Source organism: Sphingomonas sp. GM_Shp_1, assembly GCF_026540895.1.
Lineage (GTDB): Bacteria > Pseudomonadota > Alphaproteobacteria > Sphingomonadales > Sphingomonadaceae > Sphingomonas.
This window is the reverse complement of sequence record NZ_JALNUR010000003.1, coordinates 173,015-229,208: the sequence shown is the minus strand read 5'-3', so window position 1 is coordinate 229,208 and position 56,194 is coordinate 173,015. Positions and strand designations below refer to the sequence as shown.

General features: G+C 66.8%; 51 protein-coding genes and 2 tRNA genes (2 of these 53 cut by a window edge). 23 read left to right on the top strand and 30 right to left on the bottom strand.

Translation table 11 applies throughout. From position 1 onward, the window contains the following. Together modA and lepA are read right to left on the bottom strand one after the other, a co-directional pair. On the bottom strand, positions 1-377 hold the 5' portion of the coding sequence (gene modA / locus OXQ33_RS03300; protein ID WP_267433253.1) for a molybdate ABC transporter substrate-binding protein. The gene continues 376 nt to the left of window position 1, outside the view; only the first 377 of its 753 coding nucleotides appear in the window; it begins with the start codon at positions 375-377; its stop codon lies beyond the left edge, outside the window. 133 nt (positions 378-510) lie between these two features. After that, entirely contained in the window at positions 511-2,322 is a 1,812-nt protein-coding gene (gene lepA, locus OXQ33_RS03295) for a translation elongation factor 4 (protein ID WP_267433252.1), read from the bottom strand. Between the two features lie 112 nt (positions 2,323-2,434). On the opposite strand from lepA, the gene OXQ33_RS03290 reads away from it, so the two are divergent. Then, on the top strand, positions 2,435-3,427 hold the full coding sequence (locus tag OXQ33_RS03290; protein WP_346015335.1) for an SH3 domain-containing protein: 993 nt from the start codon (positions 2,435-2,437) through the stop codon (positions 3,425-3,427). Positions 3,428-3,605: 178 nt separating this feature from the next. Here the strand turns inward: OXQ33_RS03290 and OXQ33_RS03285 are convergent. The 4 genes from OXQ33_RS03285 to OXQ33_RS03270 all read right to left on the bottom strand — a co-directional run bounded on the left by OXQ33_RS03285 (position 3,606) and on the right by OXQ33_RS03270 (position 8,074). Next, positions 3,606-3,682: transfer RNA gene (locus OXQ33_RS03285), tRNA-Pro, on the bottom strand. 118 nt (positions 3,683-3,800) lie between these two features. Then, positions 3,801-4,619: an ATP-binding protein gene (locus OXQ33_RS03280; RefSeq protein ID WP_267433251.1), complete on the bottom strand. Its 819-nt coding sequence runs from the start codon at positions 4,617-4,619 to the stop codon at positions 3,801-3,803. Positions 4,620-4,664: 45 nt separating this feature from the next. Further along, positions 4,665-6,683, bottom strand: a complete 2,019-nt coding sequence (locus tag OXQ33_RS03275; protein ID WP_267433250.1) for a tetratricopeptide repeat protein — start codon at positions 6,681-6,683, stop codon at positions 4,665-4,667. A 2-nt stretch (positions 6,684-6,685) separates the two neighbouring features. Then, a complete protein-coding gene (locus tag OXQ33_RS03270; protein WP_267433249.1) occupies positions 6,686-8,074 on the bottom strand; it encodes a TIGR03013 family XrtA/PEP-CTERM system glycosyltransferase in 1,389 nt (462 codons plus the stop codon). Positions 8,075-8,229: 155 nt separating this feature from the next. Between OXQ33_RS03270 and OXQ33_RS03265 the strand changes: the two genes are divergently transcribed. After that, positions 8,230-9,273, top strand: coding sequence for a mannose-1-phosphate guanylyltransferase/mannose-6-phosphate isomerase (locus tag OXQ33_RS03265; protein ID WP_267433248.1), 1,044 nt, complete (start codon positions 8,230-8,232; stop codon positions 9,271-9,273). 36 nt (positions 9,274-9,309) lie between these two features. On the opposite strand, the gene OXQ33_RS03260 is transcribed toward OXQ33_RS03265, so the two are convergent. Both OXQ33_RS03260 and OXQ33_RS03255 read right to left on the bottom strand, forming a co-directional pair. Next, entirely contained in the window at positions 9,310-10,314 is a 1,005-nt protein-coding gene (locus tag OXQ33_RS03260) for a polysaccharide deacetylase family protein (protein WP_267433247.1), read from the bottom strand. 8 nt (positions 10,315-10,322) lie between these two features. After that, positions 10,323-12,158 carry a HAMP domain-containing sensor histidine kinase gene (locus OXQ33_RS03255; RefSeq protein ID WP_267433246.1) on the bottom strand — a complete coding sequence of 612 codons (1,836 nt, stop codon included), beginning with the start codon at positions 12,156-12,158 and terminating at the stop codon, positions 10,323-10,325. 191 nt (positions 12,159-12,349) lie between these two features. Between OXQ33_RS03255 and OXQ33_RS03250 the strand changes: the two genes are divergently transcribed. Next, complete coding sequence (locus OXQ33_RS03250) at positions 12,350-12,817, top strand: Lrp/AsnC family transcriptional regulator (RefSeq protein ID WP_007404259.1); 468 nt, start codon at positions 12,350-12,352, stop codon at positions 12,815-12,817. 466 nt (positions 12,818-13,283) lie between these two features. Here the strand turns inward: OXQ33_RS03250 and OXQ33_RS03245 are convergent, their stop codons facing one another. Further along, on the bottom strand, positions 13,284-14,570 hold the full coding sequence (locus OXQ33_RS03245) for a hypothetical protein (RefSeq protein WP_267433245.1): 1,287 nt from the start codon (positions 14,568-14,570) through the stop codon (positions 13,284-13,286). Positions 14,571-14,740: 170 nt separating this feature from the next. Between OXQ33_RS03245 and OXQ33_RS03240 the strand changes: the two genes are divergently transcribed. The 5 genes from OXQ33_RS03240 (at position 14,741) to OXQ33_RS03220 (ending at position 21,073) form a co-directional block, all read left to right on the top strand. Next, positions 14,741-15,481 carry a peroxide stress protein YaaA gene (locus tag OXQ33_RS03240; RefSeq protein ID WP_267433244.1) on the top strand — a complete coding sequence of 247 codons (741 nt, stop codon included), beginning with the start codon at positions 14,741-14,743 and terminating at the stop codon, positions 15,479-15,481. After that, on the top strand, positions 15,478-16,176 hold the full coding sequence (locus OXQ33_RS03235; protein ID WP_267433243.1) for an SDR family NAD(P)-dependent oxidoreductase: 699 nt from the start codon (positions 15,478-15,480) through the stop codon (positions 16,174-16,176). The genes OXQ33_RS03240 and OXQ33_RS03235 overlap by 4 nt, the downstream gene beginning before the upstream one ends. A gap of 432 nt (positions 16,177-16,608) precedes the next feature. Next, positions 16,609-19,359 (top strand): DNA gyrase subunit A, encoded by a 2,751-nt coding sequence (gene gyrA / locus OXQ33_RS03230; protein WP_267433242.1) that lies wholly within the window; start codon positions 16,609-16,611, stop codon positions 19,357-19,359. Beyond that, positions 19,356-19,706, top strand: a complete 351-nt coding sequence (locus OXQ33_RS03225; protein WP_346015334.1) for a DUF952 domain-containing protein — start codon at positions 19,356-19,358, stop codon at positions 19,704-19,706. Before gyrA ends, OXQ33_RS03225 begins: the two co-directional genes overlap by 4 nt. A gap of 83 nt (positions 19,707-19,789) precedes the next feature. Further along, complete coding sequence (locus OXQ33_RS03220) at positions 19,790-21,073, top strand: methyl-accepting chemotaxis protein (protein ID WP_267433241.1); 1,284 nt, start codon at positions 19,790-19,792, stop codon at positions 21,071-21,073. 3 nt (positions 21,074-21,076) lie between these two features. On the opposite strand, the gene OXQ33_RS03215 is transcribed toward OXQ33_RS03220, so the two are convergent. Further along, positions 21,077-21,511 (bottom strand): DUF488 domain-containing protein, encoded by a 435-nt coding sequence (locus OXQ33_RS03215; protein WP_267433240.1) that lies wholly within the window; start codon positions 21,509-21,511, stop codon positions 21,077-21,079. A 74-nt stretch (positions 21,512-21,585) separates the two neighbouring features. On the opposite strand from OXQ33_RS03215, the gene trmFO reads away from it, so the two are divergent. Beyond that, positions 21,586-22,980 carry a methylenetetrahydrofolate--tRNA-(uracil(54)-C(5))-methyltransferase (FADH(2)-oxidizing) TrmFO gene (gene trmFO, locus OXQ33_RS03210; protein WP_267433239.1) on the top strand — a complete coding sequence of 465 codons (1,395 nt, stop codon included), beginning with the start codon at positions 21,586-21,588 and terminating at the stop codon, positions 22,978-22,980. Here the strand turns inward: trmFO and OXQ33_RS03205 are convergent. The 4 genes from OXQ33_RS03205 to pdhA form a co-directional block, all read right to left on the bottom strand. Then, complete coding sequence (locus OXQ33_RS03205) at positions 22,889-23,380, bottom strand: EF-hand domain-containing protein (RefSeq protein ID WP_267433238.1); 492 nt, start codon at positions 23,378-23,380, stop codon at positions 22,889-22,891. The genes trmFO and OXQ33_RS03205 overlap by 92 nt on opposite strands. A gap of 268 nt (positions 23,381-23,648) precedes the next feature. Further along, a complete protein-coding gene (locus tag OXQ33_RS03200; protein WP_267433237.1) occupies positions 23,649-24,341 on the bottom strand; it encodes a squalene/phytoene synthase family protein in 693 nt (230 codons plus the stop codon). Between the two features lie 87 nt (positions 24,342-24,428). Beyond that, positions 24,429-25,859 carry a pyruvate dehydrogenase complex E1 component subunit beta gene (locus OXQ33_RS03195; protein ID WP_267433236.1) on the bottom strand — a complete coding sequence of 477 codons (1,431 nt, stop codon included), beginning with the start codon at positions 25,857-25,859 and terminating at the stop codon, positions 24,429-24,431. Between the two features lies 1 nt (position 25,860). Then, entirely contained in the window at positions 25,861-26,904 is a 1,044-nt protein-coding gene (gene pdhA / locus OXQ33_RS03190) for a pyruvate dehydrogenase (acetyl-transferring) E1 component subunit alpha (RefSeq protein ID WP_056432896.1), read from the bottom strand. A 171-nt stretch (positions 26,905-27,075) separates the two neighbouring features. Between pdhA and OXQ33_RS03185 the strand changes: the two genes are divergently transcribed. The 3 genes from OXQ33_RS03185 to OXQ33_RS03175 are packed head-to-tail and all read left to right on the top strand — an operon-like array spanning position 27,076 to position 30,622. Beyond that, a complete protein-coding gene (locus OXQ33_RS03185; RefSeq protein ID WP_267433235.1) occupies positions 27,076-28,428 on the top strand; it encodes an MFS transporter in 1,353 nt (450 codons plus the stop codon). Further along, entirely contained in the window at positions 28,425-29,345 is a 921-nt protein-coding gene (gene cysK / locus OXQ33_RS03180; protein ID WP_267433234.1) for a cysteine synthase A, read from the top strand. The genes OXQ33_RS03185 and cysK overlap by 4 nt, the downstream gene beginning before the upstream one ends. After that, the gene (locus OXQ33_RS03175) at positions 29,342-30,622 is read left to right on the top strand and encodes a cell wall hydrolase (RefSeq protein WP_267433233.1); all 1,281 of its coding nucleotides are present in this window, start codon (positions 29,342-29,344) and stop codon (positions 30,620-30,622) included. Before cysK ends, OXQ33_RS03175 begins: the two co-directional genes overlap by 4 nt. Positions 30,623-30,631: 9 nt before the next feature. Here OXQ33_RS03175 and OXQ33_RS03170 read toward each other — a convergent pair whose 3' ends face one another. The 4 genes from OXQ33_RS03170 to OXQ33_RS03155 all read right to left on the bottom strand — a co-directional run bounded on the left by OXQ33_RS03170 (position 30,632) and on the right by OXQ33_RS03155 (position 32,264). Further along, on the bottom strand, positions 30,632-31,042 hold the full coding sequence (locus tag OXQ33_RS03170; protein WP_267433232.1) for a MerR family DNA-binding transcriptional regulator: 411 nt from the start codon (positions 31,040-31,042) through the stop codon (positions 30,632-30,634). Between the two features lie 46 nt (positions 31,043-31,088). Then, on the bottom strand, positions 31,089-31,589 hold the full coding sequence (locus tag OXQ33_RS03165) for a hypothetical protein (protein ID WP_267433231.1): 501 nt from the start codon (positions 31,587-31,589) through the stop codon (positions 31,089-31,091). Continuing rightward, entirely contained in the window at positions 31,586-31,948 is a 363-nt protein-coding gene (gene hisI, locus OXQ33_RS03160; RefSeq protein ID WP_267433230.1) for a phosphoribosyl-AMP cyclohydrolase, read from the bottom strand. The genes OXQ33_RS03165 and hisI overlap by 4 nt, the downstream gene beginning before the upstream one ends. Before the next feature lie 64 nt (positions 31,949-32,012). Next, positions 32,013-32,264: a Rho termination factor gene (locus OXQ33_RS03155; RefSeq protein ID WP_267433229.1), complete on the bottom strand. Its 252-nt coding sequence runs from the start codon at positions 32,262-32,264 to the stop codon at positions 32,013-32,015. Between the two features lie 145 nt (positions 32,265-32,409). Between OXQ33_RS03155 and purF the strand changes: the two genes are divergently transcribed. Both purF and OXQ33_RS03145 read left to right on the top strand, forming a co-directional pair. Further along, positions 32,410-33,861, top strand: coding sequence for an amidophosphoribosyltransferase (gene purF, locus OXQ33_RS03150; protein WP_267433228.1), 1,452 nt, complete (start codon positions 32,410-32,412; stop codon positions 33,859-33,861). Further along, the gene (locus OXQ33_RS03145; protein WP_267433227.1) at positions 33,861-34,571 is read left to right on the top strand and encodes an SDR family NAD(P)-dependent oxidoreductase; all 711 of its coding nucleotides are present in this window, start codon (positions 33,861-33,863) and stop codon (positions 34,569-34,571) included. Before purF ends, OXQ33_RS03145 begins: the two co-directional genes overlap by 1 nt. A 117-nt stretch (positions 34,572-34,688) precedes the next feature. Here the strand turns inward: OXQ33_RS03145 and OXQ33_RS03140 are convergent, their stop codons facing one another. Genes OXQ33_RS03140 through OXQ33_RS03125 form a run of 4 tightly spaced genes read right to left on the bottom strand, consistent with a single transcriptional unit; the run spans position 34,689 to position 38,564 of the window. Beyond that, the gene (locus OXQ33_RS03140; RefSeq protein WP_267433226.1) at positions 34,689-35,663 is read right to left on the bottom strand and encodes an AAA family ATPase; all 975 of its coding nucleotides are present in this window, start codon (positions 35,661-35,663) and stop codon (positions 34,689-34,691) included. Positions 35,664-35,670: 7 nt separating this feature from the next. Beyond that, positions 35,671-36,843 (bottom strand): D-alanyl-D-alanine carboxypeptidase family protein, encoded by a 1,173-nt coding sequence (locus OXQ33_RS03135; protein ID WP_267433225.1) that lies wholly within the window; start codon positions 36,841-36,843, stop codon positions 35,671-35,673. A 31-nt stretch (positions 36,844-36,874) separates the two neighbouring features. Then, positions 36,875-37,546, bottom strand: a complete 672-nt coding sequence (locus OXQ33_RS03130) for a septal ring lytic transglycosylase RlpA family protein (RefSeq protein WP_267433224.1) — start codon at positions 37,544-37,546, stop codon at positions 36,875-36,877. Then, positions 37,530-38,564: a lytic murein transglycosylase gene (locus OXQ33_RS03125; protein ID WP_267433282.1), complete on the bottom strand. Its 1,035-nt coding sequence runs from the start codon at positions 38,562-38,564 to the stop codon at positions 37,530-37,532. Before OXQ33_RS03125 ends, OXQ33_RS03130 begins: the two co-directional genes overlap by 17 nt. Positions 38,565-38,739: 175 nt before the next feature. On the opposite strand from OXQ33_RS03125, the gene OXQ33_RS03120 reads away from it, so the two are divergent. Next, a tRNA-Ser gene (locus tag OXQ33_RS03120) sits at positions 38,740-38,829 on the top strand. Between the two features lie 57 nt (positions 38,830-38,886). Here OXQ33_RS03120 and OXQ33_RS03115 read toward each other — a convergent pair. Continuing rightward, positions 38,887-40,323 (bottom strand): L,D-transpeptidase family protein, encoded by a 1,437-nt coding sequence (locus OXQ33_RS03115; RefSeq protein WP_267433223.1) that lies wholly within the window; start codon positions 40,321-40,323, stop codon positions 38,887-38,889. A gap of 239 nt (positions 40,324-40,562) precedes the next feature. Here OXQ33_RS03115 and OXQ33_RS03110 point away from each other — a divergent pair, with 239 nt between their 5' ends. The 3 genes from OXQ33_RS03110 to OXQ33_RS03100 all read left to right on the top strand — a co-directional run bounded on the left by OXQ33_RS03110 (position 40,563) and on the right by OXQ33_RS03100 (position 42,242). Next, the gene (locus tag OXQ33_RS03110) at positions 40,563-41,051 is read left to right on the top strand and encodes a DUF882 domain-containing protein (protein ID WP_267433281.1); all 489 of its coding nucleotides are present in this window, start codon (positions 40,563-40,565) and stop codon (positions 41,049-41,051) included. A 78-nt stretch (positions 41,052-41,129) separates the two neighbouring features. Further along, positions 41,130-41,918 carry a DUF1206 domain-containing protein gene (locus tag OXQ33_RS03105; protein ID WP_267433222.1) on the top strand — a complete coding sequence of 263 codons (789 nt, stop codon included), beginning with the start codon at positions 41,130-41,132 and terminating at the stop codon, positions 41,916-41,918. A gap of 54 nt (positions 41,919-41,972) precedes the next feature. Then, a complete protein-coding gene (locus OXQ33_RS03100; RefSeq protein WP_267433221.1) occupies positions 41,973-42,242 on the top strand; it encodes a hypothetical protein in 270 nt (89 codons plus the stop codon). 32 nt (positions 42,243-42,274) lie between these two features. Here OXQ33_RS03100 and OXQ33_RS03095 read toward each other — a convergent pair whose 3' ends face one another. Both OXQ33_RS03095 and katG read right to left on the bottom strand, forming a co-directional pair. Beyond that, positions 42,275-44,725 carry a TonB-dependent receptor gene (locus OXQ33_RS03095; protein WP_267433220.1) on the bottom strand — a complete coding sequence of 817 codons (2,451 nt, stop codon included), beginning with the start codon at positions 44,723-44,725 and terminating at the stop codon, positions 42,275-42,277. A gap of 226 nt (positions 44,726-44,951) precedes the next feature. Then, complete coding sequence (gene katG, locus OXQ33_RS03090) at positions 44,952-47,183, bottom strand: catalase/peroxidase HPI (protein ID WP_267433219.1); 2,232 nt, start codon at positions 47,181-47,183, stop codon at positions 44,952-44,954. A gap of 211 nt (positions 47,184-47,394) precedes the next feature. On the opposite strand from katG, the gene OXQ33_RS03085 reads away from it, so the two are divergent. Continuing rightward, positions 47,395-47,640, top strand: coding sequence for a hypothetical protein (locus OXQ33_RS03085; RefSeq protein WP_267433218.1), 246 nt, complete (start codon positions 47,395-47,397; stop codon positions 47,638-47,640). Between the two features lie 69 nt (positions 47,641-47,709). Continuing rightward, entirely contained in the window at positions 47,710-50,115 is a 2,406-nt protein-coding gene (locus OXQ33_RS03080) for a prolyl oligopeptidase family serine peptidase (protein WP_267433217.1), read from the top strand. A gap of 24 nt (positions 50,116-50,139) precedes the next feature. Here the strand turns inward: OXQ33_RS03080 and OXQ33_RS03075 are convergent, their stop codons facing one another. Continuing rightward, positions 50,140-50,733 (bottom strand): exopolysaccharide biosynthesis protein, encoded by a 594-nt coding sequence (locus tag OXQ33_RS03075; protein ID WP_267433216.1) that lies wholly within the window; start codon positions 50,731-50,733, stop codon positions 50,140-50,142. A 144-nt stretch (positions 50,734-50,877) separates the two neighbouring features. Here OXQ33_RS03075 and OXQ33_RS03070 point away from each other — a divergent pair, with 144 nt between their 5' ends. Both OXQ33_RS03070 and OXQ33_RS03065 read left to right on the top strand, forming a co-directional pair. Continuing rightward, complete coding sequence (locus OXQ33_RS03070; protein WP_267433215.1) at positions 50,878-51,312, top strand: pyridoxamine 5'-phosphate oxidase family protein; 435 nt, start codon at positions 50,878-50,880, stop codon at positions 51,310-51,312. 29 nt (positions 51,313-51,341) lie between these two features. Further along, complete coding sequence (locus OXQ33_RS03065) at positions 51,342-52,343, top strand: SDR family oxidoreductase (protein ID WP_267433214.1); 1,002 nt, start codon at positions 51,342-51,344, stop codon at positions 52,341-52,343. Between the two features lie 52 nt (positions 52,344-52,395). Here OXQ33_RS03065 and OXQ33_RS03060 read toward each other — a convergent pair whose 3' ends face one another. From OXQ33_RS03060 to OXQ33_RS03045, 4 genes are read right to left on the bottom strand one after another with little or no spacing between them, the layout of a single operon-like run. Then, positions 52,396-53,382, bottom strand: a complete 987-nt coding sequence (locus OXQ33_RS03060; protein ID WP_267433213.1) for a DUF2891 domain-containing protein — start codon at positions 53,380-53,382, stop codon at positions 52,396-52,398. Further along, a complete protein-coding gene (locus tag OXQ33_RS03055; protein WP_267433212.1) occupies positions 53,379-54,329 on the bottom strand; it encodes a DUF979 domain-containing protein in 951 nt (316 codons plus the stop codon). Before OXQ33_RS03055 ends, OXQ33_RS03060 begins: the two co-directional genes overlap by 4 nt. After that, positions 54,329-54,994 carry a DUF969 domain-containing protein gene (locus OXQ33_RS03050; RefSeq protein ID WP_267433211.1) on the bottom strand — a complete coding sequence of 222 codons (666 nt, stop codon included), beginning with the start codon at positions 54,992-54,994 and terminating at the stop codon, positions 54,329-54,331. The genes OXQ33_RS03055 and OXQ33_RS03050 overlap by 1 nt, the downstream gene beginning before the upstream one ends. 12 nt (positions 54,995-55,006) lie before the next feature. Beyond that, positions 55,007-55,516 carry a winged helix DNA-binding protein gene (locus tag OXQ33_RS03045; RefSeq protein ID WP_267433210.1) on the bottom strand — a complete coding sequence of 170 codons (510 nt, stop codon included), beginning with the start codon at positions 55,514-55,516 and terminating at the stop codon, positions 55,007-55,009. Between the two features lie 95 nt (positions 55,517-55,611). On the opposite strand from OXQ33_RS03045, the gene OXQ33_RS03040 reads away from it, so the two are divergent. Next, positions 55,612-56,194, top strand: partial view of a hydantoinase B/oxoprolinase family protein gene (locus tag OXQ33_RS03040; RefSeq protein ID WP_267433209.1) — the start only. 2,963 nt of this gene lie beyond the right edge of the window; 583 of the gene's 3,546 nt are visible here — the first part of the coding sequence; it begins with the start codon at positions 55,612-55,614; its stop codon lies off the right edge, out of view.

Below are 56,194 nucleotides of genomic sequence, written 5' to 3'. Positions count from 1 at the left end.
GTCTTTGCCAGCGTCCGCGTGGTCACCTGACCGCCCTTGCCCGCTGGTGCGATGACGACCAGCCGATTGCCCAGGAAGGCGCTGCGGGTCCGGTCGGCGAGCAGCCCGTCCTTTTGCAGGACGTCCATCCATTCCTCGTCCGCCGAGGCGAACAGATCGGCCTTGCCCCCCGCCTGTACCTGTCGCGCCAAGGCCGAGGAGGCGGCGAAGGAGATGACAGGCCGGGGATGCCCCTTCTTCGCCCAGCTATCGGCGGCGGCGGTCATCGATTCCTGAAGGCTGGCCGCGGCAAGAACCAGGGGCGCGCGATTCTGCGCGACGGCGGGCGCCGACACACTCAGCGCGCCGAATAGCGCGAGGATGGGAAATGGTTTCATCGATGGCGTGCCCCTGAAGCGGCGTGATGGCGGCTTTTGGCTGTAACGCGCAAGGAACGATTTTCTCCCGTTTTGGGGAGGCTGAAGGCCGCTTCATTCCTCCCCAAACAGAGCTTGGGGAGGAATGAAGGGTTTACGCTTCGTCGCCCATGCGAAGGGCGGCGATGAAGGCTTCCTGCGGGATGCTGACCGAGCCGTACTCGCGCATCTTCGCCTTACCCTTTTTCTGCTTTTCCAGCAGTTTGCGCTTACGGGTTGCGTCGCCGCCATAGCATTTGGCGGTCACGTCCTTGCGCATCGCGCTGATCGTCTCGCGCGCGATGACCTTGCCGCCGATCGCGGCCTGGATCGGGATTTTGAACAGGTGGCGTGGGATGAGTTCCTTCAGCCGCTCGCACATGCCGCGTCCGCGCGTCTCGGCGGTGCCGCGATGGACGATCATCGACAGCGCATCGACCGGCTCCTCGTTGACCAGGATCGACATTTTGACGAGGTCGCCCTCGCGATAGCCGATCTGATGATAGTCGAAGCTGGCATAGCCCTTCGACAGCGACTTCAACCGGTCGTAAAAGTCGAACACCACTTCGTTGAGCGGCAGCTCATAGGTCGCCTGCGCCCGGCCGCCGACATAAGTGAGGTTCTTCTGAATACCGCGCCGGTCCTGACACAGCTTCAGGATCGAACCCAGATATTCGTCGGGCACATAGATGGTCGCCTCGATCCACGGCTCGCTGATCGACTCGATCTTGTTGGGATCGGGCATGTCCGCCGGATTGTGCAAGTCGATCTGCCCGCCGCCATGCGTCAGCTCGATCTGGTAGACCACCGACGGCGCGGTGGTGATCAGGTCCAGGTCGTACTCTCGGGTCAGCCGCTCCTGGATGATCTCCAGATGCAGCAGGCCCAGGAAACCGCAACGGAAACCGAAGCCGAGCGCGGCGGATGTCTCCATCTCGAAGCTGAACGAGGCGTCGTTCAGCCGCAGCTTGCTGATCGACTCGCGCAGCTTCTCGAAATCGTTGGCGTCGACCGGGAACAGGCCGCAGAACACGACGGGCTGAACTTCCTTGAAGCCCGGCAGCGGCTGGTCGGTCGGCCTCTTGGCGTCGGTCAGCGTGTCGCCGACACGGGCCTGCGCCACGTCCTTGATCTGCGCGGTGATGAAGCCGATCTCGCCGACGCCCAATTCGGTCAGTTGCTCGATCTTGGGCCGGAAACAGCCGACGCGATCGATCAGATGGGTGGTGCCCGCCTGCATGAACTTGATCTGCTGACCCTTTTTCAGGGTACCTTCCATCACGCGCACCAGGATGACGACGCCCAGATACGGGTCATACCAGCTATCGACCAGCATCGCCTTCAGCGGCGCGGTCGCATCGCCCTTGGGCGCGGGGATGTTCTTGACGATCGATTCGAGAATATCGCCGATGCCGATGCCCGACTTGGCGCTGGCCAGCACCGCGCCCGAGGCGTCGATGCCGATCACATCCTCGATCTCGGCGCGGACCTTTTCGGGTTCGGCGGCGGGCAGGTCGATCTTGTTGATGACGGGCACGATCTCATGGTTGTGCTCGATCGATTGATAGACATTGGCCAGTGTCTGCGCCTCGACGCCCTGCGCCGCATCGACCACCAGCAGCGCGCCCTCGCACGCCGCCAGTGAGCGGCTGACCTCATAGGCGAAGTCGACATGGCCCGGCGTGTCCATCAGGTTCAGCGTGTACGTCTCGCCGTCCTGCGCCTTATACGCCAGGCGCACAGTCTGCGCCTTGATGGTGATGCCGCGTTCCTTCTCGATCTCCATGTTATCGAGAACCTGTTCACTCATCTCGCGGTCGGTCAGGCCGCCGGTGAACTGGATCAGGCGATCGGCGAGCGTCGACTTGCCATGGTCGATATGCGCGATGATGGAGAAGTTGCGAATCTTGTCGAGCGGCGTGGTCATGATCCCGCAGCGCCTAGCCTGTCCTGCGTCGGAGTGCTAGACGCCTGCGCAGGATGCACGGTCATGGGGGCGGCAATCCCTGAAGGCCGTGCGGTTTGTTGGGGAGCTTACCGTGATCAAATCGTCCGTCGCCACCGTCATCGCCAGCCTTGGCCTGATCGCCTCCGGCCCCGTCGCCGCCCAGAAGCTCGCCAAGCCGAGCAGTGGACAGCGTTTGCAGGAAGCCACCGCGAATGACGTGCCGCATTGCGCACGCAAACTGGGCACACTGTCGATCGTCGATGGCGACACGTCGAGCGTGACGGGCGCGTGGAACCTCGCACCCCCGTCCAAGCTGCTGAAGGTGCTGGTCCAGCGGTCCGGCTGCTTCAACCTGGTCGATCGCGGCGCGGGGCTGAATGCGGCGGAGCGCGAACGCGCGCTGGGCGGCAATCTGGGCCTGCAACGCGGATCGAATGTCGGCCAGGGTCAGGTGAAGGCGGCGGACTATGTGCTGGTCGCCGAGGTTCAGGGCGCCAATTCCAATACCAGCGGCAGCGGCGCCGCGGCGGGGATCGGCGGTTTGCTGGGCGGCCGCGTGGGCGGCCTGCTGGGCGGCATCAAGTCGAAGAAGATGGAGGCCAACACCGTCCTCTCGCTGACCAATGTCCGCACCACCGAGACGATCGCCACCGAAGAGGGCTATGCGGCCAAGAACAACCTGTCACTGGGTGGCGGCGGCTTCTTCGCGGTCGCGGGGGCCGTGGGTGGCGGTTATGACAATACCGATATCGGCCGCATCGTGACCCTGTCGTTCATCCAGGCCTATTCGAAGCTGGTGAGCGGCCTGGGCCTCATTACGCCGGGGGCCGCCGGAACGGCCGAGGCCGCGCCCGCCAAGACCTTCACGGCGCAGGCCGATATCGCCCTGCGGAGCAGCGCGGCAGCCTCGGCCAAGGTGATTCGCACAATCCCGGCCGGATCCACCGTCTATCCGACCGGTACGAAGAACGGCCTGTGGTGGGAAGTCGCGGATGAGAACGACAATGTCGGCTGGGTTCTGAACACCAAGCTTGCCCCGGCCGGCCTGTCCGCCGACCGTCCGTCGCTGCACAGCACGCACTGATCGATCCGTAGTCGAGCGTAGCCGGGACATTCCAGGTCCTGGCCCGCTTCGATCGTGACCGCCTCGCAACACCATTGCGGGGCGGTTTTTCTTTACATGACGGCTGGGATGAATGCTGGCCGCGACGATCGATGTCGGTGCTGGGAAACCCCGGAGGGTATTCGCGCTATCGCGAAAATGGTCGGGGAGAGAGGATTCGAACCTCCGGCCCCTGCCTCCCGAAGGCAGTGCTCTACCAGGCTGAGCTACTCCCCGACTAGAGAGTACGGACCGGTTTTCTAAGCCTTTCGGGAAGGCCGATCCGTGCTGGAGGCGCGCCAATAGCCAGCGGTTCGGATGGGCGCAAGCGCTTTTTCAACTGTCGCCGAAATTATTACAGCGACCGCCCCATCCGGCCCGCCAGATCGACCACATATTGCCACGCGACACGCCCCGAACGGCTGCCCCGGCGCGTCGCCCAGTTGACCGCCTCGGCCCCGTCGAACGGCAGGTCGTGGCGATCGGCATAGGCCCGCACGATCGCCAGATAGCCGTCCTGGTCGAGCGTATGGAAACCCAGGCTCAACCCGAACCGGTCGGACAGCGCCAGTTGGTCGTCCACCACGTCGCGCGGATTGATGGCGCTATCCTGCTCGCCCAGATCACGGGGCAGCAGGTGGCGTCGGTTGGACGTGACCAGCAAGCGGACATGCGCGGGGCGCGCCTCCGCCCCGCCGTCGAGCAGCGAGCGCAGCGCCCGCGCCTCGCTCGCGCCGTCGAACCCCAGATCGTCGATGAACACCGCGAAGGCGCGGTCCACGCCCTCCAGTAGGCTGAACAGTTCGGGCAGGCTTTCGAGCGTATCGACGGATACCAGCGCCAGCCGACCGGGGCGCTGCTGCTGCACGGCGGCGACGCCCGCCTTGACCAGCGCGGACTTGCCGGTGCCTCGCGCGCCCCAGAGCAGCACGTCCTGCGCCGCATGGCCGTCGGCCAGTCGCTCCAGATTGGCGATCAGCGATTCGCGCTGGCGATCCAGCCCCTGAAGAAGCGACAAGGGCACCGGCGCAAAGCCGCGCGCGGCGGTGAGCACGCCGTTCCTCCAAAGATAGGCCGGATGCGCGAGCGGATCGGCGGAAGGCTGAGGCGGCGGGGCGAGACGTTCGAGCGCGGCGGCGATGCGTTCGAGTATCCGGGGGTCGAGGTCGGTCATGGCGTGCCTCTAACCACGCCCCCCGCCTCCTGCCAAGCGCCGGGCCTATAGCGCGGCGCGGTGCTTCAGGATGACGGGATCGCCGGGTGCCAATGCCAGTGCCTTGTCGAACAACTGCCGCGCGCCCGCTTCCTCGCCATCGGCGGCTAGCGCGACACCATAAGCATCCGCCACCCCGGCATTCATCGGGTCGAGCCGATAGGCCGCCGCTGCATAACGCCGCGCCACCACCCCGTCGCCGCTCTCGGCATAGGCGATGGCCAGATCGTGCAGCAACGCGATGTCGCCTGGCCCCAGTTGCGTCCGCAACCCCTCCAGCGTCTCGATGGCGTCGTCCCATTGTCCCGCCGCCATTTGCCACGCCGCCAACAGACGGCGGGCGGGCACGCTTTGCGGGTTTTGCGACAGATACAGCCCCAGGGCCGTCGCCGCCGCGCGCGACTGACCGATACGCTGATAGGCGTCGATGAGGCGCAGCATCGCGGGCTCGTCAAAGGTCAGATTGGCCGCGCGGGCATAGGGGCCGACCGCCTCGGTCATGCGTCCCGTCACCGCGAGCATGTCGCCATAGGCCATTTGCGCGACCGCTGCGCCCGGGCTGGCACGAACCAGCGCCTGCGCCTTTTGCAAGGCGGCCGCCTGATCGCCATGGCTCGCGAGCCCCCGGATCAGCCCCAGCGCATAGGTCGGGTCGGTCGGCGAGCCGGCGGCGGCGAGCGACAGGTCGCCGACTGTACGGTCCGAACGGAAAATGGTGGCATCGCCCCGCTGTGCCTTGGCGATCCGGTCGATCAGCGCGGTGCCATCCCCCGCTTGCGCCATGGCGGCGAGGCGGAGCGCATAGCCATCGGCGTCCGCGCGCGACAAAATGGGGCGAAGCGTCGTCAGCGCCGCCGCCCGGTCGCCGATCCCGACCTGCGCCAGGGCCAGCAAGCGTCGTGCCGCGACGTTCATCGGCTGCATCGCCACCAGTCGCGACCAGACCCGCACCGCTCGCTGCGGCCGGCCCTGGGCATAGGCCAGCGCGCCGTCGAGCAAGGCGACCGAAGGCCGGGCGGCCAGGGCGCCCCCGGTCAATTGCAGCGCATGCTGCGCCAGCGCATATTTGCCCGCCCGCGCGGCAATCACCGCTTGCAGATACAGGGCCTCGGGACTGCCGGGTTCGGAAACCAGCGCGGTCCGCGTCGCCGCCACGGCATCGGACGCCCGACCCAGATCGCCCAGCGTCGCGGCATATTGGATGAGGGCGGGATGATAATAGGCATCGCGCGCCAGGGCCGCCTCGAACCAGGGCAGCCCTGCGGTCAGGCCGTAGCGAGCGCGCACCACCTCGCCCTGCAAGGTCAGCGCGGCGGGATCGGCGGGGGCCAGCGCCGCCGCCCGCGCCGCCGCCTGTGTCGCGCCGTCCATGTCCCCCGCCCCGAAGCGACTGCGCCCCAGATCGGTCCAGCCGCGCGCATCATTGGGAAAGCGGGCGACCAGTTGCTCCAGGCTTCGGCGAAGCGCGGCACCGCTCTTGCCCTGCGCGGCACGAAGCTGCGCCGCGACGCGCATCATCGCGGCATCGCGCTCGGCGGGCATCCGGTCCACCGCATCCTGGGCCCCGGCCACATTGTCCAGCAGCAGCCGGGCCTCCGCCCGATAGGCGAGCGTCCGAACCCTCGGCACCCCATCGGCCAGCGCACGGTCGAGCGCGGCCTCCGCCGTCACCCCCTGCCCCAGCAACAGGCTGGTCCGCGCGAGCATCATCTGCGCCTGGCCGGAGCGAGGGTCGGCTCCGGCGGCCTGTCGCGCCTGGTCGTGCGCGGCGTGGTAATTCCCCGCCTCCAGCGCCAGGGTCGCGCGCCGCAGCGCCTGCGCGGGATCGACCGGCGGACTGCCGCTGTAAAGCAGGGTCAGCAGCCCCCCGATCGCCAGGGCAATGGCGGCGAGAACCGCGACGATCCTGATCCGCCGCCGGATCGAACGCCGTCGCCAGATGCGACGCTTGCGCCGCAGCATCGGATAGGGAGTCGAGCGACGCCGATCACGCCCGGCATAAGGCGGCTTCGTCGCCTCGCTCACGCCTATCGTGCGCCCGTCGGCCAGAGGATCACCCGCAGCGTCTGCAACAGGATCAGCGCGTCGAGGAAGGGCGAATAATTCTTGGCGTAATACAGATCATATTCCAGCTTGTGCCGCGCATCCTCGATCGATGCGCCATAGGGATAGTTGAGCTGCGCCCATCCGGTGATCCCCGGCTTCACCATATGCCGCTCGGCATAGAAGGGGATTTGCTGTTCCAACTGCTCGACGAATTGCGGGCGTTCGGGGCGCGGGCCGACGAAGCTCATCTCGCCCATCAGCACCGACCAGATTTGCGGCAATTCGTCGATCCGCACCTTGCGGATGAACCGCCCGATCCGCGTGATGCGCGGGTCGTCCTTCTCGGCCCAGACGGCTTGCCCGGCGATTTCCGCATCCTGACGCATCGAACGCAGCTTTAATATGTCGAAGGGCTGGTTGAACAGGCCGATCCGACGCTGGCGATAAAAGGCGGGGCCGCTGGATTCCAGCCGGATGGCGATTCCGGTCAGCAGGATCACCGGCACCGCGAAGACCAGCAGGATCAGGCTGACCGTGATATCGAAGGTGCGCTTGAACATCGCGGACCACATCCGGCCCGAGGCGAAGCCTTCCGAGAAAATCAGCCAGCTATGGCTGACCGAGGCGAGATCGATGCGCCCCGTCTGCCGCTCCAGAAAGCTGGAAAGTTCATAGACCTGCACCCCGGTCGTGCGAACGCGCAGCAGGTCCTGATAGGGCAAGGCGTTACGACGTTCCTGCAGGGCCAGCACGACCTCCGTCGCCTCCCGCTCGATGACGAATTCCTGCAGATTGGGAATGGCGCTGCGCGGGGTGGCTTCGGGAACCGCCGTCTCCGCCTCGTTCATCGCAATCGCCCCGGCGACCACGAAGTTCGATCCCGGCTGGCGCGCCAGCGCCATGATCGCGGCGGCCCGGTCGCCCGCGCCCATCAGGATGACCCGCTGCTTGAACCGATCGCCGCCCAGCATCCGTCCCATCAGCGCCCGCTCCAGCACCAGCAGGACGATGGCGATCAGCATCGAGAAGAACAGGCTGGAGCGCCAATAGGACAGCCCCGGAAAAAAGAAGAAGATCAGCGACAGGAGGATGACCCCCATCGACACCGCGACCATCAACCGTGCCGCCGCGAAGCGCAACGACAGGAACGACGCCGCCGCATAGCCGCCGACCGCCAGCAACGCGATCTGGAGCGGGATGGCGAAGCTGAGCACCTGGGGCAAGCGCTCGACCAGCGTTCCGGGGGGGAAGCCGATCTGCCGCGCGCGGATCAGCCAGCCCAGCTCCGCCGCCACGATCAGCAGCAGAAAATCGACCAACCCGAGCAGCAGCGCGGCATGTGGGACATAATGTTTAAACAGGCGGATCATCTATCTGGCGATCGTCCCCATGCGCCCCGTCGCGCAACCGTCCATAATTTTTGCAATAAATGACAAACGAAACGTGAAGAAATGCGTTGTGGCGCGTGACGAGACGATCGTACACACCGATCCCACGGGTTGTACGGCAATTTGAAGGGGCATTCATGAATAATCAGATCGTGCCGGTAATCCTCTCCGGCGGGTCCGGCACCCGGTTATGGCCGATGTCCAAACCGGAGATGCCCAAGCAGCTTCTTCCCATCACCTCCGATGAAACCATGCTGCAACTGACGGCGCAGCGGACCAATGCCAACGGGTTCGCCGCCCCCATCGTCGTCGCCGGACAGCGTCACGCCGACCTGGTCGAGCAGCAACTGGTCGAGGCCGGAACCGCACCGCAACTGCTGATCCTGGAGCCGGTGGCCCGCAACACCGCACCCGCCATCGCGCTGGCTGCCCTCGCCGCGCGGCCCGAGGAAGTGCTGTTGGTCATGCCCTCGGACCATGTGATCGCCGATCTCGACGCCTTCCACGCCGCGATCCGCTCGGCGCTGCCCATGGTGTCGCAAGGGTGGCTCGCAACCTTCGGCATCGCGCCCGACAAGCCCGAGACGGGTTACGGCTATATCCAGGTCGGCCGCGAGATCGCCAAGGGCGTGCACCAGGTCGCACGCTTCGTCGAGAAGCCCCGGCTGGAGCGCGCAGAGGCGATGCTGGCACGCGGCGACTATGCCTGGAACGGCGGCATCTTCCTGTTCCGCGCCGATCGCTATCTGGAGGAGCTGGGCCAGCATGCGCCGGAAATGCTCGTCGCCGCCGAAAAGGCGATGCGGGCGGCGCGGCGCGAGGGCAAACGCCTGGTCCCCGACGAGGCGGAGTTCGCCGCCTGCCCGTCCGATTCGATCGACTATGCCGTCATGGAGCGCGCGGACCGCGTGGCCGTGGTGCCCGTGTCGATGGGGTGGAACGACGTCGGAAGCTGGGACGCGCTGCATGCGATCAGCGATCTGGACGTGTTCGGCAACAGCCATCGCGGCGAGGTGCTGGCCATCGACACCCGCAACTGCCTGATCCGCACCGACCGGGTCCGCGTCGCGGCGGTGGATGTCGAGGACCTCATCATCGTGGCGAGCGGCGACGATGTTCTGATCCTGCCGCGTGGCCGCAGCCAGGACGTGAAGAAGTTGATCGAGGCGATGAAGCGCTGACGCCAGACGAGCCGGGCGGTGCGACCGCCGCCCGGTTCAACCGTTCGGGCGATCCAGCACCGCGAGGATTTCGGAAACGGTGGTCGTGGTCACCCCGTGCCGCGCCAGGCGCTCGAACACCGCATCCCACCAGCGATCGAACATCTCTCGGTCCCGCGCATTGCGGACATAGGGGGTGTGCCCCGGCTCCAGGGTCGGCGAGTGGAAGGAAAAGGTCAGCAGCCGCACGCCATCCGCCAGCGCCCGATCGATCGCGGCGAGTGCATCCCCGATACCCACCCCTTCGGGCGTCAGGGGAATGCGAGACAACAGCCCCAGCCGTGCCATCGCGCCCCGACCATGGGGAAGCCGCCCCGCGCGGGGATAGAGCGCCTGCCCCCGTCCGCGCAGCAAGCCGGTATAGACGCTGGTCAACGGCAGTTCGATCAGCCCATCACGGCGAAAGCCATGCGAGCCGATCCCGCTGAAATCCATGCCGCCGCCGCCGCCATAATCGTGCAGCGCCCGCATCGAGCTGTCGATCCGATAACCCCGCTCGGCGAGCAGCGGCAGCGAGGAAGGCCCCAGCCCATAGCGCCCCGAGCGGAAGATGCGCGGCGCCCGCCCGAACGACGCGGTGATGGCGTCGGTCAACCGATCGAGCTTCGCCGCCTCCAATGCGGGCGGCAGATTGCCCGCATGGCTGGTGAACGGATCGACCACCTCTTCATGCGGGGGCGTGACCCAGGCGTGAAGCTGTGCTCCGATCTCCGACCGGCCATCGTCCAGACATTCGGACAGGGCCGCGATCGACGCCGCATCGACCGCGACCGGATAGTCGACCATGCAGGTCAGCCCGACCCCGGCCTGTGCAAAGCGACGATGCGCCGGCGCGAAGGCCCGCATCGCCTTGGTCGATCGATGTCGCCGGTCGAGCGGAGCCGTCCAGTCGAACTCCTCCTCGACATCGACGGTGACCAGGAAACGGCGACCGAACTCCTCTGGCCAGTCGATGCGTTCCGCCGCACTCGCAGGATCGGGACGCCAGGGGCGAGCGGCCATCGGCACGGTCAGAGGATCGACGCCTGCCCCGCGCGCTGATCGCCGCCCAGAGGCAAAGCGAGAACGACCCGGTGCAGCCCGATGGTCAGCCCCCCGCCCATCTCGGCCCCCAGCTTGTCGATCAGGCGCAGCGAGAAGCCGGTGCCCAGCAACGGCGCGCCGTCACGCTGGTCCTCGTCCCCCGCCTCGCTCAGCAACGCCGCCTCCGTCTCGACCGTCAGCGACAGCGGGCGATCGACGCGCAGCACGGCCATGCCCTGCTCCACCGACAGGCTGGCCGTCAGGCGTTCGCCGACGACGCAGTTGGACAGCAACACCGAGAACAGCCGCGTCACCAGCCGCTCGCTCGCACGGTCGTCGGCCAATGCGGCGATGGCCAGGGAGGGCGGATCGAACCGGATCTCCGCGCGCCGCAACTCGGCCAGCGGCTTGAGTTCGACCAGAATGCGCTGGATCAACGGTGCGAGCGGTACGACCGTCGGGCGAAGCTCCAGCACCCGCCCCTCGATCCGCGCCGCCGTGTCGAGGTCCTCGACCGAGGCGAGCAGGTCCGCCGCCATCGACCGGATGGCGCTGGCCCGGTCGCGATAGACGGGGGCGACGGGGCCCAGGAGTTCGCTTTCGATCAGCTCGGCAAAGCCCGCCACCGCATTGGCCGGAGTCCGCAACTCATGCACCAATTGCCGGAGCGAATCGGACGAAGCCGTCTCGGTCACCGCCGCCGCCTCGCGGACATTGGCGATCTCGTCCCGGCGTGGTCGCCGACCGCTGCCGCGATAGCCAGCGAAACTGCCCGTCGCCGGGTCGAAATAGGGCATGGCCGACACCCGCCACGATCCCGCCGCCGCCGAAGACCCGCCGATTTCCAGCCGCGCGTCGCGGAAGGGCGAGCGGCGACGAAATGCCCCCATCGCCACGCCATCGAACTGCGCCAGCCCTTGCGCGGCGGTCTCCGCGATGCTCACCCCCACCAGCGGGCCGCGCGTGACGCCCTCGATGCCCAGGATCAGGCCATGGACATCGGTCTCGAAATCGAAATGCGCGGGGCCCGCATCGCCATGCGGCGTGTCGGTCGCTTCCTCGCGCCGCTGGTTGAAGGCCTCGATCCGGGCGACCAGATCGGCGATCTCATAGCGTGGCGGCGCGGCAGGCGCCTCGGCATGGCGCAGCGCCTCCGCCATGAAGGGCAGCCCGCGTGCCACCTGGCCCAAGGCGACGAAAGGCGTGGCCGCCTGGGTCGGCACCGGATCGAGCAGCACGGACAGCGGCAGGCTGTCTTCCTCGGGAAAGGCATCGTCGGAGAGCGATGCCGGGTCCACCGTCTCGGGTTCGGTCGGCGTTCCGATGCCAGGCTCGGACACCACCGGTGCGCTCTCGTATACCGGCTCTCCCCCTTCCACCGGCATCGGTTCGGCGAGGTTGGGAAGGACGAAATCGACCGCGCCGAAGCTCTCCAGCCCGCGCTCCACCGTGTCCGACAGATCGCGCCGATGACGCAGCACCGAGCGTGCGCCGGGCGATAGGAGCGGCAGGAGCGCAAGCCATTCGTCATCGGTCAGCGTGACGCCGCGAAGGACCGGAGCCGCGACCGACAAGCTATCCTGCGAGAAGAAGGCGACCAGTTCGGCGGGCGGATGACCGATGCTCAACATGCGCCCGCTGGCGGCGCGGACTTCTTCCGGGACCGAATCGCGCAACTCGTGAAGCCGGTTTAACATCTGCGGGTCGGCCGGAACACGGCCACGCGCCATCAGGTCGACAAGCTGCCGCCAGGCGGTCTGCGCGCCGAAGGGCGAGCGCATGTCGGCCGATAAAATCGTCGCCAGGCTATCGTCGAACCGCACTGAGCTCCCTTCATGCATGGCTGTATCGCCGTAATCAGCCTGTCTTAACGTCCTTATCCTTCCAACTGGTAACCTGCAAATATCGAGATCCATGGCGTTGCAATATGGGAGAATTGCGGTAGTGCGTAATTTTCTTATAGTCCGCCGGATCAGAGCATAGGGAATCGGCTTTTTATGTGGAGTATCGTGTAATGGCGCTCGATCGCATCGATCGGCAAATCCTGGCGCTGTTGCAGGCCGACGGCCGTATGACCAATGTCGAACTGGCCGAACGAGTGGGATTGACGGCGCCCCCCTGTTTGCGCCGTGTCCGTGCGCTGGAGGAAGCAGGCGCGATCCGGGGCTATCATGCCGATCTGGACGCCGCGCGACTGGGTTTCCCGATCACCGTCTTCGCGATGGTGTCGCTGCGCAGCCAGGCCGAGCACGACCTCGCGACGTTCGAGGCGCATGTCGCGGGCATCCCCGAAGTGCGCGAATGTCACATGCTGAACGGTGAGATCGACTTCATCCTGAAGATCGTCGCATCGGACCTGAAGAGCTTCCAGGAAATCCTGACGACGCACCTGACGCCCGCCCCCAATGTCGCGAGCGTCAAGACTTCGCTGACCATCCGCACCGCCAAGCAGGTGTCGGGTATCCCGATCGAAGCCGACTGAGCGGGGTTTTCTTGCGCAAGGAAGAGCCGATCGTCCGTGGGGATGGTCGGCTTTTTTCATGGGGTTGAATCGGCGGGCTTTTTTCCCGACGATAAGGCGGTCGCCCAAGGCCGATCGACATTCAGCCTTCAAGGAGTGAGGCCCTGCCGTCGGAATCGCGACCGATCCGAGATGTAGGTCCCAAAGCCATCTGGACGGTGTGATCCCTTGGCCTTCGACTTCGCTCAGGCTGAACGGAAGTCAGGAGGTGCAAGTAAGAACGTGACCTGCTGGCCCAAATCCCACGATCCGTTCGCACTGAGCGAAGTCGAAGTGCATGCCCCGCCGCTTGCCCCTGGCGGGGTGAAAGGCGTGGCCTTCGAATTCGCTCAATGCGAATGGAGGCAGGGTTCATTGGGCTGACCCGCGTCGTCAACGGGCCACCACCAAAAACCCCCGCGCCTCATCGGCGCGGGGGTCGTCGGCCTTACGCCTGGGCGTCCAGATAGGTCTTCCAGAAGCCTGCCAGGTCGGCGCGTGGCTGGCCCTGGACTGCATCGAAAGCGGCCTTGGCACCGGCCTTGTCGCCCTGCGCGGCCAGCGCGATGCCGAGGCGGGTGTTCACCTCGTTCGCATCCACACCACCCTTTTGCAGCGCGGCGCGGTAGAGTTCGGCGGCCTTGGCGTAATTGCCCTGGCCGTAATAGGCCTCGGCGGTCAGCGCGGCGAGCTTGCCGTCGGCGGCGGACTTGGCGCGCGCCTCGGTCGGGGCGAGCGAGCCCTCCTGGCGGCTCTTGGCGGCAGCCGCGGTCAGCATCGCCTTGGCGGTCGCATTACCGGCAGGAATCTTGCCCGAAGCGATGCCTTCCTTCAGCACCGTCTCGGCTTCCGCCGGCAGGCCCTTGTCCGTCGCATACTGCGCATATTCCATATAGTCGTTCTGGTCGGCCAGCGACTTGGTAGCGCGCATCAGGCGGAACAGGTCGAGGCGCTGGTTCTTGTCCAGCGTCGCCAGCGAACCGGGCTGCAAGCCATAGATGACCAGCGAATTGCGCCAGTTCTGCGCGGTCGGATAGGCAATGATCCACTTGCGCATCCAGGACAGCGTCTCGGGGACCATCTTGGCCTTGTTCGCGCGACCGATGGCGTACTTGTAATAGTCCTCGGGCGCCTTCTGGCCCGAAGCGGTCATCTGGTCGATCGCGCTCGCCAGTTCGGCATTGGCGCCGGCGACATCGCCCGAGTCCATCTTCGCCTTGACGATCAGCATCGGCAGGTTCGGATCGTTATAGCCGAGCTGCTTGGCCTGGTTGAAATATTGCAGGGCGATCGGATACTGCTTACCGTTATAGGCCAGCGCGCCGCGACGGAAGACGTAGCGCGGCTTGTCCGCCGCCGGGGTCGAGGGGCTGGCGATCAGCGCGTCGAGCGGCTTGGCGAGTGCGGCTTCATCGACCGGTGCGTTCGGATTGGCCTGCTGGGCCGCGAACAGCTTGCCCGATTCGAGTTCGTAGCGCAGCGCCGCCGCGATGTACTTGTCGTCCTCGGTCTTGGCGGCGGTTTCCACGGCGGCGACCAGCGGTTCGGCGGCGGCATAGTTCTTCTGCTGAAGCACGGGCTGGGCGGCCTGCGCGGCCTTCAGCGCCTCGGGGCTCAGCTTCAGGCCGCCCGCTTCTTCCTTCTTCTTCTGTGCCGCAGCCGGAACGGTCAGGGCAACTCCACTCACACTCGTCGCCAGCACAGCCGCAAGCGCGAGCTTCGGGATGATCTTCATGCGAATTTTCTCCAAGAATAGAGCCTGTCGGGTCCAGAACCGTATCTGACGGGCTTGATAGGGACAGCGCGCGTCCCGTTCAAGCAATGCGATGATCCGGTCCTCCCTACCCCTCAACCGCTGAACGCGGATTGAACGCGAACGCTCCCGGCGCTAGCGCGGCGGCCATCATGATTGCCGTCATCTCCCCCGCCAAGACGCTCGATTACAAGAGCCCCCTGCCCGACCTCGCCCCCACCAAGCCCCATTTCGCCGCCGAGGCCGATATGCTGGCCGGTGCCGCCGCCGGGCTGGGCGAAGACAAGCTGAGTGCGCTGATGCGCATTTCGCCCACACTCGCCAAGCTGAATGCCGATCGGTTCCGCGACTTCGCGACCGCGCCCGAACGTCCCGCCATGTTCGCCTTTGCAGGGGACGTCTATACGGGGCTGGAGGCCAGGACGCTGGACGAACCCGCGATCCTGTTCGCGCAAGATCATTTGCGGATGCTGTCGGGTCTTTACGGCCTTCTCCGCCCGCTGGACGCGATGCGGCCCTATCGCCTGGAGATGGGAACCCGCTGGGCTCCGCGTGGCGACAAGCTGACCGACTGGTGGGGGAACCAGATCGCCGAGCATCTGGCGAAGGAGGTCGAGGCGGAGGGATCAGGCACCATCCTGAACCTCGCCAGCCAGGAATATTGGCATTCGGTCGAGGGCAAGCTGCCCCCCGCCATCCGTGTCATCGCGGTCGATTTCCGCGAGGGCGACCGCTTCGTCAGCTTCCACGCGAAGAAGGCGCGCGGGGCGATGGCGCGCTGGATGATCGAGCACGCCATCACCGATACCGACGCGATGCGCGGCTTCGACAGCGATGGCTATGCCTTCGATGCCGAGGCGAGCACGCCGACGACATGGAGGTTCGTGCGATGACCGAGTGGAAGCAGGCGGTCGTCATCGGCGCATCGGGCGGGATCGGCGCGGCCATCGCCGATGCGCTGGAGGAAGAGGGCGTGGCGGTCGCCCGCTTTGCCCGGTCCATGGCCGAGGAAGCGCATCTCGATCTGGAGGACGAAGGCAGCATCGCGGCGGCGGCGCGGCACATCGCCAAGGGTACCGCCCCCGATCTCGTCATCGTCGCGACCGGCCTGCTCCATGACGGAGAACATGGCCCGGAAAAGGCCATCGACCAGCTCGACCCCGCCTGGCTCGCCCGTAATTTCGCGGTCAATGCCATCGGCCCGGCGCTGGTCGCCAAGCATCTGCTCCCGCTGATGCCGCGCACCGGCCGGACGATCTTCGCGGCGCTGTCGGCGCGGGTCGGGTCGATCTCCGACAATCGAATGGGCGGCTGGTACGGCTATCGCGCGTCCAAGGCCGCGCTCAACCAATTCATCCGCACGCTCGCCATCGAGCATAAGCGACGCAACGACCGCTCGATCGTCGTCGCGCTCCACCCCGGCACGGTCGATACCGCGCTGTCCCGGCCGTTTCAGGGCAATGTCCGCCCCGGCGCCCTGTTCGCGCCCGACCGGGCGGCGGTCCAATTGCTCGACGTGATCGACGGACTGAAGGCACCGGACAGCGGCAAGCTGTTCGACTGGGAAGGCAAAGAGGTTCAGCCCTGATCCTCCCCGGTACGGGGAGGTGGCAGTCCGAAGGACTGACGGAGGGGCGCTTCCGCATAGCATATCCTTCGTGGCGCTCCCCCTCCACCACCGCTTCGCGGCGGTCCCCCTCCCCGTGCCGGGGAGGATATCCTGTCATTCGGATGACAATATCGTAACGTCCGAGACATTCACTCGAAACGATTGAAAAGCCATAAGAACAGGGCTGGTCGCCGCTCCACTCCCGTCGGCGGCCAGCGTCTCCAAAGTCCCGCGATCCGCTGCCGAGGGGGGAGCATGAGCGCCGGGCCCATCCCCGCCACCCCCTTCGCGCGTCCGTCTTCGCTCCCGAACGGCCCCTCGCGAATGGGTTGCGCGGGGGTGGTCAGGCGGCTTTTGCTGGGCTAGGAATGACAATTCCCATCTGACCACCAACCCGGAAAGCAACAGACTTTGGCCGACGAGACGACCCTCGCGGAACCTTCCGATATTTCGACGATCTCCATCGTCGACGAGATGAAGTCGAGCTATCTCGACTATGCGATGAGCGTGATCGTGGCGCGTGCGCTGCCCGACGTGCGTGACGGCCTGAAGCCCGTCCATCGCCGTATCCTCTATTCGGCCGCCGAAAGCGGCTTCGTCGCGGGCAAGCCCTATCGCAAGTCGGCGCGCATCGTCGGCGACGTGATGGGTAAATATCACCCGCACGGCGACAGCGCGATCTACGACGCGCTGGCCCGCATGGCGCAGGACTGGTCGATGCGCGTGCCGCTGATCGACGGTCAGGGCAATTTCGGCTCGATGGACCCCGATCCGCCCGCCGCGATGCGTTACACCGAAGCACGTCTGGCCAAGGTCGCCAACTCGCTGCTCGACGATCTCGACAAGGACACGGTCGACTTCCAGCCCAACTATGACGGCTCGGAGCGCGAACCCTCGGTCCTGCCTGCGCAATATCCGAATCTGCTGGTCAATGGCGCCGGCGGTATTGCGGTCGGCATGGCGACCAACATCCCGCCGCACAATCTGGGCGAGGTGGTCAATGCCTGCCTGGCCTATATGGAAAACGGCGCGATCACGGTCGAGGAACTGAACGAGATCGTCCCCGCCCCCGACTTCCCCACCGGCGCGCTGATCCTGGGCCGTTCGGGCGCGCGCTCGGCCTATCAGACCGGGCGCGGTTCGATCATCGTGCGCTCGCGCCACGAAATCGAGGAATCGCGCGGCGACCGTAGGGCCATTGTCCTCACCGAAATTCCCTTCCAGCAGGGCAAGAACGCGCTGGTCGAGAAGATCGCCGAAGCCGCCAAGGAAAAGCGGATCGAGGGGATCAGCGACATTCGCGACGAGTCGAACCGCGAAGGCGTTCGCATCGTCATCGACCTGAAGCGCGATGCGACGCCTGAGGTCGTGCTGAACCAGCTCTGGCGGCACACCCCCGCCCAGACCAGCTTCCCGGCCAACATGCTCGCCATTCGCGGGGGCCGCCCTGAGCTGCTGAACCTGCGCGACATCATCCAGGCGTTCGTGCAGTTTCGCGAGCAGGTGATCACCCGCCGCTCCAAGTTCGAGCTGGCCAAAGCGCGCGAGCGGGCGCACATCTTGCTGGGCCTCGTCATCGCGGTGACGAACCTGGACGAAGTGGTGCGGATCATCCGGGGTTCGGCCTCGCCGGTCGCCGCGCGGGAAGCGCTGCTCGCCCGCGAATGGCCGATCGCCGAGATCGCGCCGTACATTCGCCTGGTCGAGGCGGTCGAGAGCGAGGGCTTCGGCGATACCTATCGCCTGTCGGAAACCCAGGTTCGCGCCATCCTGGACCTGCGCCTCCACCGCCTGACCGCGCTGGGCCGTGACGAGATCGGCGACGAGCTGAAGGGCCTGGCGGACTCGATCACCGAGTTGCTGGAAATCCTCGCCAACCGCGTCAAGCTGTACGAAGTGATGCGCGGCGAGCTGGTGGCGATCCGCGACCAGTTCGCGACCCCGCGCCGCTCGGAAATCGCCGCCGCTGCCGACGGCATTGATGACGAGGACCTGATCGAGCGCGAGGACATGGTCGTTACCGTGACCATGCAGGGCTATATCAAGCGCACCCCGCTCGATGCCTTCCGCGCGCAGAACCGGGGTGGCAAGGGTCGCTCAGGCATGGCGACGAAGGACGAGGACGTCGTTACCGAGCTGTTCGTAACGTCGACGCACACGCCGGTCCTGTTCTTCTCGAACCATGGCAAGGTCTATCGCTACAAAGTGTGGCGTCTGCCCGAGGGCGGGCCCGCCACGCGCGGGCGGCCGATGGTCAACTTGCTGCCGCTGGCACCGGGCGAGGTCATCTCGACGGTGCTACCTCTCCCCGAGGACGAGGCGGAGTGGGGCAAGCTCCACGTCATGTTCGCCACCGCCAAGGGTGCCGTACGCCGCAACTCGATGGATGCGTTCACCAACGTGCCCTCGAACGGCAAGATCGCGATGCGCTTCGAAGAGGGCAGCGAGGACCGGCTGATCGGTGTCGCGCTGCTCGGCGCGGAGGACGATGTGCTGCTCGCCACCCGCTGCGGCCGCGCGATCCGCTTCGCGGCGGACGATGTGCGCGAGTTCCAGAGCCGCACCTCGACCGGCGTGCGCGGCATCACGCTGAAGGATGGGGACGAGGTCATCTCGCTCTCGGTCCTGCACCGCGTCGGCACCACCCAGGAGGAGCGCGAGGCTTATCTGCGCTTCGCCCCCTGGAAGGGCGAGAAGGAAGGCGAGCCCGAACTGTCGGTCGAGCGGTATGAGGAACTGCGCAACAGCGAGCAGTTCATCCTGACCGTCTGCGCCAATGGCTATGGCAAGCTGTCCTCGGCCTATGAATATCGCCGCACGGGTCGCGGTGGCCAGGGCATCACCAATATCGACAATATCGCCCGCAACGGCGATGTCGTCGCCAGCTTCCCCGCCGCCAAGGGGCATCAGCTGATGCTCGTCACCGACCAGGCCAAGCTGATCCGTATGTCTCTGGCGAGCCTGCGTGTCATCGGGCGTGGCTCGGCGGGTCTGCGGCTCTTCAACGTGGCACCGGGCGAGCATGTCGTCTCGGCCGCGCGGATCGAGGAGACCGAAGAGGATGCCGAAATGAACCTGGCGGACGGCACCCCCGACATCGCGCCCGAGCCGGACGCGGTCGTCGGCGAGAACCTGGCCGCCGGGCCGGAGGATGGCGAGTGAGCCATCCGGCCACCGCCTATAAGGTGCTGACCGCCGATCAGATGGCGGTGCTGGAGCAGGAGGGCGTATTTACGGGGGCTCCGGTGGATATCGCCGATGGCTATATCCACCTCTCCACCGCCGCCCAGCTGACCGAGACGGTGGACAAGCATTTCGCCGGGCAGACCGACCTGCATGTCGCAGGCGTCGACCTGGAGGCGATGGGCGAAGCGGTGAAGTGGGAAGAGAGCCGGGGCGGCCAGCTCTTCCCGCATCTCTATGCGCCACTGCCGCTGTCGGCGGTCATCGCCTATGGCCCGCTGAAGCGCGGCGACGACGGGACGGTGCGGCTGCCGATCACCGGCTGAACGGATCGGAAACGACGTTTCGTCATCGAAACGTCATCAATTCCTAACGCCGCATTTACCCGTTAAGCCTAGGAAAGGCGGCGATGAAGCCGCCTGTCTTCTCCGCCTGGCCGAAAGCCGCCGATGCCCCGGTGATCGGTGTCGATGCCTCGCTGACCGATGCGATCGGCCTGTTTCGACAATATCCCGATATGCGCCTGCTCCCCGTCCTCGACGGCGAACAGCGCCCGGTCGGCGCGATTCGAGAACGCGATCTGCGGGGCCTGTTGTTCAACCCCTTCGGCCATGCGCTGCTAAAGAACCCGGACTTCGGCGCGACACTGGACGCCTATATCCGGGCTCACCCCATGTGCGAGGTGGATGCGCCGCTCGCCGACAAGCTGAACCTCCATGCCGATTGGGGCGCGCCCGACATGCTGATCCTGACGCGCAAGGGCATTTTCGCCGGGACGCTCGACGCTGCGACGCTCGCCCGGCAGAGCGCCGATGTTCAGATCGCGCTGGCCAAGGAGCGGATGGCGCGGGCCCGCCGGATCGACGAAGCCGCGCGGATCTTCATGGCCGATATCGGCATCTTTGCCGACAAGCTGCTCGACGCCACCCGCGATATGGGACGGATGGCGGACAGCCTCGTCCGCTATGCGGTCGAAACCCATCAAGGCGCGGACCGCATGACCCAGGCGGTCGGCGAGGCGGGCAGCGCGCTCGGCGACATAGCGAAGCAGGGACACGGCCTGGCCGATGCCTTCGCCGCCATTACCCGCGACATGGATCAGGCGCGGGGCATTCGGGAGGAGGTCCGCGACCGCATCCTGAGCACGGGCCGTCATGCCCAGGCTCTGGCGAACAACGCCACCACGATCGACACGCTGCTCGCCCTGATCGACGGGGTCGCGACCCGCACTAACCTGCTCGCGCTGAACGCTTCGATCGAAGCGGCTCGGGCGGGCGAAACCGGGCGGGGCTTCGCCGTCGTCGCGCATGAGGTCAAGACGCTCGCCCGGCAGACCCGCGAAGCGGCGCAGGACGCGACCCGCAATGTCGCCTTGGTCAAGGCTGACCTCCACGCGCTGGTCGCCGAGCAGGGTCATCTGGATAGCGCGGTCGACGCGATCGGCGACATTTCCCTTTCGATCGACACCGCCGTGGCGGCCCAGGGTCTGGCGACCGGGGCCATTGCCGCCAATGTCGACCAGTCCGCCGGAGCCGCCCGGGCGATCGGGCAGCAGGTCCGTCAGATCCAGCAGGAAGCGACGCGGATCGACAAGGACGCGGGGTCGCTGCTCACCCTATCCCGGACGCTGGACCGGACGGTCGCCGAACTGCGCGACCGTACCGCCGCCTTCGTCGAAACCGTCGCCGCCTGATCCTCAGACGTAGAGGTCGACCACCTCGACGCCCTCACCCACCGCCTCCAGCAACAGCGTCCGGTGGCAATGACACGGATCGCGCTCGAAACAGAGCAAGGCGCTCGGCCTGTCACGGGACAGGTCCAGCATCCGCGCGGCGGCGACCTGTGCCTCGGGCAGCGCGAGCTGGTCGTCATACACCTCGCGCAGGGTACCCACATCACCCTTTTTGGCGGCATCGCGACCGCGCTTGGGCGTGCCCAGATCCTTCAGATGGACATAGTCGATCCCGACCTCCTTCAAGGCCGCCGCCAGGGGCGATTTGGAGAAGCCGGGGCGCCGGGACAGCGGCAGGGCGCGGACGTCGATCAGCCGCTCGACGCCCGCCTGCTTCAGCGTCGCGAGAAAGCCGTCGACGGTCGCGCCTTCATATCCGATGGTGAAGATGGTGGTCATGACGACCAAGTGGGGAGCCGCATGGATGGCGCCAAGTCCTTCCACCCGGTGCCTTCCGGGTCTAAGGCCGTCCGATGACCTATGACATTCATGTGATCGGCGGCGGTCTGGCCGGATCGGAAGCCGCATGGCAGTTGGCCGAGGCGGGGCTGAAGGTGCGCCTGTCGGAAATGCGCGGCGGGGCGGACACCACGCCTGCCCATCATGGCGGCGACCTGGCGGAGCTGGTCTGCTCCAACTCCTTCCGCTCGGACGATGCGACCTCCAACGCCGTCGGGCTGCTGCATCAGGAGATGCGCGCGCTCGGCTCGATCATCATGGCCAAGGGCGATGTCCATGCGGTGCCTGCGGGCTCGGCGCTGGCGGTCGACCGGGACGGCTTTTCGGGCGGGGTGACGGCGGCGCTCGCGGCGCATCCCAACATCACCATCGTGCGCGAGCGGATCGATATGTTGCCGGACGGGCCCGCGATCATCGCCACCGGCCCCCTCACCGCCCCCGGCCTGGCGAGCGGCATCGGCGAAGCGACGGGCGCGGAGGCGCTGGCCTTCTTCGACGCGATCGCCCCGATCGTCCACCGCGACTCCATCGACATGGACGTAGCCTGGTTCCAGAGCCGCTGGAACAAGGGCACGGGTAAGGATTACATCAACTGCCCGATGGACAAGGACCAGTATCTGGCCTTCCACCAGGCGCTGCTCGACGGCGAGAAGACCGAGTTCCGCGAGTGGGAGAAGAACACCCCCTATTTCGACGGCTGCATGCCGGTCGAGGTGATGGCCGAGCGCGGGGTCGAAACGCTGCGCTTCGGACCGATGAAGGGCGTCGGCCTCGACGATCCGCGCACCGGGCGCTGGCCCTATGCGGTCGTCCAGTTGCGACAGGACAATGCGGCGGGCACCCTGTGGAACATCGTCGGGTTCCAGACCAAGCTGAAATATGCCGAGCAGATCCGGATCTTCCGCACCATTCCGGGTCTGGAGAAGGCCGAGTTCGCGCGGCTGGGCGGGTTGCATCGCAACACCTTCATTCGCTCGCCGGAATTGCTCGACACGACGCTGCGGCTGAAGTCGCGGCCGAACCTGCGCTTCGCAGGCCAGATCACCGGGTGTGAGGGTTATATCGAGAGTGCCGCCATCGGTCTGCTCGCCGGACGCTTCGCCGCGGCCGAGCTGACCGGTCGCACCATCGCCCCGCCCCCGGTCGAAACCGCGCTGGGCGCGCTGCTCGGACATATCACCGGGCTGGCCGAGGCCGAGACCTATCAGCCGATGAACGTCAATTTCGGCCTGTTCCCGCCCATTCCCGGCCGGACCAAGAAGGCCGACCGCAAGAAGATGTACACCGACCGGGCGCGCGAGGCGCTGCCCGGCTGGCTCAATTCTCTTCCGCCGGGGCCGCCTCCGGTCCCTCAGCCTGTGCCCTTTGCGCCGGCGGACAGTTCGCCCGCGCAGCCGGTCGACGCTTGACGGCGGTGGTGGCGAACTCGGCCGCGTTCATCGCCCCCGACTTATCGCGGTCGGCGGTGGCGAATTTGGTCGTGGCCTTGATCGCCCATTCGTCGAAGCTGAGCTTGCCGTCACCGTCACGGTCCAGCTTGGCGTAGGCCTTGCGGCGGGAGGCGAGATATTCCTCGCGGGTGATCGTGCCATCCCGGTCCTTGTCGTAGCGGTCGAAACGCTTCTGCTCGCGGGTCTTGGCGGACGCTTCGGGAAGGGGAGCATCGTCCTCGGCGGTCTGGGCCGAAAGACCGGAGGCGGCGCTCGCAGCGGGAAGCGGCGAAGGCGAGTCGGGGCGGCTCCCCCATAGGAATAGTCCTGCCCCCACCAGCACAAGCGTACCCAGACTACCGGCCAGATAGCGCCACATCGCTCCCGTCTCCCCCATTGGACAGGCCTATGGTTAACCGGGGTTGAGGATGGACGGCAAGGCTTTACCCTTGGCCTTCGCTCGGATGAATGAGGGGAAGGTCGATGCCCGACCTTCGTTCAGGCCGAGCGTAGTCGAAGGCCACGCAAGAGCCTTTGCCTCCACGTCCAGCACGACCGGGTTCCCTTGGCCTTCGACTTCGCTCAGGCTGAACGGAATGACGGGCGCCCCCAACTCCGCTGCGCCTCGGCGAGGGTTGAGACGGTGGTCAGCGCCCCGTCAGGCCGTGCCACGCCAGTCGCGCCGCCCGCAACGGATGCCCCGGCAAGCGATCCGGGTGGCGAAGACTTTCGCGCGCCAACACCGCCAGGCCGGTCAGCCCGCGAGCACCCTTGGGCGACTGGCCAGCCAATACCGCATCCAATTCGGCGGCAGCCAGTCTGCCAGCCAACTCGGCCACCGCCTTGTCGGAGAGATGCGCCGCCAGATCGGCCTCGGCCCAGGCGATACCCATTGCGTCCATCCGCTCCGCACCCAGCAGCTTGCCCATGGCGGCAAACAACACCCCGCCACGCGCCTCCGCATGACGGGTGATCCGTTCGTCGTCCAGCGGCTCGCCGTCATCAAGCAGCGCCTCCCACCCCTCGATCATCGGGGCAAGGTCCGCGCCCTTCACCCCGGCGGGCAAAACCGATGTCGCCACGCGCTGCAACACGGGATGTGCCGGCGCTGGCTCCCGGTCGAGCTTCACCAGCGCCTCATACCACCAGGTCAGCCGCATCTGGCCGATCATCGGCTCGGTCGTGCTTTGCAGGATGGAGGCGAGTTGATGATCCAGGTCGAGCAATGCCGCGAACCCCTCGCGCGCCGATGCGGGGGCGTAGCCGACCGCCAGTGCCTGTTCGCGCATGACCGCCTCGATGGCGGGATGGGGCATGTCGGAGCGGGGCGCGTCGGTCATCCCCTGCCCTTCGCACGGATGACGCGCATGAAAAAGGGCCTCCCGGTTTCCCGGAAGGCCCTCTTCAAACACAGATCAACCGATCGCTCAGCCGCGATAAGTGACCTTCTTGACCGCCGCGACGACCTTGTTCGCGTCGACCAGCGCCAGCTTTTCGAGGTTCGCGGCATAAGGCAGCGGCACGTCCTCGTTGGTCACGCGCAGCACCGGCGCGTCGAGGTCGTCGAAGCCCTCTTCCATCACCACGGCGGTGATTTCCGACGCGATCGAGCAGGTCGGCCAGCCTTCCTCGACCACGACCAGACGGTTGGTCTTGGCGAGCGACTTCAGCACCGTCTTGGTGTCGAGCGGACGCAGGGTGCGCAGGTCGATGACTTCCGCGTCGATGCCCTCGGCGGCCAGCTTCTCGGCGGCTTCGAGCGCGACGCCCACGCCGATCGAGTAGGACACCAGGGTCACGTCCTTGCCCTCGCGCATGATCCGCGCCTTGCCGATCGGCAGGACGAAATCGTCGAGCTTGGGCACGTCGAACGAACGACCGTACATCAGCTCGTTCTCGAGGAACACGACCGGGTCTTCCGAACGGATCGCCGCCTTCAGCAGACCCTTCGCATCGGCCGCATCATAGGGCGCGATCACGATCAGGCCGGGGACCGAGGCATACCAAGGACCATAGTTCTGCGAGTGCTGCGCACCGACGCGGCTGGCGGCGCCGTTGGGACCACGGAACACGATCGGGCAGCGCATCTGGCCGCCGGACATATAGTTGGTCTTGGCGGCCGAGTTGATGATGTGGTCGATCGCCTGCATGGCGAAGTTGAACGTCATGAACTCGATGATCGGCTTCAGGCCGCCCATGGCGGCACCGGTGCCGACACCGGCAAAGCCATATTCGGTGATCGGCGTGTCGATCACGCGACGGTCGCCGAACTCGTCCAGCAGGCCCTGCGTGACCTTGTACGCGCCCTGATACTGGGCGACTTCCTCGCCCATCACGAAGACGCGGTCGTCGGCGCGCATTTCCTCGGCCATCGCGTCGCGCAGCGCTTCGCGGACGGTGAGCTTCACCATCTCGGTGCCTTCCGGGATTTCCGGCGAGGCGGGCGCTTCCTGCTCGGCGGCGGTGACCAGCTTTTGCGTGCCGCTCTCCTGCTCGGCGGCAGCCGCGCCTTCCGGCATCGGCGGCGAAGCCTGGTCGGTCGCCTCGTTCTTCGGCGCGGCATTGGCGGCATCGCCCGAACGCGAACCTGACGCGGCGGCGGACGCAACGTCCTCGCCCTCTTCGGCCAGGACGGCGATGGCGGTGCCGACCTTCACATTGTCGGTGCCCTCGGCGATCAGGATCTTGGCGATCACGCCTTCATCGACGGCTTCGAATTCCATCGTCGCCTTGTCGGTCTCGATCTCGGCCATGATGTCGCCGGACTTGACCGTATCGCCTTCCTTCACCAGCCACTTGGCGAGCGTGCCCTCTTCCATCGTCGGGGACAGGGCCGGCATCTTGATCTCGATCGCCATCTTAGTAACGCTCCACCAGCACTTCAGTGTAGAGTTCAGCCACATCGGGCTCGGGGGTCTGCTCGGCGAAGTCCGCCGCTTCGTTGACCTGCTTGCGGATGTCCTGCTCCAGGACCTTCAGATCGGCCTCGGTGACGCCCTGCTCTTCGAGCAGACGCTTCACGTGATCGATCGGATCGGACTTGTCGCGCACGCCCTGCACTTCCTCGCGGCTGCGATACTTGGCGGGGTCGGACATGGAGTGACCGCGATAGCGATAGGTCTTCATCTCCAGGATGACCGGGCCCTTGCCCGCGCGGACCCAGGCCAGCGCCTCTTCGGCGGCACCACGGCACGCCAGCACGTCCATGCCGTCGACCTGGATGCCAGGGATGCGGAAGCTCTCGCCACGGCGATACAGCTGGTCCTCGGACGAGGCGCGGTTGACCGCGGTGCCCATGGCGTACTGGTTGTTCTCGATCACGAAAATGATCGGGAGCTTCCACAGCTCGGCCATGTTGAAGCTCTCGTACACCTGGCCCTGATTGGCCGCGCCGTCGCCGAAATAGGCGAGGCAGACGCCGCCGTCATTGCTGTACTTGTGCCCGAACGCCAAGCCGGTGCCCAGCGACACCTGCGCGCCCACGATGCCGTGGCCGCCGTAGAATTTATGCTCGGTCGAGAACATGTGCATCGACCCGCCCTTGCCCTTGGAGATGCCGGCGGCACGCCCCGTAAGCTCGGCCATGATGACCTTGGGATCGATGCCATAGGCGAGCATGTGGCCATGGTCGCGATATCCGGTGATCACCGAATCCTTGTCGCCGTCGAGCGCCGACTGAAGGCCCACCGCCACCGCCTCCTGGCCGATATAGAGGTGGCAGAAACCGCCGATCAGGCCGAGGCCGTAAAGCTGGCCCGCCTTTTCCTCGAAGCGGCGGATCAGGAGCATCTGCTTGTAGAAGTCCAGCAACTGTTCCTTGGTAGCCTGGAACGGTTGCGGTTCGGCGGGACGCTCCCGATTGGGGATGGGGGGCTCGCTGGTACGGCTTGGAGCTTTTGCCACAGTCGGGAACACCTTTGTTTCCGTTAGGGAAGGATGGACGCCTATTGGCGTGCTTTGTCATGAAACTCAATTCCCCCTATTAATTCCCACTAGGACAGGCGGAATTTAGGGGCGAATAGCTTTGCCTCGGTTGCCTTGTCGGCATGCCGCAGCCTACAACGCCCGTCGATTATGGATAGACCCAAACACCCGTTCCGCATCGCCAATTTCCGCAGCTACTGGCTGTCGCGGTTCAGCGGGACCATCGCGGTATCGGCCATGTCGATCGTCATCGGATGGCAGGTTTACAATCTGGCCCGTGAGACGATGGACGTGAAGCAGGCCGCTTTCATGCTGGGCATGATCGGTTTCGCGCAGTTCGTGCCGCTGTTTCTGCTGACCCCGATCACCGGACTGGTCGCCGACAGCGTCGATCGGCGATGGATCGTGCGGGCGACCACCGCCCTGCTGGTCCTGACCGCCGCCACGCTCTGGCTGCTGACCTGGTCGGGGCATCTGACGCTCGGGGCCTTGTTCACCGCCGCCATCGCGTTCGGCATCGCGCGGGCCTTTTCGGGGCCCGCTTATTCCTCGCTCGCCCCCAATCTGGTCCCGCGTGAGAGCCTGCCCACCGCGATCGCGGTCAGTTCCATCGCATGGCAGGTCGGCACGATCGCGGGGCCCAGCGTCGGCGGGCTGCTCTACGCGGTCCATCCCGAGTTCGCTTACGGCGTCGCGACGCTGCTGTTCGCCGTCGCGCTGCTGTGTATCTTCCTGATCGGCCCGGTGCCGCAGCCGCCCGCCCAGACCGACCGTCGTCCCCTCACCCGAATCGTCGAGGGATTCAGCTATGTCCGCCGCAACCGGCTGGTGCAGGCGGCGATCACACTGGACCTGTTCGCGGTGCTGCTGGCGGGCGCCACCTCGCTGCTGCCGGTCTATGCGCGCGACATATTGCATGTCGGGTCGCAGGGACTGGGCGTGCTGGCGGCGGGCATGGGGATCGGCGCGGCGACCACCGCCATCTGGTTCTCGTTCAAGCCGATGACGTCGAATGTCGGCGTGAAGATGCTGATCGCGGTCGTCGTGTTCGGCCTGTCGATCCTGACCTTCGGCATCGCCAGCCACATTACCGATGCGCTGGGGCTGACCAACGGAGCCGTCGCGCTGGGCGGGGTCAATATCTTCGTCCACCCGGCCTTCATCCTCAGCCTGGTCGCGCTGATTTGCGCGGGCGGGGCCGACATGGTCTCGGTCTATGTCCGCCAGTCGCTTATCCAGCTTCACACCCCCGACGCGATGCGCGGGCGGGTGAGCGCAGTATCCCAATTGACCATCTCCGCCTCCAACGAACTGGGCGAGTTCGAGAGCGGGGTGATGGCCTCGATCCTCGGGCCCGTCGGCGCGGTGGTGTTCGGCGGGGTCGGCGCGATCGGCGTCACCTTGCTCTGGTCGCGGCTGTTTCCGGAACTCCGGCGCGCGCGAACCTTTGATCCGCCAGAAATCCTCGAAACCGAACCTAGCCACGGAGAAGCCAAGCCATGAAGGCCAACACCATCCTGGAGACGATCGGCAACACGCCGCATGTGAAGATCCAGCGGCTGTTCCCCGGATCGGAGGTCTGGATCAAGTCCGAACGCTCCAACCCCGGCGGGTCGATCAAGGACCGAATCGCGCTCGCGATGATCGAGGCGGCGGAGGCCAGCGGCGACCTGAAGCCCGGCGGCACCATCGTCGAGCCGACCAGCGGCAATACCGGCGTCGGCCTGGCGATGGTCGCGGCGGTCAAGGGCTATAAGCTGATCCTGGTCATGCCCGAATCCATGTCGATCGAGCGGCGGCGCCTGATGCTGGCCTATGGCGCGACCTTCGACCTGACGCCGCGTGAGAAAGGCATGAAGGGCGCGATCGAGCGCGCGCTGGAGATCGTGCGCGAGACGCCCGGCGCCTGGATGCCGCAGCAGTTCGAGAACCCGGCCAATATCGACGTGCATGTCCGCACGACGGCCCAGGAAATCCTGAACGACTTCCGCGATTCGCCGATCGACGTGATCATCACCGGCGTCGGCACCGGCGGCCATATCACCGGCGTCGCCGAGACGCTGAAGAAGGAATGGCCGCATCTGAAGGTCTATGCGGTCGAACCCGCCGCCTCGCCGGTCATCCAGGGCGGCCAGCCGGGACCGCACCCGATCCAGGGCATCGGTGCGGGCTTCATCCCCGCCAATCTCCACACCCAGGCGATCGACGGCGTGATCGAGGTCGACGCCAATGTCGCCAAGGACATGGCGCGTCGGTCGGCGCGTGAGGAAGGGCTGCTCGTCGGCATTTCCTCGGGCGCGACGCTGGCGGCGATCCTTCAGAAGCTGCCCGACCTGCCGGACGGTACCCGCGTCCTGGGCTTCAACTATGACACGGGCGAGCGCTATCTGTCGGTGCCGGACTTCCTGCCCGAACAGTGAGCAATTCCGATCGGCCGCGCGGCGGCATCCGCGCGGCGCTCTTCGCCATCGCCGGTACGGCCAGCGTCGTACCGGCTTTGCTCGTGGCGAACGCCCCCGCCATCCCCCATGGCTCGCACGCGTCGCCCCAGCGGTCGGCGCGCCCGCCGCGCGTGGTCCCGCCCGCCGAACTGCCCCCGGTCGAGCCGGTCGCCTTCATCGACATGAGCCCGGACGAGGCGCGGGCGTATAACGAGGGCGTCCCCTTCTCGACCGATCCCAATCCAGCGGCCCGCCCCTTCGTCTTTCGCGGCGCGCCGGAGGACAAGGCGCGTGCGCTCGACTGTCTGGCCGCGGGCGTGCTCTACGAAGCGGGCGACGATGCCAAGGGCGAGCAGGCGGTGGCGCAGGTCGTGCTCAACCGCCTCCGCCATCCGGCTTTCCCGAAGACGGTGTGCGGCGTGGTGTTCGAGGGGCAGGAACGCTCGACCGGTTGCCAGTTCACCTTCAGTTGCGACGGCGCGCTGACCAAATGGCAGCCGCCCGAGGCCGCCTGGGCCCGCGCGCGCGAGGTCGCCGCCATGGCGCTGAACGGCAAGGTCTTCCGTCCCGTCGGCCATGCCACCCATTATCATACCGACTGGGTCGTTCCCTATTGGCAGGCCAGCCTCGACAAGGTGGCGCGGGTCGGCAGCCATTTGTTCTTCCGCTGGTCCGGCTGGTGGGGCACGCCGCCCGCCTTCAACCGGCACCAGGTGGCGGGCGAGCCGGTCATCGCCCAACTCGCGCCTTTCTCGCCCCCGCATCGCGCCGGGGCCGAGGCGAGCGGCGAGGCGGGCGCGGCGCTGGCCGAGGGCGCCGTCGCCACGGGCACGGCGGCTCCGCTCGCAAGCGATCCGGACATGTTCCTCGTGACGCTACCCGCTGGCCTCGCGCCCGAGGGGTTTGCGGCGTTCGCCCTGAAACTGTGTGGGGAGCGAAAGCATTGCACCGTCATGGCCTGGCGCGAAGGCGTCGCGCCGCCATCCTCCGTACCGCTGACATCGGGGCAGATGGACGCGATGGCGTTCAGCTATCTGCGCGACACCGCCGCCGGGCTGGAGCGGACGCTTTGGAACTGCACGCTCTATCCGGCGCTGCGCGGTCCGCGGTGCATGAAGCGCCAGGTGATGACGGTCATGCCCCCCGCCCCCGTGCCAAGCCCGACGCCGCAGGCCAGCGCGACACCGACCGCATCGGGCGAATTGGGCGGGGTCCGCCGCGCCAGCACCGCGACCGCCGACCCGAAAAAGCCCTGATCCGCCGCTTCAATCCCGATGCGACTGAACCAGTGCCACGAATTCGGTCAGCTCGGCGATGGCGGCATCGATGTCGCGCTTCTGCGCCTGTAGCGCGTCGATCTTGGCAGTGCAGCGGGCGACGGTCACCTCCCGCTGCTGTCGCCGACCGTCGCCCAGATCGTAGAGGTCGATCATCTCGCGAATATCGGCCAAGCTGAACCCCACCCGCTTGCCGCGCAGGATCCAGGCCAGCCGGGCGCGATCCCGTTGCGAATAGATGCGCTGCGTCCCCCGCCGCTCGGGAGAGATCAGCCCCTCATCCTCATAGAAGCGCAATGCGCGGGCGGTGACCCCGAACTCGGTGCAGAGCTGGGTAATGGAATAATCGTCGCGGTCGCTCCGGGAGGGGGTGGCGGCAGGAGCGGCGGGCTTGGACATGGCCGCGAAGGCTAAATGCCGTTTACGTGAACGTCAATCGACCTGCTCACGCGCCGCAGAGAGCGGTCCCCTCGGCGTTGCGCAGGGTACGCGCCTCGGCGGTCGAGGCGCTGATCCGTTCGACGATCAAGGCGGACAGGCTGGCGCGACCGGTACACAGCGTGTTGCACTCGGTCGGCAGGCGGGCGGGAAATTGAATGCTCTCGCCATCGAAATGCGCGGTGAAGCGGCAGGCCCCCAGCGCCACGTCCAAATCCGGTCCGTTCCGTTTCAATGTGCCGCGCGCCGTGCACCCCTGCCCCTCGCCATAGTCCAGGATTACGCCGATTCGCCGCGCCCCGCCCGATTGAGGGACGATGCACATGCGGTCCGTATCGCGCGACCAGATGCCGTCGAGCGGCGCGGCGGCGGGATCGGCGACCAGACCGGCAGCGATGCTCGCCCGCTCCAGCCGCTCACCAGCGGCATTCCCGTCCGCTTCGCCGTCCGAGGAACCGCAAGCTGCCGTCAGCCCGGCCAGCAACAGGATCGCCCAGCGCCGGGTCACGGGACCGGAGCCAATCCGTCACCCTCGATCCGCCGGTAGAAGCAACTGCGTCGCCCCGTGTGACAGGCGGGGCCCGCAGGTTCACAGATCAGCCAGATCGCATCCTGGTCGCAGTCGATGCGCATCTCCACAACGCGAAGGACATTGTTGGAGCTTTCGCCCTTCTTCCACAGCCGCCCCCGGCTGCGCGACCAAAAGTGCGCCTCGCCGCTATTCCGGGTCGCCTCGAGCGCTTCGTGGTTCATATGCGCGACCATCAACAACTCGCCGCTCGCCCGGTCGGTGGCGATCGCGGTCAGCAATCCGTTCGCGTCGAATTTGGGATCGAGCGTCAGCCCGGTGTCACGATGGTCGGCCATGGGGTGGCGTTAAAGCGGAATGGCGGGGAAGTCATCCGTTGCGAAGGTTGCCCGCTCCGCCACCTTACCCGTGGTCGCGAATCGCCTTGATCAGCGCGGCCTTGTCCATCTTGGACCGCCCGGCGATCCCGATCTCGCGCGCTTCCTTCATCAGTTCGTCCTTGGTCCGATCCTCCAGATGGGTGGAGCGATGCTCCAAGCTGCCCTTCGCCTTGGCATTGGCGATGCGCGCGGCCTTCTCCTTGGACTGCCCCTGCTTGCGGAGTTCCTCGTACAGCCCGTCATCCTTGATCTGGGCTCCGTGATCGCGTGCCATATGGCATCTCCTGATTTCGGACCCCGAAACGCTGCTTTTGGCAAAATGATCCCGGCAACCATGACAAACAGGCGACAAACGCGGACGACATTCCTATATGCGCCCCGTCTGCCCCTTAGTTGCGAACGTTGCGAGCGCCTCTCCCATGCTGACCACCAACCCCTTCGACGACGACAAACTCCGCGAGGAATGCGGCATCTTCGGCGTGTCCGGCGCCGACGGCGCGGCGGCGCTGACCGCGCTCGGCCTGCATGCGCTCCAGCATCGCGGGCAGGAAGCGGCGGGGATCACCAGCTTCGACGGGACGCTGTTCCATACCCACCGTGCCATGGGCCATGTGGCGGGCAATTTCGACCGCGACGACGTGATTCGCGGTCTGCCCGGCGATGTCGCCTGCGGCCATGTCCGCTATTCGACCACCGGCGAGACCGCGCTGCGCAACGTCCAGCCGCTCTATGCCGATCTGTCGACCGGCGGCTTCGCCATCGCGCATAACGGCAATATCTCCAACGCGATGAAGCTGCGTCGCGAGCTCGTCCGGCGCGGTTCGATCTTCCAGTCGACCAGCGATACGGAGACGATCATCCACCTGGTCGCCACCTCCAACTATCGCACCCTGCTCGACAGGTTCATCGACGCGCTGAAGCAGGTCGAGGGCGCCTATTCGCTGATCGTCATGACGCCCGAGGGCATGATCGCCTGCCGCGATCCGCTGGGCATCCGGCCGCTGGTCATGGGCCGCCTCGACGGTTCGGTGATCTTCGCTTCGGAGACGGTGGCGCTCGACGTGTGCGGTGCGACCTTCGAGCGCGCGGTCGAGCCGGGCGAGCTGGTCATCGTCCAGGGCACCGAAATTCGCTCGATCCACCCGTTCCAGTCGGTCGCCCCCCGCCCCTGCATCTTCGAGTGGGTCTATTTCAGCCGCCCCGATTCGATCGCGGGCGACCAGTCGGTCTATTCGGTGCGCAAGGAAATCGGCGCGCAACTGGCGCACGAAGCCCCCGTCGATGCCGATCTGGTCATCCCGGTCCCCGATTCGGGCGTCCCCGCCGCGATCGGCTATGCACAGGCCTCGGGCATTCCGTTCGAGCTGGGCATCATCCGCTCGCACTATGTCGGTCGCACCTTCATCCAGCCGGGCGACAAGGTCCGCCATCTGGGCGTCAAGCTAAAGCACAATGCCAATCGCGCGCTGATCCAGGGCAAGAAGATCGTCCTGATCGACGACTCTATCGTGCGCGGCACCACCAGCCTGAAGATCGTGCAGATGATGCGCGAGGCGGGGGCCGCCGAAGTCCATATGCGCATCGCCAGCCCGCCGACGCGGCATAGCTGCTTCTACGGCGTCGACACGCCCGAACGCGCCAAGCTGCTCGCCGCCAAGCTGGACCTGGGCGGGATGACCGACTTCATCCATGCCGACAGCCTGTCCTTCGTCTCGATCGAGGGGCTGTACAAGGCGCTGAACGCGGCGCGCGGCGACGCGCCCAGCTATTGCGACGCCTGCTTCACCGGCGACTATCCGACCACGCTGACCGACCATGACGAAACCTCGCCGGTCGATCAGTTCCAGTTGCTGGCCGAGCGGGTCGCCTGATGGCCGGTCCGCTGTCGGGCAAGCTGGCCCTTGTCACCGGGGCCAGCCGGGGGATCGGTGCGGCGACGGCCATCGCGCTCGGCGCGGCGGGCGCGCATGTCGTCCTGACCGCGCGCACCCCCAAGGGGCTGGAAGAGGTCGAGGAAACCATCTTCAACGCGGGCGGATCGGCGACGATCGCACCACTCGACTTGGCGGAGAATGACTCGATCGCCCGCCTCGCCGCCGCGATCGGCGAGCGCTGGCAGGCGCTCGACGTGATGGTCCTGAACGCCGCGATGCTGGGGTCGCTGGCCGCCGTGCCCGCCATCGATCCCAAGGAATTCGCCCGCGTCCTGACCCTGAACGTCAGTGCGCAGGCCGCGCTCATCTCCGCCTTCGATCCGATGCTCCGGCGTTCGGCGGCGGCGCGGGTGATCGGCGTCACGTCCTCGGTCGGGCGCAAGCCGCGCGCTTATTGGGGGGCTTATGGTGCCTCCAAGGCGGCGTTCGAGACGTTGCTCGGAGCCTATGGCGACGAGACCGCCGAGATCAGCAGGATCCGCACCGCGATCCTCGATCCCGGTGCGACGCGGACCGAGATGCGGGCCAAGGCCTATCCGGGTGAGGACCCCGCTTCGGTGAAGGCGCCGGAGGTGGTGGCGACGCGGATCGTGGAGTTGGCGATCGACGGGTTCGAGTCCGGGTATTTCGAGCGGGTTGGCTCGTAAGCTTGCGGCCATGGCCGGGCGTGGCCTTCGACTTCGCTCAGGCTGAACGGCTGAGGGGTACGCGTCCAATCCAAACAGCCGTTCGGGTTGAGCGTAGTCGAAGCCCAAGGGAAGCCTTCACCGCAAAGTCGCGATGATCCCCGCCATCTCGAATACCGTCCCCTGCGCATCCAGCGACAGCCCTCGCGCCGCGCCGGCCAGATCCTGCGCCGCCGCATAGGCGTCCAGCGCCACCTTCAACCCCGGCCCCGACCGCCCGCGCGCCCGGTGCGCGATGAAGGCAGGCACCCGGTCCAGAAACGCTTCGTACCGCGCCTGAGACGCCTTGCCCGCCAATGCCTTGGCCAGCTTGGCCCGTTCGGCATTGCCGGGGTCGCCCGTTTCCGCGATCCGCGCGATGGCGCTGTCCAGCCCCGCAATATTTAGCCCGGCAAAGCGCAAGGCCCGGCCCGGCGCACCGTCAGCCACCGCGACCAGCGCGGCGATCTCGTCCTCCTCCGCCTCGGGCAATTCCATCCGTAGCACGCGCGCCACATCCGCATCGGACAAGCGCTCGAAGCGCAGCAACCGACACCGCGACCGGATCGTCGGCAGCAACCGCCCCGGCGCATGGCTGACCAGCAGGAACACCGTTCCCGCAGGCGGCTCCTCCAAATTCTTCAGGAGCGCGTTCGCCCCGCCCCGCTCGAGATCGTCGATCGCGTCGATCAGCACGACCCGCGCCGGGCCCATGGCGGGCGCGGTGGCGAACATGGGTTGCAGCGTGCGGACCTGCGCGATCGTGATCGAGCGCGCCAGATCCTGATCGGGCTTTTCCGCATCCCTGGGCAACCGCGCCATGACGCGGAAATCGGGATGCGAACCCGCCGCCATCAGCCGGGCGGTCGGATGCTCCTCGGGCACGGTCAGCCCCGGCGGCAAGGCCCCCGCCCCGCTCGCCCGCGCGAGCAGCCGCGTCGCCGCCGCGCGCGCGAAGCTCGCCTTGCCGACGCCCTCAGGCCCGGCGATCAGCCAGGCATGGTGGAGCTTGGCCCCGCCCAGCGCGGCGGCAAAGGCGGCTTGGGCCGCGTCGTTGCCGACCGGCAGGGTCATGCGCGGATCAACCGAAGAGCGAGGTCAGCCCGGCCCAGGCGCGACCGAAAAAGCCCGCCTCGCCGACATCCTTGTCCGCCACCAGCGGCAGGCGCTGCGCAGGCATGTCGGGCGAGCTGACGACCAGATCGGCGATGTGCTGGCCCGCCTTGATCGGGGCCTTGATCGGGCCCTGGTAGACGACCTTGGCGCTGATCGCGGGGTCGAGCCCGGCGGGCAGCGTCACGGTCAACTGGCGCGGCGCGACCAGGCCGACGCTGCTCGACGATCCCATCTGGACCTCGGCATCGGCGACCTTCTTGCCCTTGGCGACGACCGGCTTGGCCTGCCACGCGCGGAAGCCCCAGTTCATGAACTTCACCGATTCGTCGGCGCGCGCGTTCGAGCTGTTCAGCCCGGCCATCACCATCACCAGACGGCGGCCATTCTGCTCGGCCGAACCGGTGAAGCCATAGCCCGCCTCTTCGGTATGACCGGTCTTCAGGCCATCGGCGCCGGCCACCCGGCCCAGCAGCGGATCGCGGTTCGCCTGGGTGATGGCATTGCCGCCCATCGTCTTGCCCCAGGTGAAGTCCCGGCGCGAATAGAATTGCTTGTAAAGCTGCGGGAAGTCCTGGATCGTGTGATCGGCCAGATCGGCCAGGTCACGCGCGGTGACATAGGTCACGCCACCGTCCGGCCAGCCATTGGCGGTGCCGAAATGGCTGTTGTTCAGGCCGATCTGCTTGGCGGTGCGGTTCATCCGCTCGACGAAATTCTGTTCCGTGCCCGCGATATGCTCGGCCAGCACGACGCAGGCGTCGTTGCCCGACAGGGTGACGATGCCGTAGAGCAGATTGGCGACGCTGACCTGCTCGTTGGGCGACAGGAACATGGTCGAGCCCGCCTGCGGACCGTGCCACTTGGCCCAGGTCTCGGGCTGGACGGTGACCATGTCGTTCAGCTTCAACTGGCCCTTCTTGACCAGATCGAAGGCGACATAGACCGTCATCATCTTCGCCATCGACGCGGGCGGCATCCGGCGATCGGCATCGCGCTGGAACAGGACCGCACCCGACGACAGGTCCTTCATGAAGGCGACCGGCGCGGTCGTCTGAAACTCCGGCGCGGCGGCGACCGAGGGGTTGGCGAGCGCGACCAGGGCGAGCGGAGCGGCGAAAGATGCGTACAGGGTCTTCATGGGTGTTCCGTGACCAAAGGGAGCCGAGAGGTCAATCCTGATGCAGGATGCGGGCGTCGTCATAGCCCGCTTGCGCCGCCGCGTCACGCAGGGCTTTGGCGGAATCCGCGGTCATGCCGCTCCTTTCCACGCGCCAGAGGCGACCTGCGGGGCGAAGCTGCGCATCGAAGCGGCGGGCGAGCGCCTGTGCGCGATCACGGCTGGAAAAACTCGCCAGTTGCACGCGGTACTGGGCATGGGGGTCGAGCGTGATCGGGCGAGCGACCGGCGCCACCGCGCTCGCGCCCGCCAGGATCAGGCCGGGCCCTGCGCCGCCGGGCGTCAGGGCGCGAAGCCTGATCCGCGCCACCGCCCGTTTGTTGGTGCCCAGCAGCCGCGCCGCACCCAGCGACAGGTCGGCCACCCGGTCGGCACGCCCCGGACCCCGGTCGCCGACCCGCGCCACGATGGTCCGGCCGGTATCGACATCGGTCACCTCGACCATCGATTCGAGCGGTAGGCTGCGATGCGCGATCATCACATCGTCGGGATTGAACCGCTTGCCGGTCGCGGTCCGTCGTCCCGCCAGTTCATGGCCGTACCAGCTCGCCCGGCCGGTCGCGTCATAGCTGCCATAGCGCGGCGCCGACACGGTCTCGGCCGCCACCGGTGCCGTCGTCAGCACCGCGGCGATCAGCGCGAAGGCTTCAACCCGCAATCGCATCGGCCAGCAATCCCACCGACAGCGCGTAGAAATTCGAGCAATTGTAATCCAGGATGACCCGGTAATTGCCGGTCAGGAGATAGGACGTCGCGCCGGGTCCGTCCGGCTGCATCAGCGTCGCGAGCACCCGGTCGTCGGGCCAGGCCGCCCCCTGCGGCACGACGCCCATCGCCCGCCACTCGGCCATGGTCCGCCAACCGCTATGCCGCTCGAACACGCGCGGGCAGCGCGGGCTGATCAGCCGGTTGCGGACCATCGACTGGTCGAACCCGGCAGGCACCGTCACCGCGAAGCCCCAGGGCTGTCCCGCGCGCCAACCGGCGTTGACGAAATAATTGCCGATCGAGGCCAGCGTATCGGCCTCGCTGTTCCAGATATCGGCACGGCCATCGCCATCGCCGTCGCGAGCCAGCCGCAGATAGATGGAGGGCAGGAATTGCGGATTGCCGGTCGCTCCGGCCCAACTGCCCTTGAGCTGATCGCGGGTCACGCCCCGGTCCATCATCTTCAGGGCGGCGATGAACTCGCCCTCGAACAACGGACGGCGGCGCCCTTCATAGGCCAGGCTCGCCAGCGATCGGATCAGGTCGAAATTGCCGGTATAGGAGCCGTAATTGGTCTCATGCCCCCAGATGGCGACCATGATCGATTCGGGGACGCCCGTCTCGCGTTCGATCCGCGACAGGCGCGGGCGCTGCGCCAGATATTTGGTCCGCCCCCGACCGATCCGGGCGGCATCGACATGCGCCGCCTTATAGGGCGCGAAGGGGCTGAAGCCGCTATTGGCCGGGCCGCCCGGTTGCCGCCGGTCCAGCTCGATCACCCGCGAATTCAGCGTCAGGGTCGGCAGAACCGAATCCAGCGTCGCGCGGCTGACCCCCTGGTTCAGCGCCGTGCCGCGAAACTGTTGAAGATAGCTTTGAAATCCGGCCTCATCCTGCGCCTGCGCGGCACCGCCGCTCAGCGACAGCAGCGCCAGACCCGAGAAAAAGCCGAGGCGCTTCATACGCCGGATCATCATCCCCCACATGCTCTCTGTTTGCCATAGCGCGGGCTCCGCCGGAACCTCGCGTCACCGCAACGACGGCACGCTCAACCGCGCCGGGCATGGGCCGCTCACCCGAAAATGATCGCGCAATCCATGGTGGATTTGCCCGCACGCTTGGCGTAAACGCACCTCCCGCGCCGATCCCGGAAGAGTGGCCGAGCGGTTTAAGGCACCGGTCTTGAAAACCGGCGATGGTGCAAGCCATCCGTGGGTTCGAATCCCACCTCTTCCGCCATCCAGACCGAGCCGCGACGCGGTGAACGTCGCGGCCGGTCAGCCCGCTCCCGACCCCTTACGGTCCGACATCCGCCGCGCCGGTCTGGACCCGCAACGCCTTGCCCGCCTTGAAGCCCAGTGCCGAGCCGATACGGTCGTCCCAGCCATAGGGGTCGTTGCGGACGATCGGCTCGCCGTCGTCATCGAACAGCACGGTCTGGTAGAGCAGCCGGACCGGAATCTGGCGCGGCAGTTTGACGAAGCTCTCTTTGCCCGTCTGCCGGGCCTGGTGCCACTGATCGAGCACGCCCTCGTCCCTCGCGAGCATCTCCGCAAAGCCCAGCGCGTCGTCGACGCGGACGCAGCCATGGCTGCGTTGCCGCTGGACCATGCCGAACATCGCCTTGGCGGGGGTGTCGTGCAGATAGATGGCGTGGTCGTTCTGCATGTCGAACTTGACCAGGCCCAGCGAGTTCTTGGGGCCGGGCTGCTGGACGATCCAGCCGTCCTTCCAGACCATGTTGTTCGCCTTGAGATACCCGGCGCCCTTCTTGGCGATCTCCTTCTCCTGGATGGAACGGGGCACCGTCCAGGTCGGGTTGGCGACGAGGCGGAAGATGGGCGAGCCGAGCTGCGGCGTCTCGGTGTCCGGTTCGCCGACCACCACCTTGCGGCTGTCGACGATCTTGCCGTCACGCCAATAGGTCAGCCGCGCCGCCGCGATGTTGACGTCGATCCGGGTGGCGGGCGGCGTGCGTTCCAGCCAGCGGAGCCGCTCCATCGCGATCGCCACCGCGCGCGCGCGGTCGGCGTCCGACATGTTGAGGATCGCCAGCGCCTCGTCACCGATGACGCCATCGGGCTTCATGCCGTAATCCGCCTGCATCTGCCGGACGGCGGCGACCATCTGCGGCGTGTAGGTGGCGCCCGGCGCGATATCGCGGGGCAGATAGTCCAGAATGACCAATTCGCGCGCGATGGCCGGAAGCCGGGGATCGTTCGCACCGGGCTTGATCGCCTCGCCGCTGTCGACGATCGGGGTCGCGCCGCCCTGTGGCTGGGGCTGACGCACCAGCTTGAGATAGGCGGCGGAGAGCTTCTTGTAATTGTCTTCCTGCGGCGCAAGGCCGTTCAGCCAGCCGGTCAGGTCACCAGCCTTGAGCGCCGCCGCCAGACCCGCCTTCAGGTCGGGCGACGGGCGGGGAACCGTATAGACGTCATAGAGCTTGGTCGGATCGGTCGCTCCGCGCGCCAGCGCCGCCGCGAAGCGCAGCGCCTGGGTGGTCAGGGCGGCGTCATCGCTGACACCGGCGTCGAAGGGCATATGGTCGAGCCCGTGCGCGGCGCGCGCCTCGATCGCCTCACGCAGTTGCGATTTGGTCTTGTCGCTCCATTGGGCGGGCCCCGCCTGCTCCTTGACGGGGGCGGTCGCGTTTCCGTCCGACGTGCCCTGCCCGCTACATCCCGCCAGCATCATGGCCAGCACCAACGACGTCCCCATCCGCTTCTGCACAGGTCACTCCCTTATCCGGAAAGCAGCAACGCACCGAAACGGCGTCGGCTCCCGATCAACCGAAGCGGCCCCAATCCGGCGAGCGGTGGGCATCATGCGACGAGAGGGCGGAACGGGGTCAGGAGTCGTCAACCATCCTGTTGTAATAAGGGGCTTCCCTCCTCGACCGGAAAACGCATTTGTCTCAATCCCCTTATTCCCGCCGCGACCTGATCGGCGGAGGTGCGGCCGCGCTGGTGATGGCGGCGCTGTCGGAACGGGTGTCGGCACGGACGCCCGAGCGCCGTCTCGCCTTCGTCAACGCCAATACCCGCGAGCGATGCGACGTGTGCTTCTTCGCCGATGGCCGCTACCGTGCCGATGGCCTTGCCGAGCTGAACCATGCGATGCGCGACTGGCGCACGGGCGCAACGCGGACGATGGACCCCAGGCTGCTCGACCTGCTGGTCCGCCTGCGCGATCGTCTGGACATCGCGCCTACCAAGCCGTTGCGACTGGTGTCGGCCTATCGCAGCCCGAAGACCAACGGCGCGATGCACGCCCGCTCGCACGGGGTCGCCAGCAAGAGCCAGCATATGCTGGGCAAGGCGACCGACATCGCCATTCCGGGCGTACCGCTGAACCGGCTGCGCGACGCGGCGCTGTCGCTGCGTGCCGGGGGTGTCGGCTATTATCCGCATGACGGCTTCGTCCATGTCGACACGGGTCCGGTTCGCCACTGGAGCTGAGCCCCGCATCCGGTCCGTTTCCCGGGCGGAACGGACCGCCCTTCTTTCGGTTGTCTCCTGCAAATCGAAGGAGATGCCATGAACGCGAGCGCACGCCTGACCAACCTGACGCGGATCGGCTTCGCCACGCGGGGGCTGCTCTACATCGTCATCGCCGTGCTGATCCTGCGCACGGGACGCGCGGAGGACCCCAGCGGCGCGCTGGAATATCTGGGCAAGGGCGGCGGCCAGTTCCTGCTGGGCGTCATGGCGGCGGGGCTGGTCGCCTATGGCATCTGGCGGCTGGCGGACGCCGCGCTCGACATCGAGCGGCATGGATCGGATCGCAAGGGGCTCGCCGAACGCGCCGGTGCCGGGGTCAGCGGGATCGTTCATCTGTTCCTGGCCTGGCAGGCGGTCCAGTTGATGCGCGGGGCCGCGCTCTCGGGCGACGGGGCGCGGCAGGGGACGGAAACCGCCCTGAAGCTGCCCGGCGGCTGGGCACTGGTGCTGGTCGGCGCGGCGGTGCTGGTTCTGCTCGGGGTCATTCAGTTGGTGAAGGCGGCGAAGGGCTCCTTCCTCCGCTATCTGGAGCCGGACATGGCCCGCCGGGCCTGGGTGATGTGGAGCGGCCGTGCGGGTTATGCGGCGCGGGGCCTGGTCTTCCTCATCAGCGGATTTCTGCTGGTGAAGGCGGGCATGGAGGAACAGGCGCGGGAAGCCGGGGGCATGGCGCATGTCCTGTCCTGGCTGACCAACCCCTTCGACCTGATCGTCGGGGCCGGACTGCTGGGCTTCGGCCTGTTCAGCCTGGTCGAGGCACGGTACCGGGTGCTGCACGACGTCCCGGTCGACGCCATGGTGCGCCGCGCGACCAGCTTTCGTTGAGGGTCGCTGCGCGGGGCCCCTTGGGAGCGGGGCTCGCTTCGGCTATCAGGCGGCATGGATTTCGATCAGTTGCTCGTCCGCTTCTTCGGCACCGAAGAGATTGCCGACCTAACCCCCGAACAGCTCACCGCCGGTATCGAACGGTTGCGGCTGCAATTCGGGCTGGAGCGCGATAGCGGGCGTCGCTTCGCCCTGTGGTGCCTCGCCTATATGCTGGGCGCGGCCCCCGATCTGGAAGACGCCTTCGAGGACGAGGCCGACCGCGAGGCCGCACGCGACTTCATGGATGAGATCGACCGCGAGATGGAGGAAGGGGACGACTGACGGGTCGCCCCCTCCCCTCGCTCAAGCCCGCCTCACCAGTTCAGGCCAGCCCGCGCATAGACGTAGCGCCCGTTGAACCCGAAGGGCGAGAAATAGGGGAAGCCCAGCACGCCGGTCGAGTTGTTCGCGATCGGCGTCGCGCGGGGATAGACGTCGAACAGGTTGCTGACGCCCAGCCCGATCTGCGCGCCCTTCCGCGCGGTATAGCGGAGTTCCAGGTCGGTGATCGCACGATTGCCGGTCAGCACGTCGGCGGCGGGGGTCGTGCCCGGCTGGTTGACGTTGCCATAATAGGTCACGCGGGCCAGCGCGCCCAACTGGTCCAGCGACCAGTCGATCGTGCCGGTGACCTTCTCACCCGGCGTCCCCTCTTCCAGCGTCAGGATGCGGCTGCGCGCGAACAGCGTCGGCGCGGGGTTGAGCGTCGCGGTCGAGGTGGGGACGCGCGTCACCTCGATCGTGTTGACGTTGCCCGCCAGCGTGAAGTCGAAGCTGCCCGCGCTTTCGGTGCGGAGGCGATAATGCGCCACCGCGTCGATGCCCTTGGTGGTGCTGGCCAGGCCATTGATGAAGAAGCGCGCCGCCGAGACATTATAGGGCGACAGCAGCGCCGCGACCTGCGGGCTGGCCGATGCCTGGATATTCTCCGACAGGCCGATCTGGTTGCGGATATGGATGCGATAGGCGTCGATCGTCAGGTCGAAGCCCCCCGCCCGGATCACCGTGCCGACCGACAGGTTGGTCGATTTTTCCGGCTCCAGCGGCAGACCGCCCAGCGCCGTCCCGACCTTGCTGACCGAGGGGAAGGTGCCGGTCAGGATCGGCACGCCATTGGTCACGACCGAGGCGATCTGGGTGAAATATTGCTGTTGCAGCGACGGCGCGCGGAAGCCGGTCGAGGCGGTGCCGCGCAGAGCGAACCAGTCGGTCACATCATAGCGCGCCGAGACCTTGCCCGTCGCGGTCGATCCGAAGTCCGAATAATCCTCGCCGCGCCCGGCCAGGCCGATCAGCAACTTGTCGGTGACCTGTGCCTCGACATCCAGATAGATGCTGCCGCTGTGACGGTCGCGCTTGGTGGCGTTGGCCGGGCTGAACCCGCCAAAGCCCTGCGCGCCCGGCGATGCGCCCGCCACCGCGCCGGTGGTCGGATAGCCGTAGGACGCCTGCTCGCCCGGCGAGATCTTGTAGCCCTCGCGCCGCCCCTCGATGCCGAAGGCGACGTTCAGCGACTGGAACACGTCGAATTTGCGGGTCACGTCCAGCCCGGCGACATATTGGTCATAGGCGACCTGGCCGTCATAGAAATTCTTCGGCGTCGCCGCGCCATAGGCGTAATTGGCCGAATTGAGCGTCCGGAAGTCGACTGTGTTGCGGCCATAGCTGAACGACAGATCGACATTATAGCCGCCGAAATCACCCCGCAGCCCGACCGCCGAATTGATATCCTTGGTCTTGGTGTTGATAATCGGCAGGAAGCCGTTAGGATAACCCGCCAGCGTGGTCGAGGCATTGGCGTTGCGCGGGAAGGCCGCCCCGCGCGTGTCGCGGTCCTGATAGCCGCCAAAGGCATAGAGGCTGAGATTGTCGGTCAGCGAGGTGCCCGCATTGACGAAGCCGGTGAACTGCTCGACCTCGGGATCGCCATAGCGGCCGGTGATGCGGTTGGGGGTGACGCGGCGGTCGATATCGGCACGGTTGGTCGGCTGGCGCTTGGTATATTCGCCCGAGACGGTGATGAAGCCGTCGCTGCCGAAACCGATGCCCTGCCAGGCCGAGGCGGTGACCACCGGCTCGCCATTGACGTGACGGCTGTTGGCGGCGGTATCGACCTGTGTGTTGTAGAAACCATAGGTCACCGACGCGCCGCCGCCCGAGCGGGCTTCGCGCAGCCGCAGGTTGACGACGCCCGCGATCGCGTCCGAGCCATATTGCGCCGAAGCGCCGTCGCGCAGCACCTCGATCCGGTCGAGCGCGACGGTCGGGATGGTGTTGAGATCGACCGCTGCCGAGCCGCGTCCGACCGTGCCGTTGGTGTTGAGATTGGCCGAAGTGTGACCGCGAATGCCGTTGATCAGGACCAGCGTCTGGTCGGGCGACAGGCCACGCAGCGTCGCCGGCCGGATCGCGTCGGTCGCGTCATTGGCCGAAGGGCGCGGGAAGTCGATCGAGGGAGCGACCGCCGCCAGCGCGGAGGCCAGTTCGGTGGTCCCCTGCCGCTGAAGGCTGGCGCCGCTCAGCACGTCGACCGGCGATACGCTGTCCAGCCGGGTTCGGCCCTCGGTCCGCGTGCCGGTGACGATGATGTCGTTGCCCTCGTCGCCCGTCGTCGCGGCCCCGGCGGTCGGCGCGGTCTGTGCGACCTGATCCTCCGTCTGGCCCTGCTGCGTCGGCGAAGAGGTGGCGGTCTGCGCATAGGCGGTCTGCGCGACCAGCGAGAGGAGCGAAACCCCGAGAAGGGCGATGGTGCGGCCCTGTGTCATTCCCTGAAATCCTTGTTCTGACCCGCCTATTGCCAAGTAGCGGGCTTGTCCGGCCTTAACGCGCGATCGGTCGGCTTCGGATCAACAATTTCTATCTGCCCGATAGGAATTTGGTTTTAACCGTTTTGGAACAAAGTCTTGGGCATGACATCGCGGCCCGCGGGCATGAAAAAGGGGCCGTACCATGTCGGCACGACCCCCTCTTCCGTCACGCAGGTAGGATGGATCAGATGTCCATGCGACCGGCGTTCATCACCTTGTCCCACGCCTTCACGAAGTCGCGCACGAACGGCCCGTTCGAGTCGGAGCAGGCATAGGCCTCGGCCAGTGCGCGCAGTTCCGAATGCGATCCGAAGATCAGGTCGACGCGGGTCGCCGACTTGGTGTGCTCCTTGGTCCGGCGATCGCGTCCCGCGAAGCGATTGTCGTTGTCGGTCGACTCCCACTCGGTGTTCATGTCGAGCAGGTTGACGAAGAAGTCGTTCGACAAGGTGCCCACCCGATCGGTGAACACGCCATCCGTCACGCCGACCGCATTGGCGCCCAGCACGCGCAGGCCACCGACCAGCACCGTCATTTCCGGCCCGCTGAGGTCGAGCAACTGGGCACGATCGACCAGAGCTTCCTCCGGTACCATGAATTGCAGCCCCTGGCGATAGTTGCGGAAGCCGTCCGCCAACGGCTCCAGCACCGCGAAGGACTCGACATCGGTCTGGTCCTCGCGCGCGTCCATCCGGCCCGGCGTGAAGGGCACGGTCACCTCGACCCCGCCATCCCTGGCCGCCTTCTCGACCGCCGCGCAACCGCCCAGCACGATCAGGTCGGCCATCGACACCGTCTTGCCGCCGGTCGCCGAGGCGTTGAACTCGCCCTGGATCGCCTCCAGCTTCGCCAGCACCTCCGCCAACTGGGCCGGGTTGTTGACCTCCCAGTCCTTCTGGGGGGCAAGCCGCACGCGGCCCCCATTGGAACCACCACGCTTGTCCGACCGGCGATAGGTCGAGGCCGAGGCCCAGGCCGCACCGACCAGCGCGGGGACCGACAGCCCCGAGTCCAGGATCTTCGCCTTCAGCGACGCGATATCGGCCTCGTCGACCACCGGGTGATCGAGCGGGTCGACGCGGTCCTGCCAGAGCAACGGCTCCTGCGGCACGAGCGGCCCCAGATAGCCCTCGACCGGCCCCATGTCGCGGTGCGTCAGCTTGAACCAGGCGCGCGCGAAGGTCTCGGCGAAATAGTCCGGGTCCTTGTAGAAGCGCTCGGAAATCTTGCGATATTCCGGGTCCTTAATCATCGCGAGGTCGGAGGTCAGCATGCGCGGATGCTGCTTCTTCGACGGGTCGTGCGGATGCGGCACGTCGGCGGGGGCGGACTTCGCCTCCCACTGCCAGGCGCCCGCCGGGCTCTTCACCAGCTCGAACTGGTCCTCATATTCGAACAGGTTGCGGAAATAGTTGTTCGACCAGCGCGTCGGCGTCTGGCTCCACGTCACTTCCAGGCCCGAGGTGATGGCATCGCCACCCGAACCGCTGGCATGCTTGGACCGCCAGCCCAGGCCCTGATCCTCGATCACCGCGCCTTCCGGCTCGGGACCGATGAAGGACGGATCGCCCGCACCATGCGTCTTGCCGAAGGTGTGACCTCCGGCATTGAGCGCGACCGTTTCCTCGTCGTTCATCGCCATCCGCGCGAAGGTCATGCGGATGTCGTGCGCCGAGGCGACCGGATCGGGATTGCTGTTCGGCCCCTCCGGATTGACGTAGATGAGGCCCATCTGCACCGCACCCAGCGCCGGGTGAAGCTGACGCTCGCCGGAATAGCGCTCGTCGCCCAGCCAGCTACCCTCGGGACCCCAGTAGAGTTCTTCCGGTTCCCAGGTGTCGGCACGGCCGCCCGCGAAGCCGAAGGTCTTGAGGCCCATCGACTCCAGCGCGACATTGCCGGTCAGGACGTAAAGGTCGGCCCAGCTGATCTTCGCGCCGTATTTCTGCTTGATCGGCCACAACAGGCGACGCGCCTTGTCGAGATTGGCATTGTCCGGCCAGCTGTTGAGCGGGGCGAAACGCTGCTGCCCGCCGCCCGCGCCACCGCGCCCGTCGGTGGTGCGATAGGTGCCCGCCGAGTGCCACGCCATGCGGATGAACAGGCCGCCATAATGGCCGAAGTCCGCAGGCCACCAATCCTGGCTGTCGGTCATCAGCGCGTGCAGATCGGCGATCAGCGCGTCGAGGTCGAGCTTGGCGAACTCCTCGGCATAGTTGAAATTCTCGCCCAGCGGGTTGGAACGCGGGTTATGCTGGTTCAGCCCCTCCAGACGGAGCCGTTCCGGCCACCAGTCCTTGTTGCCATGGCCGCCGCGACCACCGCGCTTTCCGGCCCCGCCGCCGCCACCGCCGCCATGTGCGACCGGGCATTCGCCGGCGTTCGGGCCTTGCCGTTCTTCGATCTCGGAAGCCATTCGTTCCACTCCTTGAATTCGGTCCAGGCCGCGACATTCGCCGTCAGCCGCCCGGCACCTGCGCATAAGGCCGGATAAGGTCTGACCTGTAAAGCCGACTATCTTCGTCAGACTTATCGAGCCGACCGAACAGACGAGCCGTGCCCACCCGGTGTTCCCGATTTTGCGACGATTGCGACGCCAAGACGTTGAGGCGCTTTGGAGAATGGACATGACCGAACCAAGCTCGACCGGGATCGGCATTCGCCGCGCAGCCGAAATGGCCGCCGTCTTCATGATCGGCGACGGGATGCTGGGCCTGTTGCAACCGACGCGGCATGTCGACCTCTGGCGCTCGGATGTCGGGGCGGTGGACGCGCTGGTCCGCCCCTTTGCCGGTCACCCCTTGCGCCGACGCGCCTATGGGCTGTTGCAACTGACGGCGGGGCTGACGCTGGCGGCGACCTTGCGGCGATAAGGCCGGACGTGCCACACCCCTTCGTACATAAGAAACAAGGGGTTACGAATGCGCGTCGGAGTTTGCCTGGTGGCCGTCCTTATGGCCACCACCGCCCATGCCCAGACGCCTGGCACGGGCTATCACCGCGCCCCGGACGCGATCGCGAAGGCGCTGGAAACGCCCCCTACCCCTGCCGTCGCGGTCAGCCCCGATCACCGCACGCTGGCGATATTGGGACGCGAGAGCCTGCCCTCCATCGCCAATCTGTCCAAGCCCATCCTGCGCCTGGCGGGCTATCGCATCGATCCCGCCACCAACGGTCAGGCGGAGGTCCGCGTCCAGTGGCTGAACGCGTTGAGCTTCAAGGATGTCGGCACCGGCCGAACGGTCGAGGTCAAGCTGCCCGCGGGCGCCCGTTTCGCCGCGCCGGGCTGGTCGCCGGACGGAAGCCGTCTGGCCTTCTATGCGCAAGCGCCCGATGGTCTGTCGCTCTGGATCGCCGAGCGCGACGGTCGCGCACGCGCCGTCGCCACGGGGCTCAACGGCACGTTCGGCACGCCCTTCGTCTGGACACCCGACAGCCGGTCGCTGATCGCCTATACGGTGGTCGCAAACCGGGGCGCTCCGCCGGTCGCCGATACCACGCCGACCGGCCCGATCGTGCAGGAGAGCAGTGGTCGCCGCTCCGCCGCGCGGACCTATGAGGATCTGCTGGGCGACGCGCATGACGAGGCGCTGTTCGACTATTACTTCACCGGCCAGCTCGTCCGGATCGATCTGGACGGCACCGCCCGCCCGATCGGCACGCCCGGCCTGATCACCGACTTCAGCGTGTCGCCCGACGGCCGCTATCTGCTGACCGAGCGGCTCAAGCAGCCCTATTCCTATCTGCTGCCCGCGCGCTTCTTCCCGACCGAGATCGCGGTGTCGACCATCGACGGACAGGCGGTGAAGACGCTGGTCGACCGTCCGCTCGCCGATGACCTGCCGGTCGATTTCGACGCGACGGTCAAGGGTCCGCGCGAGGCCGAATGGCGCGCCGACGCGCCTGCGACCCTGTTCTGGGCGGAGGCGCTGGATGGTGGCAATCCCCGCGTCAGGATCGCCTATCACGACAGTCTGATGATGCAGGCCGCGCCCTTCACCGCCGAGCCGGTCGAACTGGCGCGGATGCCCGCCCGCTATGCCGCGACATGGTGGGGCGATGACGGCTTCGCGCTGGTGGTCGACCGCGAATGGCGTTCGCGGACCGAACATCGGCTGGCGATCGCGCCGGGCCGACCGGGCGTGGCGCGGCCGGTGCTGACCCGCAATTATCAGGACCAATATGGCGATCCGGGCCGCCCGATGCTGGAGGAGAATGGGGCGGGCAAGCAGGTGATGCGCTTCACCCCGAAGCATGACGGCGTCTATGTCACCGGCGAAGGCGCGACCAATGCGGGCGCCTTCCCCTTCCTCGCCACCATGGCCTTGACCGGCGGCGGCGAACAGAAGCGGCTGTGGAGCGCCAAGGCGCCCTATTACGAAAGCGTGGTCGCGCTGCTCGACGACAAGTCGGGCCGCATCCTGACCCGCCGCGAAAGCGCCAAGCTGCCCCCCAATTACATGATCCGCAGTATCAAGGGCGGCGGCGCCAAGCCGGTCACAAATTTCGCCGATCCCGCCCCGGTGTTCGCGGGCGCGACGCAGCGGACCATCACCTATAACCGCGCCGATGGCCTGCCGCTGTCGGGATCGCTCTATCTGCCTGCGGGCTATGATGCGAAGCGGGACGGACCGCTGCCGACTTTGCTCTGGGCCTATCCGGCGGAATATACCGATGCGAAGGTCGCGGGCCAGACGGTGGATCAGGGCAACCGCTTCGTTCGTCCGCGCGGGATCAGCCACTTGTTCCTGTTGACCCAGGGCTATGCCGTGCTCGACGACCCGGCCATGCCGATCATCGGCGAAGGCGGGGCGGAGGCGAACGACACCTATGTCAAACAGCTTCAGGAGGATGCGCAGGCGGCGGTCGAAGCGGTGGTCAAGCTGGGCGTGGCCGACCGGAGCCGCATCGCGGTCGGCGGCCATAGCTATGGCGCGTTCATGACCGCCAATCTGCTGGCGCATACCGACCTGTTCCGGGCGGGGATCGCGCGGTCGGGGGCATATAATCGCACCCTCACCCCCTTCGGCTTCCAGGCGGAGCAGCGCACCTATTGGCAGGCGACCGACACCTATACGAAGATGAGCCCCTTCACCTATGCCGACCGGATCAAGGCGCCCATCCTGCTGATCCATGGCGGGGCCGACGACAATAGCGGCACCTTCCCCATCCAGTCGGAGCGCATGTATGCCGCGTTGAAGGGCAATGGCGCGACGGTGCGCTATGTCGTCCTGCCCAACGAACCACATGGCTATCGCGCGCTGGAATCGACTGAAGAGACGTTGTGGCAGATGACCGACTGGCTCGACCGGTACGTCAAGCCGAAGCACGTCGCCCCGGCCCCGTGATCCCCTGATCCCGTCGAGGGCCGCCTATAATTTGCTGACGGCCAACCCGATCCCGACCGCCACCGCGCCGACCGCCAGGGCGAGCGCGACGATCACCACCAATCCGTCGCGCACCATCAACGCCAGGCCGAAGGTGGCGATCGCCGCCATCGGCGCAGTGGTCGCGAGCGGCAGTAGCTCCAGCGGCGGCACGGTCAGCGCCAGGATGATGCAGGCGACCGCCGCAATGCGCGGGAACGGCCCATGGGTCAGCGCCGGAAGCCGTCCGTGGAACCAGCGGTCCGCCCAGGCGGCGGGCTTGTGCGCCTTGTTCACCGCCTTGCGCACCTTGTCGCTGCCGATGGAGCGCCGCTTCAGGAATTCGGGTAACCACAAATGCCGCCGCCCGAGCGCCAGTTGCACCGCGACCAGGCTGATGACGACCGCCAATAGGGACGGCAGGCCGGGGATCGAACCGACCGGCGATATATCGATCAGCGCGGGCAGCAGCAGGAACGGCCCGAACGATCGGTTCCCGAACGCCTCGATCACGTCACCCAATGAGACGCGGTCATCATCCTTGGCCAGATCGTCCAGCGTGGACAGGATATCACCGATGCTGCTGGGCCCATCTGTCATGACGGGCAAACGGCATGACAGTCGCGCGGTTCCTCCGGTCAACCGCAAATGAACCATAGCCGTATCCGCCCGTTGCAGTTCCATCGGAGATTCATGGGGTTGGCACTTCGCCATGCTCGACATCACCGACAGGAGAACAAGCGCATGGCGCAATGGACGCTATCGGACCTGTCCAAGAAGATGGCGAAGCTCGACTTCGCGATGCTCGGCACCCACTCTGCGACCGGCGGGATCACCGCCCGCCCGATGAGCAACAATGGCGATGTGGACTATGACGGCGACAGCTATTTCTTCGCCTATGACCATTCGCGCAAGATCGCCGAGATCCGGGCACAGCCCGAAGTGATGCTCAGCTATACCGGCGCGGCCGGGATGCTGGGCGGCCCGCCGCTGTTCATCGCGATCGAGGGGCGCGCCTCGCTGATCCAGGATCGGGCGCGGTTCGAGGAGCATTGGACCAAGGATCTCGACCGCTACTTTCCCGACGGGATCGATACCCCGGGCGTGGTGATGATCCAGGTTCATGCCGAACGCATCCGCTATTGGGACGGCGGCGAAGAGGGTGAAGTGGCCGCCTGACCTCCATTTATCCGAACAGGGGATATGATATGAGCGACGTCGACACCTCCCGCCGCAGCGTGCTCGGCGGTGCCGCCCTCGGGCTCGCCGCAGCCGCCAGCCCGGGCGCCGCGATCGCGCAGGCCGGTGGCACCGCCCAGGGGACCACCCCCAGCCTGCGCGATCCCCGCAGCGCCTATACCCGCACGCCTTTCCCCGAACAGCGCCAGCCCTGGCCCGCTTTGGCCAGCAAGATGACGCCCCGGCCCGATCATGGCGAAACCAGCTATCGCGGATCGGGCAAGCTGACCGGTCGCAGGGCGCTGCTGACCGGCGGCGACAGCGGCATCGGCCGCGCCGCCGCCATCGCCTTCGCCCGCGAAGGCGCCGACGTCGCGATCAACTATCACCCCAGCGAGGAGCCCGACGCGCGCGAGGTCGCCGACCTGATCCGTCAGGCGGGGCGCAAGGCGGTGCTGCTCCCCGCCGACATCCGGACGCAGAAGGCGTGCGAAGACACGGTCCGCAAGGCGATCGCACAGCTCGGCGGGCTCGATCTGCTGGTCAACAATGCCGCCTATCAACAGTCCAAGGCGGATATCCTGGAGATCAGCGACGAGCAGTTCGTCCGAACCTACGAGACCAACGTGTTCCATGTTTTCCGCTTTTCTAAGGCGGCGATCCCATCGATGCCGCCAGGGTCGGTGATCATCAACACCATCTCGCAGAATTCCTATGATCCGGGCGAGGATCTGATCGACTATGCCTCGACCAAGGCGGCGATCCAGAACCTGACCCGCGGCATGGCCAAGCAGCTCGCCAAGAAGGGCATCAGGGTCAACGCCGTCTCCCCCGGCCCGATCTGGACCCCGCTTCAGGTCGCGGGCGGGCAGCTTCCCGGCAAGATGCACGAATTCGGGCAGGACACCCCGCTCGGCCGTGCCGGACAGCCCGCCGAACTGGCGGCGCTGTTCGTGACCCTGGCCTCGGGCGAAACCACCTATTCGACCGGCACCGCCGTCGGCGCGCATGGCGGCGCGGGATTTCCGTAGGGGCTCACCGCGACGCCGACCCGTTCCTCACCTTGACCGAGGAGGAACGGCGTCAATCCACGCCCGTCATCGCGAGCGTGGCGAAGCTCGCCAGCCAATGCTCGCCCATATAATCCCCCGCCACCGCATCCAGCGCGGCGTCGATATGGCGGGCGGCGCTATCGTCCAGCAGCGTCGCGACGGACCCCGATAGGGCAGGCCCGAGGCTCCGCATCGCCCAGGCGCGGCTGAGGTTCAGGCCATCGAGATGGGCGATCTGCCCGTCGCTCCGGTCGCTGACCCGCGCCGGGGTGAACAGCGTTTCGGGTCGTCCATCCGCCAGGGCGGGCAGGAAATCCGCGAACCAGGTCGCGAAGTCCTCCGGCGGCAACAAGCGCTGCATCGCCATCGCCTCGATCAGGACCGGGGAGAGAAAGTCCTGTCCACTCGGTTCCCAGGCCTGGGCGGCTCGGTCTTCCCCGAACCAGGCCTTGGCGCGCGCGGCCATCAGGCTTCGCAGGCTCTCATCCCCCATCACCCGCGCATAGCGGTCGATCAGCACCAGCGCGAAGGCGGTGTTGGCATGGGTGCCGACCCGCACCGGATAGGTCAGCACCGGCAGATAGTCCCGCCACCGCGCGGCGAAGGCCTCCGCCAAGGGGCGAAGCGTCGCCGCATGGGGGCTGTCCGCCACGGCCAGTTCGCTGGCCAGCATCAGCAGCCAGCCCCAGCCATAGGGCCGCTCGAACCCCCGCGAATCCGGCCGATCCAGATAGGCGCGTTCGGCCTCGACCTTCTCCGGCGTCAGCGCCTCGGCGAACAGGGCATCGATCGCACCGACTTCGGCGATATCGGGATAGAGGCGGCGTATCCGCGTCAGCAGCCAATAGCCATGGACACAGCTATGCCAGTCATAGCTGCCATAGAAGATCGGATGGACGCGGCGCGGGCTATAGAGGTCGTCGTCGCCGACATAGACATGGTCCGCCTTGTGCGGATATTCGCGCGTCACATGGCCCAGCGCGATGCGCGCGAAACGGGCGGCGAGTTCGGGGGTCATGATATCCTTCCGGAAAAGCCACAGGCGGCCAGCACCGCGATGTTGAAGACGAGGAGCAGCAAGGCGGTCGGCCATTGCACGCGGATCACCCCGAACCGGTCGCGAAGCTCCAGGATCGCGGCGGGCACGATGTTGAAGTTCGCCGCCATCGGCGTCATCAGCGTCCCGCAAAATCCCGACAACATGCCGAGCGCCGCGACGGCGGCGGGGTCGCCCCCGAAACGGTGGATGACGATCGGCAAACCGATCCCCGCCGTCATGATCGGGAATGCCGCAAAGGCATTACCCATCACCATGGTGAATAGCGCCATGCCGACGCAATAGGCGATGGTCGCGGTCAGCGGCGTGTCGAGCGCGATGACGCTGGTCACGCCGTCGGCGACTACCTTGCCGACCCCGGCCATCGCGAACACTCCGCCCAGCGCCGCCAGCATCTGAGGCAGGATCATCGCCCAGCCCACCGCATCGGACAGCCGCCGGGACTCCGCCGCGGGGGCAGTCGCGGGCGGCCGGGTCAACCGGATCGCGAGAAGCAGGGCGACCAATGCCCCCAGCGCCAACGCGACCAAAGACACCTGCTTGGGATCGATCAGCGCCACCCCCGCGATCCGGCCATCCGGCACCAGCAACGTCCCCGCCAGCGTCACGGCGGGCAAGGCGAGCGCCGGCACGAAAAGCCATGGACCTTCGCGAACGGACGAAGGCCGATCACTGCTCACCACCGGCGACGGGCGCAGGCCCCATGTCGCCAGTCCGACCATCACCAGCACCAGACACCCGTTCAACAGATCGGGCAGCCACGGCCCCGCACCGAGCAGGATCGCAAACACGCCCCAGAAGCCGACATTGCGCCACCGCGTCGCCTCGGCGCGATCCAGCGCGTGGTGGATCGCCACCGTCGCGGGCAGCGCCGCCGCCGCGATCCCCAGCGCGTCGAGCCCGATCATCAACGCCGCGCCTTCAACCGCCGGTCGAGCATCAGCAAGCGCGCGCCATGGACCAGCAGCGCGGCGATCGCGGTCGGGATCGCCCAGAGCGCGACATGCAGGGGTGCGACGATGATCCCCTCCTGCTCCAATATGGCGCGGATCAGCAGGATCGAACCGATCGCGATGAACACATCCTCGCCGAAGAACACGCCGATATTGTCGACGGCGGCGGCATGGGCGCGGATATGGTCGCGCGTATCGGGGTCGAGCGGGATCGCCTCATCCCGTTCCTCCGCCCCCTCCGCCATCGGCGCGATGATCGGGCGGACCATCTGGACATGCCCGCCCAGCGAGGTCAGCCCCAGCGCGGCGGTGATCTGGCGCAGCATCATATAGCCCAGCAACACCCGCCCCGTCGTCGCCCCCCGCAGACGCCGGACGACATCGCGCGCCCGCTCCCGCAACCCGGCCCGCTCCAGCAATCCGATCGTCGGCAGCGCGAGCCAGGCGACCGCCATGAAGCGGCTCGATACGAAGGCCTTGCCGATCATCGCGATCACCTCGACCGGCCCGAAACCCGCCGCCGCCGCGCTGGCGAAGGCCGCGACGGTCACGACCAGCAAGGGGTTCACCCCCAGCGCGAAGCCGATGATGATGATCGCGATGCCCGACAGGACCAGCATGGCCGCCCCGTCCTACAGCGTCGCGGCGGCACGCGCCGCCTGGTTATACTGGCCCGACAGGCGGCGCAGCAGATCGGCGGCCTCGGACAATGCGGCGGCGTCGGGGCCGTCGGCTTCCACCGCCGTAGACAGGATGCGTTCGCGAATGTCGCGATAGCCCGCGCAGAAATCGCGCCCCGCCTCGGTCGCGACGAGCAGCTTCTCCTTGCCCTCTCGCCGGGTCGCGATCAGCCCGGCCTTCTCCAGCTTGCGCACGGCATAGGTGACGAGGTGCGTATCCTCGATATCCAGGACCAGCGCGATATCGGCGATCCGCTTGGGCCGGTCGCGGTGGCGGACGGTGTGGAGGATCAGCACCTCGATCGGCGTCAGCGACAGTCCGGTCGCGGCGGCACAGCGCGTCATCCACCGCTGATAGGCCGCCGCCGCCAGGGTCAGGCTGAACTCCAGTTCCGACAAAGCGGGCGCGGAGCCATCGGCGAGATGCGCCGAGGAAACGATTGCCCGCCTGCCAGTCGTCATACACCCTCCCACATGTGGCGAGGATCGCTCTGGCCAATCACGCTGTCAATATGATAGCGATGATTCGTCGATAATTTATAGGCAAGGTGTTGGCGATGGCGCGCTGGTCATTCTGGATCGATCGTGGCGGGACCTTCACCGACATCGTCGCGCGCGCGCCGGACGGCACGCTGACCACCACCAAATTGCTGAGCGAAAACCCGGAACGCTATGCCGATGCGGCGGTGGCAGGCATCCGCCAACTGCTGGGCCTGTCCGACGACGACCTGCTGCCCGGCGACGTCATCGCCGAGGTCAAGATGGGAACCACCGTCGCGACCAACGCCCTGCTGGAGCGCAAGGGCACGCGCACGCTGCTGGTGGTCGATCGCGGCTTTGCCGATCTGCTCGCCATCGGCAACCAGGCGCGCCCCCGCCTCTTCGACCTCGCCATCCGCCTGCCCGAACCGCTCTACGACGGCCTGATCGAGATCGATGGCCGGATCGACCGGGACGGTGGCGAGGTGACGCCGCTGAACGAGGCGGAGGTCGCCGCGATGTTCGCCACGAAACGCGCGGAGGGCTATGAGGCGGTCGCCATCGCGCTCACCCATGCCTGGGCGCATCCCGCCGTCGAACAACGGGTCGCCGCCCTCGCCCGAGCCGCAGGATTCGCGCAGGTCTCAGCCAGCCATGCGG

Coding starts and splice junctions, on each gene's coding strand:
- lepA (WP_267433252.1), bottom strand. CDS start 2,322: ATGACCACGCCGCTCGACAAGATTCGCAACTTCTCCATCATCGCGCAT.
- OXQ33_RS03280 (WP_267433251.1), bottom strand. CDS start 4,619: ATGACCGACCTCGACCCCCGGATACTCGAACGCATCGCCGCCGCGCTC.
- OXQ33_RS03270 (WP_267433249.1), bottom strand. CDS start 8,074: ATGATCCGCCTGTTTAAACATTATGTCCCACATGCCGCGCTGCTGCTC.
- OXQ33_RS03265 (WP_267433248.1), top strand. CDS start 8,230: ATGAATAATCAGATCGTGCCGGTAATCCTCTCCGGCGGGTCCGGCACC.
- OXQ33_RS03260 (WP_267433247.1), bottom strand. CDS start 10,314: ATGGCCGCTCGCCCCTGGCGTCCCGATCCTGCGAGTGCGGCGGAACGC.
- OXQ33_RS03250 (WP_007404259.1), top strand. CDS start 12,350: ATGGCGCTCGATCGCATCGATCGGCAAATCCTGGCGCTGTTGCAGGCC.
- OXQ33_RS03245 (WP_267433245.1), bottom strand. CDS start 14,570: ATGAAGATCATCCCGAAGCTCGCGCTTGCGGCTGTGCTGGCGACGAGT.
- OXQ33_RS03240 (WP_267433244.1), top strand. CDS start 14,741: ATGATTGCCGTCATCTCCCCCGCCAAGACGCTCGATTACAAGAGCCCC.
- OXQ33_RS03235 (WP_267433243.1), top strand. CDS start 15,478: ATGACCGAGTGGAAGCAGGCGGTCGTCATCGGCGCATCGGGCGGGATC.
- OXQ33_RS03220 (WP_267433241.1), top strand. CDS start 19,790: ATGAAGCCGCCTGTCTTCTCCGCCTGGCCGAAAGCCGCCGATGCCCCG.
- OXQ33_RS03215 (WP_267433240.1), bottom strand. CDS start 21,511: ATGACCACCATCTTCACCATCGGATATGAAGGCGCGACCGTCGACGGC.
- trmFO (WP_267433239.1), top strand. CDS start 21,586: ATGACCTATGACATTCATGTGATCGGCGGCGGTCTGGCCGGATCGGAA.
- OXQ33_RS03205 (WP_267433238.1), bottom strand. CDS start 23,380: ATGTGGCGCTATCTGGCCGGTAGTCTGGGTACGCTTGTGCTGGTGGGG.
- OXQ33_RS03200 (WP_267433237.1), bottom strand. CDS start 24,341: ATGACCGACGCGCCCCGCTCCGACATGCCCCATCCCGCCATCGAGGCG.
- OXQ33_RS03195 (WP_267433236.1), bottom strand. CDS start 25,859: ATGGCGATCGAGATCAAGATGCCGGCCCTGTCCCCGACGATGGAAGAG.
- OXQ33_RS03185 (WP_267433235.1), top strand. CDS start 27,076: ATGGATAGACCCAAACACCCGTTCCGCATCGCCAATTTCCGCAGCTAC.
- cysK (WP_267433234.1), top strand. CDS start 28,425: ATGAAGGCCAACACCATCCTGGAGACGATCGGCAACACGCCGCATGTG.
- OXQ33_RS03170 (WP_267433232.1), bottom strand. CDS start 31,042: ATGTCCAAGCCCGCCGCTCCTGCCGCCACCCCCTCCCGGAGCGACCGC.
- hisI (WP_267433230.1), bottom strand. CDS start 31,948: ATGGCCGACCATCGTGACACCGGGCTGACGCTCGATCCCAAATTCGAC.
- OXQ33_RS03155 (WP_267433229.1), bottom strand. CDS start 32,264: ATGGCACGCGATCACGGAGCCCAGATCAAGGATGACGGGCTGTACGAG.
- purF (WP_267433228.1), top strand. CDS start 32,410: ATGCTGACCACCAACCCCTTCGACGACGACAAACTCCGCGAGGAATGC.
- OXQ33_RS03145 (WP_267433227.1), top strand. CDS start 33,861: ATGGCCGGTCCGCTGTCGGGCAAGCTGGCCCTTGTCACCGGGGCCAGC.
- OXQ33_RS03140 (WP_267433226.1), bottom strand. CDS start 35,663: ATGACCCTGCCGGTCGGCAACGACGCGGCCCAAGCCGCCTTTGCCGCC.
- OXQ33_RS03135 (WP_267433225.1), bottom strand. CDS start 36,843: ATGAAGACCCTGTACGCATCTTTCGCCGCTCCGCTCGCCCTGGTCGCG.
- OXQ33_RS03130 (WP_267433224.1), bottom strand. CDS start 37,546: ATGCGATTGCGGGTTGAAGCCTTCGCGCTGATCGCCGCGGTGCTGACG.
- OXQ33_RS03125 (WP_267433282.1), bottom strand. CDS start 38,564: ATGATCCGGCGTATGAAGCGCCTCGGCTTTTTCTCGGGTCTGGCGCTG.
- OXQ33_RS03110 (WP_267433281.1), top strand. CDS start 40,563: ATGGCGGCGCTGTCGGAACGGGTGTCGGCACGGACGCCCGAGCGCCGT.
- OXQ33_RS03105 (WP_267433222.1), top strand. CDS start 41,130: ATGAACGCGAGCGCACGCCTGACCAACCTGACGCGGATCGGCTTCGCC.
- OXQ33_RS03100 (WP_267433221.1), top strand. CDS start 41,973: ATGGATTTCGATCAGTTGCTCGTCCGCTTCTTCGGCACCGAAGAGATT.
- OXQ33_RS03095 (WP_267433220.1), bottom strand. CDS start 44,725: ATGACACAGGGCCGCACCATCGCCCTTCTCGGGGTTTCGCTCCTCTCG.
- katG (WP_267433219.1), bottom strand. CDS start 47,183: ATGGCTTCCGAGATCGAAGAACGGCAAGGCCCGAACGCCGGCGAATGC.
- OXQ33_RS03085 (WP_267433218.1), top strand. CDS start 47,395: ATGACCGAACCAAGCTCGACCGGGATCGGCATTCGCCGCGCAGCCGAA.
- OXQ33_RS03075 (WP_267433216.1), bottom strand. CDS start 50,733: ATGACAGATGGGCCCAGCAGCATCGGTGATATCCTGTCCACGCTGGAC.
- OXQ33_RS03070 (WP_267433215.1), top strand. CDS start 50,878: ATGGCGCAATGGACGCTATCGGACCTGTCCAAGAAGATGGCGAAGCTC.
- OXQ33_RS03065 (WP_267433214.1), top strand. CDS start 51,342: ATGAGCGACGTCGACACCTCCCGCCGCAGCGTGCTCGGCGGTGCCGCC.
- OXQ33_RS03060 (WP_267433213.1), bottom strand. CDS start 53,382: ATGACCCCCGAACTCGCCGCCCGTTTCGCGCGCATCGCGCTGGGCCAT.
- OXQ33_RS03055 (WP_267433212.1), bottom strand. CDS start 54,329: ATGATCGGGCTCGACGCGCTGGGGATCGCGGCGGCGGCGCTGCCCGCG.
- OXQ33_RS03050 (WP_267433211.1), bottom strand. CDS start 54,994: ATGCTGGTCCTGTCGGGCATCGCGATCATCATCATCGGCTTCGCGCTG.
- OXQ33_RS03045 (WP_267433210.1), bottom strand. CDS start 55,516: ATGACGACTGGCAGGCGGGCAATCGTTTCCTCGGCGCATCTCGCCGAT.